A 55,254-nucleotide genomic window follows, 5' to 3' on the forward strand; every position below is an offset into this window, starting at 1 on the left:
CCACCCCCCAGGTCATCCGTTCGACAGGGGGACACAGTCATGCCGGGCCCGGAGGCCAGCGGCCCTCTTGCAGGACCGCGGAAAACATAACGGGGAGGCGACGGGTCGGCGCGCGCGGAGTGGCGGGCCGGGTCAGCCCATGGGTCCGATGGCGCTGGCGACGCGCAGCAGATCGATGTGACGGCGGGAGGTGAGAAGGGGCGACGACCATGCCGTGCGGCTCACGCGACGGGTGACCGGCTCAAGGCGCCCCATGTTTCCCTACCTGTTCACTAGGATTCCTCGCTCCGAGTGTCGATCGCCTCCCTACCGCCGTCAAGGGGGCGTCCACGGGCTGAACGCGGCGGCCCGGCGGCAGGGCCGCCGGGCCGGGGGTGCGCGCGTGCCGTCGGGCCGGTGAGGCCGGCTCAGCTCGCGGGGTGGGTCTCGTGGTCCTTCGCGAAGGCGTCGGTCGCGGCGAGGTCGAAGTCGCCGTGGTCGCTGCCGAGGCCCTGGGCGACCAGGGCCGCCGCCGCGCAGCCCAGTACGGCGGCCTCGGCGGGGGTGCGGCCGAGGGACACTCCCCGCAGGTAGCCCGCCGAGAACGCGTCTCCGCAGCCGGTGGTGTCGACGACGTCGACGGCGAACGCGGGAACGGTCTCGCTGCCTTCGGCGGTCGCGACGAGCGCGCCCTCGCCGCCCCGGGTCACCGCGACGACGCCGGCGCCCGCGCCGAGCAGCTTGCGCACGCCGGCGGCGAGGTCCGGCTCGCCGGAGAAGCCGAGCACCTGGTCCTCGTTGGGCAGCAGGTGGTCGATGTGGGGCAGCGCGGCCTCGATCTGCTCGAAGCTCCCGAGCACACCGGGGGCGAGCAGGTCGACGGAGGTGACCGTGTCGTGCTCCTTGGCGAACGCCAGGATACGCGCGGCGACGTCGACGCCGATCAACTCGGGCCCGCCGAGGTGGAGGTGAGTCGCCTCGGCGACGGCGTCCCAGGGGACGTCGTCGAGGCCGTAGGTGATGTTCGCGCCGAGCAGGTGCAGGGAGGGCCGGTCGCCGTTGGGCCGGATCGGCAACACGCTGGCGGAGGTGGGGGTGTCGGCGCGGCGGACGAGGAACTCGGTGTCGACTCCGGCGCGTTGGAGGAGCTGGACGAGCATGTCGCCGGTGGGGTCGGCGCCGATCGCGCCCGCGCCGCGGACCGACGCGCCGAGTTTGGCCAGGGTGAGGGCGGTGCCGCCGGCCGTCCCGGCGGCGGTCATCCGGATGTCGTCGACCAGGGTCGCGCCCTGGCCCTCGGGTATGGCCTCCACCGGCCGCACCAGTACGTCCAGGACGTGCACGCCCATCGTGACGACGTTCATCGGTTTCCCTCCTGCGCGGGTGGTACGGGTCGGGTGGTGCCGTAGCCGCGGGCGAGCGCGGCCTCGATCACCGCGAGCTGCTGCCGCTCGTCGAGGACGCGGGGGCTGCCCATGGCGGCGGCGCGCTGGTAGACGCCGCAGGCCCATTCGAGGAGCAGGGCGTGCTCGACGGCCTTGTCGAGGGTCGGGGCGTGGGTGATCGCGCCGTGGTTCGCCATGAGGGCGGCGCTGCGGCCGTCGAGCGCGTCGAGCACGGACTCGGCGAGTTCCGGGGTGCCGAAGGTGGCGTACGGCGCGACGCGCACCGTGCCGCCGAGGGCGAGCAACTGATAGTGGATGCAGGGCAGTTCGTCGAGGACGCAGGAGACGGCGGTGGCCATCGGGGCGTGGGTGTGGACGACCGCGCCGGCGCCGTGCCGGCGGTAGACGCCGAGGTGCAGCTCCAGTTCCGAGGTCGGCTCCAGGGCGCCCGCCACGATCTTCCCGTCCAGGTCGACGACGGTCACCTGGTCCGGGGTCAGCTCGGCGAGGACCGCTCCGGTCGCGGTGATCGCGACCCGCTCCCCCACCCGTGCGCTGACGTTCCCGGCCGTGCCGATGAGGAGGCCCTCGGCCCCCAGGCGCCGGCAGGCGTCGGCCACGGCGGCCCGCTCCTGACCCAGCGCGGAGCTTGAGTCGGTCATGGGCGCGACGGTAGCGTAAAGGTGAAACAATGTCACGTTCATGTTCGGAGGCGACCGTGGGCCAGACCGAGGCGGATCCGGGCGGCGCTTCCCTGCGCCGTACGCCCCGGCAGGCGCGGAGCAGGGCGCGGCTGGCGCGGGTGCTGGCGGCGGCCGAGCGGGTGCTGGTGGAGGAGGGCGTCGAGGCGCTCACGACGACGCGGGTGGCGGCCGAGGCGAAGGTGTCGGTGGGCTCGCTGTACCAGTACCTGCCCGACCGGAACGCGATCATCGACGCGCTCGCGGCGGGGTACTTCGCCCGGCTGGAAGCGGCCATGGACGAGTTGGTGCGGGTGGCGGCGGCCGAGCGGTGGGAGGACCCGGTCGGCGTGCTCGTCGACGCGTTCGCCGGGATCTACCGGAGCGAACACGGCTTCCGCGCGCTGTGGTTCGGCAGCGGGCTGACCGAGCGGACGCGGGCCGCCGACCGCGAGCACAAACGCCGGATGGCCGACGGCGTCCGCCGCGTCCTGCTCGCCCTGGACGCGGCCGCCGACGACGAGCCCCTCGCCCGCTCCTGCCACGCGGCGACCCTCACGGCGGACGCCCTCGCCCAGGAGGCGTTCCGCCGGGACGCGTCGGGCGACGAGGACATCCTGAACGAGGCGAAGGTGATGCTGCGGGGCTACCTGACCGCGATCACCTCACGACACCAGCCAGGACTGACGGGCGACGCGGCGGCGCGCGGCTACGGCGGCCCGGGGGCGCGTCCCTGACACCCGGGGACGCGTCTGTGTCACCCGGGGGCGCGTCCGCGAGACCGGAGGCACCGCGCCACCGTCCCCCCGTGGCTCAGCGTCCGCACTGCCCCCTGCCGTGTTCCGCTTCCGGCAGGTGTTTTTCCGCCCAGGCGGACAGCTCTCGCAGTGCGGGGTCCAGGGCCGCGCCGGCTTCCGTGAGGCGGTACGAGACGCGGAGCGGGGGGCCCTCGTCGACCTCGCGCAGGACGAGTCCCGCCGCGCCCAGTTCGGCCAGCCGGTCGGAGAGCATGCGTTCGCTGATGCCGGGGATGGCGCGGCGCAGGTCGGTGAAGTGCACCGGGCGTTCCATCAGCACGGCCACGATCAGGCCGGTCCACCGCTTGCCCAGCAGCACGAAGACGCGCGTGATCGCCGCGTCGACCGTCTTGCAGGGCTCGGGGACCGCTTCCGTCATGCGCCCAGTGTACTGTGACGATCCTTGCTGCTGAAAAAAAGTAAGTCCCTGTGTTATCAATAGGTACACACGGAATGGCAGCCCGCCCTCCCTCCCTCTTGGAGACCGTCATGGCCACCCTGCTCCACCTGGACTCCTCCCTCTGGCCCGAGTCCGCTTCCTCTTCCCGCTCCGTCACCGCCGCCTTCCGCAAGGCGTGGGAGGAGCAGCACCCCGACGGCACCGTGGTGTACCGCGACCTCGCCGTGGACCCGGTGCCGCACCTGGACGCCCTCGCCGCGGCGGCCGGTTTCAGCGATCCCGCCGACCACTCCCCCGAGCAGGCGGAAGCCTTCGCCGCACGGCTGCGCCTGATCGAGGAACTGGAGAACGCGGACGCCGTGCTGATCGGCGCCCCGATGTACAACTTCACGATCCCGTCCACCCTCAAGGCCTGGCTCGACCAGGTGATCCTGATGGGCCGCACCGCGGGCGTCCCCGAACTCCCGGCGAAGGGCACCCCGGTCTACGTCGTGGCCAGCCGCGGCGGTTCCTACGCCCCGGGCACGCCGCGCGAGGGCTACGAGTACGTGCAGAACTACCTGGCGGCGATCCTGGGCGACATGCTGGGCCTGGAGGTCGACTTCATCGTGCCGGAGCTGACCATGGCGCACGCCAACCCGGCGATGGCCGAGCTGATCCCGCTCGCCGACGCGTCCAAGGCCAGGGCGCACGAGGACGCCGACGCCAAGGGCAAGGCCGCCGCACGGAACGCCGCCGCGTAACGACGCCCCGGCGGGCACCGGGCCGTCACGGCGCGTCCGAACACGGGCCGGTACCAGCCCGCGAACGCGGGCGGACAACGGGCGGACAACGGGCGGACAAACGGCAAAGGCCGCCTCCTCGTTCGAGAAGACGGCCTCCGATCCAGGATGAATCCCGGTCGGGACGACAGGATTTGAACCTGCGACCCCTTGACCCCCAGTCAAGTGCGCTACCAAGCTGCGCCACGTCCCGTCGCGCTCCCACCGTCGAAGTGCGGGAACACGCAGGTAAACCCTACCGCAAACGCACCGGTGCCCGACTCCGGGCCCGGCGGGAGCCCGGCTCGCCGCGCTCTCCGTCCGCGAACCACGCAGCCAAGCCGGTCGACGACCTCCCGAGGACCGGCTTGGCTGCGTGGTCACGCCAGTTTTCGCGGCCGACCGGACCGCGTCAAGTGCGTGTCCACGAACCGGCTCCGGACACACTTGCCCGCACCTGCCCACGCCGTGCCGACCTCATGCCGAGGCCCCGGCCGGCCGCACGCGGATACCAGCGGTACGGGCGGTCACGTCAACAATGCCTTCCCGGTCACTCCTGTGCCGACACACAGAATTTCCCCGCCGTCCACGCGGAGCCGGAAATAGGGCTCCCGTTTCGGACATGCGGCCCCAAGGAACCCATTTCCTTCGCCCGTTCATGTTTCCACGGCGTGAGCCGACGATGAACGTGATCGTCGCCGCACAGCAATTGATCCGTTTTCCTACGCCCTGGCCGCGCCCCGCGCCTGACCGAATCGAACCGGCCGGATACCGGCCGTTCGTTCAAACGTTGACCGGCGAGTAATAACGGCACTACCTTTCACCACGTTTCGAAGCATGCGCTTTAGTCGGCGTTCCGCGGTGATCCCGTGCCCGCTGGAATCCGGTGTGCCGCCTTTGCTGTCCCGAACCCCCACCGTGCAGTTTCACCGTTGATTCGGAGAATCATGACGTCCACTGTGCGCTCCGAGGACATGATCATCGGCATCACTCCGTTCGGCGAACCCGATGCCGGTCTCGCCCTGGCCGTCTGTCGGGCCGGCGGGCTGGGCGTACTCGACCTGGGCGCGGGGGACCGAAGGACGCGCGAGGCGCTGACCCGGCTGCGCCGCGCCTTCCCGGCCCGGAACGACAACGGCAACGGCAACGGCAAGAGCGACAGCGACAGTGCCCGCTCGGGGTACGGCGTCCGGGTCGGCCCCGCCTGCCGACTGTCGCCGGCAGACCTCGAAGCCGACGAACCCGGGCTCCACGCCCCGCACACCGTCGTCCTCGCCGTCGACGCGCCCTGGCAGGTCCGCGAGCTCGCAGGCCGGTACCGCGTGCTGGCGGAGGTCACCGATCTGGAGGGCGCGCGGGAGGCGGCCCGCTCAGGGGCCCACGGCCTGATCGCCCGGGGCGCCGAGTGCGGCGGCCGGATCGGCGAGCTGAGCACGTTCGTGCTGCTCCAACAGCTGCTGTCGGACGACGAGTTGACGCTCCCGGTGTGGGCGTGCGGCGGCATCGGCCCGCGCACGGCCGCCGCCGCGGTGGCCGGCGGGGCGGCCGGGGTCGTCCTGGACGGGCAGCTCGCGCTGCTGGCCGAGTCGGCGCTGCCCGAGGCCGCGGCCGCCGCGTTGCGCACCCTGGACGGCTCGGAGACCGTCGTGCTGGCCGGTCACCGGGTCCTCCTGCGCCGGGGCCCGGACACCCCGCACGTCCCCGAGGACGCCTCCCGGGCGGCGGTGGCCGCCCTGCTCGGCGCTCAGGACGCGCGCACCCAGTTGCTGCCGGTCGGTCAGGACGGCTTCCTGGCCGCTCGGTTTGCTGACCGATGGGGTGATGTGCGTTGCACGGTACGGGAGTTGAAGGTCGCGGTGCGGGACGCCGTACGCGACGACGGTGCCGTACGGGCGCTGGGGGCGGAGTCCCCGATGGGCCGGGCGCTCGGCACCCGGCTGCCGGTGGCGCAGGGTCCGATGACGCGGGTCAGCGACGGGGCGGAGTTCGCCGCGGCGGTCGCGCAGGACGGGGCGCTGCCGTTCCTCGCGCTGGCGCTGGCGGACGGCGGGCGCGCGCGGGCGATGCTGGCCGAGACCCGGGAGGCGGTGGCCGGGCGGCCGTGGGGCGTGGGCGTGCTCGGTTTCGCCCCGGAGGACGTGCGGGCGGCCCAGTTGGAGGCCGTACGGGAGCTGCGGCCGACGCACGCGATCATCGCCGGCGGGCGGCCGTCGCAGGCGCAGGCGCTGGAGCGGGACGGCGTCCGGACGTTTCTGCACGTGCCCTCGCCGGGGCTGCTGCGGCAGTTCCTGGAGGCGGGGGCGCGGCGCTTCGTCTTCGAGGGGTCGGAGTGCGGCGGCCACGTCGGACCGCGCGGCAGCTTCCCGCTGTGGGAGGCGCAACTCGCGGTGCTGGAGGACTGGTTCGACGGCGGCGACGCCACCGGTGTCGAGGTGTTCTTCGCGGGCGGCGTGCACGACGAGCGCTCGGCGGCGATGGTCGCCGCGCTCGCCGCGCCGCTGACCGCGCGCGGGGTGGCCGTCGGCGTCCTGATGGGAACCGCCTACTTGTTCACCGAGGAGGCGGTGGCGCACGGCGCGATCCGGCCGCTCTTCCAGCGGCAGGTCCTGGCGGCTGAGGGCACCGCGTTGCTGGAGTCGGCGCCCGGTCACGCCACGCGCTGTGTGCCCAGCCCGTTCGCGGCCGGATACCGGGAGGAGGAGGCCCGGCTGCGCGCGGAGGGCGTGCCGGACCGCCGGATCTGGGAGGAGCTGGAGCGGCTCAACGTGGGCCGGCTGCGGGTCGCCAGCAAGGGCGTGACCCGTGCGGCGGACGGCGCGCTCGTACCCGTGGACGAGCAACGGCAGTTCGCCGAGGGGATGTTCATGGCCGGGGAGGTCGCCGTGCTGCGGTCGGCCACCACCACGGTCGCGGCGCTCCACGCTTCGGTGACGACCGGAGCCGCCGAGTTCCTCACCCGGCGGGCCGCCGAGCTGAGCGACGACCACGCGTCCCCGCAGGCCGCGGCGCCCACGCCCCTCGACATCGCTGTCGTCGGCATGGCCTGCATGTTTCCGCAGGCCCCCGACCTGGCCGCCTTCTGGGCGAACGTCGTCGGCGGGCGCGACGCCGTCACCGAGGTCCCGCCGGAGCGCTGGGACCCGGCCGTCCACCACGGACGGTCCACGCCGTCGAAGTGGGGCGGCTTCCTGCCGCCGATCCCCTTCGACCCGCTGCGCTACGGCATCCCGCCCGCGTCCCTCGGCTCCGTCGAGCCGGTCCAGCTGCTGTCCCTGGAGGCCGCCCGGCGCGCCCTGGAGGACGCCGGATACGGCGACGGGGGGCGGGAGTTCGACCGCTCCCGCACCTCGGTGGTGTTCGGCGCGGAGGCGGGCAGCGACCTGTCCAACGCGGCCACGCTGCGGGCCGTGCTGCCCTCCTACTACGGCGAGGTCCCGCCGGGCCTGGACGAGCAGCTCCCGCAGCTGACCGAGGACTCCTTCCCCGGGATGCTCGCCAACGTGATCTCCGGACGGATCGCCAACCGGCTCGACCTCGGCGGCGCGAACTACACCGTCGACGCCGCCTGCGCCTCCTCGCTCGCCGCGGTCGACGTGGCCTGCAAGGAACTCGTCGGCGGCACCAGCGACGTGGTGCTGTGCGGGGGCGCGGACCTGCACAACGGCATCAACGACTACGTCCTCTTCTCGTCCGTCCACGCCCTGTCCCCCACCGGCCGCTCCCGCGCCTTCGACGGCTCGGCCGACGGCATCGCGCTCGGTGAGGGCGTGGCCTGCCTCGTCCTGAAGCGGCTCGCGGACGCCGAGCGCGACGGCGACCGGATCTACGGCGTGGTCAAGGGACTCGGCGCTTCCAGCGACGGGCGCTCCCTCGGTCTGACCGCGCCCCGCCCCGAAGGACAGCGCACGGCCCTGGAGCGGGCCTACCGCAACGCGGGCGTGTCACCGGCCGACGTCGGGCTCGTGGAGGCGCACGGCACGGGCACCGTGGTCGGCGACCGCACCGAACTCCGCGTCCTGAGCGAGGTGTTCGCCGAGGCCGGGGCGCGGAGCGGCGGTTGTGCGATCGGCTCGGTGAAGTCGCAGATCGGGCACACGAAGTGCGCCGCGGGACTGGCCGGGATGATCAAGACGCTGCTGGCGCTGCACACCGGCGTACGGCCGCCCACGCTGCACGTCGAGACGCCCAACGCGGCCTGGGACGCGGACGGCAGCCCGTTCGCCTTCCACACCGAGGCCCGCCCCTGGGCGACGCCGGCCGCCGAACGCCTCGCGGGGGTCAGCGCGTTCGGTTTCGGCGGCACCAACTTCCATGTCGTGCTGAGCGCTCACGGCGACGGCGTGCCGCCGGCTCGGGCGGTGGACGCCTGGCCCGCCGAGCTGTTCCTCTTCCGCGGCCGGGACGAGCGGGCGGCCCTGCGGGCGGTGGCGGAGCTGCTGAAGACCGCCGAGGCGGAGGGCAGCCCCTGGCGGCTGCAAGACCTGGCGCTCGGGGCGGCCCGCCGCTCCGACGCGAGCGGGGACCCGGTGCGAGTGGCGGTCGTGGCCACCGATGTGGACGATCTGGTGACGAAGTTGCGGACGGTGGCGGCTGGTTCGGACGCGGGCGGCGGGCCCGCGGCGGCCGGGATCCACCGGGCGATCACGACAGCCGACCCGACTGCGGATCCGACCGCGGGTCCGACTGCGGATCCGGCAACGGACCCGAACGCTGGCACGACCCCGTCCCCCGGCAAGGTCGCCTTCCTCTTCCCCGGTCAGGGCAGCCAGCGGGCCGGGATGCTGGCCGATCTCTTCGTGTTCTTCCCCGAGTTGCGCGCCTACCTGGAGTTGGGCCGCGACCACGCCGACGCGCTGTTCCCCCCGGCCGCCTTCGACGACGCCGCGCGCGACCGGCAGCAGGCGGCCCTGACCGACACCCGGGTGGCGCAGCCCGCTCTCGGGATCGCCGGGCTCGCCGCGTACGCCGTGCTCACCGGCGCCGGGGTACGGCCGGACATGGCCGCCGGGCACAGCTACGGCGAGCTGGTCGCCCTGTGCGCGGCCGGGGCCCTCTCCCCCGAGACGCTGCTGCGGCTCAGCTCCGAACGGGCGGCGGCGATCCTCGATGCCGCCCGGAAGCACGGGGACGATCCCGGGACGATGGCCGCCGTCTCGGCCGGCGCGGACAGCGTCGCCGAGGCCCTGAAGGCGGCCGGAGCGCCGGACACGGTGGTCGTCGCCAACCGCAACTCGCCGGACCAGACGGTGATCTCGGGACCGTCGGAGGCGGTCGCCGAGGCGGTGCGGCTGCTGCGCGAGGCGGGCCTCGGGGCCAAGCGCATCCCCGTGGCCTGTGCCTTCCACAGCCCGCTGGTCGCCGGCGCCGGGGACCGCTTCGCGGCGGCGCTGGCCGAACGCCCGTTCCACGCGCCCGAGTTCCCGGTGTGGTCCAACCGCACGGCCGCCCCGTACGCCCCCGAAGCGCACGCGGTGCGCGCCGAGTTGGCCGCCCAGATCGGCGCTCCGGTCGCCTTCGTCGAGCAGATCGAGTCGATGTACGAGGCGGGCGCGCGCGTCTTCGTCGAGGCGGGCCCCGGGTCGGTGCTGACCCGGCTGGTCGGGCGGATCCTCGGCGACCGGCCGCACACCACGGTCGCCTGCGAGCCCCGCCCCGGCGACGGGCTGCGCGGCTGGCTCGACGCCCTCGCCCGGCTCGCCGTCGCCGGGCTGCCGGTGCGCACCGGCGGGCTGCTGCGCGGCCGTGACGCCGTCGACGCCGTGCGCACGCCCGCGCCGAAGCGGCCCGGCTGGACGGTGGACGGGCAGCTCGTCCGTACCGCCGCCGGCGCCCTCCTCCCCGGTGCGCTCGCGCCGGCCCGACGCGTCGCCGCCCCCGTCGATGTCGTGGACCCCGCCGAAAGGACCGTGACGACTGTGACGACCAACCCCCCGCACGGCGTCCCGTCCGACCGGGACGCGCTCGTCTCCGAGTTCCTGCGCACCAGCCGGGAGATGATCGCCGCCCAACGGGACGTGCTGCTCACCTACTTCGGAGCGACGCCGGGCGCGACGGTGCCCGCCGTGGCCGGACCGCCCACCCCCGCACACACGTCCATGCCGACGCCCGCGCCGACCCCACTGCCCCTGGAAGCGCCCGCGCCGCCCGCGCCGTCCACGCCACCCGTGCCGCGGACACCGTCCGTCGAACCGCTTCCCGTCGAGGAGACGGCTTCCGGGCCTGTCGACGTCCAGCAGACGGTGCTGGAGATCATCAGCGAGCGCACCGGATACCCCGTCGACATGATCGAGCCCGACCTCGATCTGGAGGCGGACCTCAGCATCGACTCCATCAAGCGCGCCGAGATCGCCGGTGAGCTGGCGAAGCGCCTTGGCGGAGGAGGCGGCGCGGACCTGACCGCCCTGGGTGACGAGGAGTTGGAGGAGCTGGCGAAGGCGCGTACGGCCGCGGCGGTGACCGACTGGCTGACGGCGCGGCTCGGAGCGCCGCCCGAGCCGTCCCCGCCGACGCCGGCCGTCGCGGAGGCGACCGGCGACGAGGCGAGCGGCGACGAGGTGACCGGCGAGCCGCCCCGGCGGCACGTCCTGCGGCCCGTCCTCCTCGACGAGCAGGAAGCCTCCGGCGATCCGTCGTCGGTGCTCCCCGGCACCCGCTGGGCCGTTCTCGGGGACGCTCCCGAAGTCGTCGCCCATATCGAGGCGTTGGGGGCCGAGGTCGTCGTGCGCGGCCGGGATCATGTGCTGTCGGAGTCGGACGGGCCGGTGGACGGCGTGCTTTACCTCGGTGCGCTCGGCGGCGGCGACACCCCGGTGCTGCCGGACGCGTTCCCGGTGCTGAAGGCGGCCCTGGCCCGGTCCCCGCGGTGGCTGCTGGCCGTGCGTCCCGCCGAGGGGGACGCGCGGGCCGCGGGCCTGCACGGGCTGTTCCGTACCGTGGCGCGCGAGTATCCGCAGACGGCGGCCCGGGTCGTCGACCTCGCGGACGTCTCACCGGGGGCCGTCGCACACGCCGTCGTCGCGGAGGCCGCCGCCGCCGACCGTACGCCGGTCGTGCTGCGGACGGCGGCCGGGCGGTACGGGTTCGAGCTGGCCGAAGCGCCGCTCGGCGCGCTCGGCAGCACCGGCGCGGGGCCGGCCGGGGACGGGGCGGCCGAGGCCGCCGCGCTCGGCCTGGACCGCGACTCGGTGGTGGTGCTGGCGGGCGGGGCGCGGGGCATCACCGCGCAGTTCGCCGTCGCCCTCGCCGGAGCGGCCCGCTGCCGGCTGGAGCTGCTCGGCCGGACGCCCGCGCCGGACGGCCCGGAGGACGCGGACACCGCCGCCGCCCGCACGCCCACCGCGCTGCGCGCGGCGCTCGCCGCCCGGGGCGGGCTGAAACCGGCCGAGATCAACCGCGCCGCCGAACTCCTGCTGGCGCAAAGGGAGATCACCGCGACGCTGGAGGAACTCACCGCACTCGGCAGCCGGGTGCGCTACCGCTCGGTCGACTTCCGGGAGCCCGAGGCGGTGGTCCAGGCGATCAAGGAGATCCACGCCGAGCACGGCCGGCTCGACGGCGTGGTCCACGCGGCCGGCGTGATCGAGGACCGGCTGATCGCGGAGAAGAGCGTGGAGTCCTTCCAGCGCGTCTACGGCACGAAGGCCACCGGTGCGGACGCCCTGCTCACGGCGCTGGAGGAGCTGCCTGCCCGGCCCGCGTTCACAGTGTTGTTCGGCAGTGTCTCCGCCGTCCTCGGCAACCGGGGCCAGGTCGACTACGCGGCGGCCAACGACGCGCTGGAGACGCTCGGCGCGGCCTTCGCCGCCCGGACCGGGCACCGGGCGCTGACCGTGCACTGGGGCCCGTGGGCGCCGTCGGCCGGTCATTCCGGCATGGTGGGCGCGGAGTTGGCCCGTGAGTACGCGCGGCGCGGCATCCGGCTGATCGACCCCGAGGAGGGGACGGCGGCGCTGCTGCGGGAGCTGGCCTGGGGCGAGGAGTCCGCGACCGCCGTCGTCTACACCGCCTCGGGCTGGTGACGGCCGCGGTGAGCCCGCCGGACCACCGACAGCCGAGCGGCATGACAGAACGTCAGACGCCGGTGGCGATCGTGGGGATGGCGGTGCTGCTGCCGGGCGCCGCCGACCTGGACGGCTACTGGCGGAACCTGCGGGACGGCGTGGACGCGATCGGCGAGGTGCCGGAGGGGCGTTGGGACGCCGACTACTACCGGCCCGGCAGCGCCGCCGAACCGGCCGTGGCGGACCGGGTGTACGCCCGGCGGGGCGGGTTCGTGGACGGGCTGGCCGAGGTCGAGGTCACCCGGTTCGGGATCATGCCGAACTCGGTCGCCGGGACCGAGCCGGACCAGCTGATCGCCCTGCACGTGGCGGAGGCCGCTCTCGCCGACGCGGGCGGCACGGACCGCCTCCCCGACCGGGCGCGCGTCGGCGTCGTCCTCGGCCGGGGCGGCTATCTGACCCCGGGCCTGGTCCGACTCGACCAGCGGGTGCGGACCGCGAACCAACTCACGCGGACTCTGGGCGAGTTGCTTCCGCATTTGACGGGCGCGCAACTCGACCGGGTGCGGGAGGCGTTCACGGACCGTCTCGGGCCCGACAGTCCCGAGTCGGCGATCGGCCTGGTGCCCAACCTGGCCGCCTCCCGGGTAGCCAACCGGCTCGACCTGCGCGGCCCGGCGTACACCGTGGACGCGGCCTGCGCCTCGTCGCTCGTCGCCGTCGACCAAGCGGTGGGCGAACTGGCTTCCGGGCGCTGCGACTTGATGCTCGCGGGCGGCGTCCACCACTGCCACGACATCACCCTGTGGAGCGTCTTCTCCCAACTGCGCGCCCTCTCCCCCAGCCAGCGCATCCGCCCCTTCCACCGGGACGCCGACGGCATCCTGATCGGCGAGGGCACGGGCGTCGTCGTCCTCAAGCGGCTGGCCGACGCCGAGCGCGACGGCGACCGGGTCTACGCCGTGATCCGGGGCACCGGGGTGGCGAGCGACGGCCGGGCGGCCGGGCTGGTCAACCCCGATCCCGGGGGTCAGGCGCAGGCGGTGCGGCAGGCGTGGCGGGCCGCCGGTCTCGACCCGGCCGCGCCGGGCTCGGTCGGTTTGCTGGAGGCCCACGGCACCGCCACCCCGGCCGGGGACGGCGCCGAACTGACCACCCTGGCCGAGGTGTTCGGGCCGGATCACGCACTCACCGCCGCCACAGCCGTCCTCGGCTCGGTCAAGTCCATGATCGGGCACACCATGCCGGCCGCCGGAGTGGCCGGTCTGATCAAGGCGGCGCTCGCCGTGCACCACGCGACGCTGCTGCCCACCCTGCACTGCGACGACCCGCACCCCGCCCTGGCCCGCACCCGCTTCCGCACGCTGGAGAAGGCGGAACCGTGGGAGACCACCGACGAACAGCCGGTGCGCCGGGCGGCGGTCAACGCGTTCGGGTTCGGCGGGATCAACGCGCACGTGGTCCTGGAGGAGGCGCCGGGTGCACGATCACGCCCGACGGCGGTCGCGCGGGTGACCGAACCGGAGCACGTCCTCCTCCTCGCCGCCGGCTCCCCGGAGCGGCTGGCCGCCCTGCTCGACGCCGACGACGACACCGTACGGGCCGCGGGACTGGACCCCGCCCTCCCCCACCCGACGGCGGGCGCGGCCCGGCTCGGCATCGTCGACCCGACCGCCAAGCGGCTCGCCCTGGCCCGCCGGGCCGTCGCCAAAGGGCGCGCCTGGCACGGCCGCAGCGACGTCTGGTTCCGCCCGGACCCCCTGCTCGGCGGCGGCCACGGCAAGCTCGCGTTCCTCTTCCCCGGCCTGGAGGGCGAGTTCACCCCCCGCGTGGACGACGTCGCCGCGCACTTCGGTCTGCCCCCGCTCCCCGTGGCCGAGGAGCCGGTCGGCGACATCGGCCTCGGACTGCACGGACTCGGCGTCGTCGCCGTCGGCCGGCTCCTCGACGCCGCCCTGCGCCGGACGGGGATCGTGCCGGACGCGGTCGCCGGGCACAGCGTGGGCGAGTGGACGGCGATGGCCACGGGCGGACTGTACGCGGGGGACGAGGTCGACGCGTTCATGGCGGCGTTCGACCCGGACGCGCTGACCGTGCCGGGGGTCGCCTTCGGCGCGATCGGCGCGTCCGCCGAGCGGGTGACGGCCGCCCTGCGCGACGAGGGCTGGGGCGAGGCCGGAATCGTGCTCTCCCACGACAACGCGCCCAGCCAGTCGATGGTGTGCGGCCCGGAGCCGGCGGTCGACGCCTTCGTAAGGGCGTTCCGCGCCCGGGGCGTGCTCAGCCAGACGCTGCCGTTCCGATCCGGCTTCCACACGCCGATGCTGGAGCCCCACCTCGGCCCGATCAAGGAGGCCGCCGAGCGCTTCCGGCTGCATCCGCCGCACACCCCGGTCTGGTCGGGGACGACCGCCGCGCCCTTCCCCGACGACGAGGCCGAGACCCGCGCCCTGTTCCTCCGCCATCTGCTGGAACCCGTCCGCTTCCGGCAGTTGGCCGAGGCCCTGTACGCGGCGGGCCATCGGGTGTTCGTCCAGGCCGGACCGGGACAGCTCGGTTCCCTGGTCGACGACACCCTCGGCGGACGCGATCACCTCGTCGTCGCCGCCAACTCCCCGCGCCGTACGGGCCTGGCCCAACTCCGCCGGGTGGCCACCGCGTTGTGGACGGCGGGGGCGGCGGTCGCCCCGGCGCTGTCCCGGACCTCCGAACGGTCCGGCAGCGTACGGCCACCGGTCCGACTGGATCTGGACGGCGCCCTGGTGTCCCTCACGCCGACACAACTCACGTCGCTCAGAGCCGAGTTGCGCACCGAACCGGCGGTCATGTCCGCCCCGTCCCTCGTGGGCGGCACCCGCAACCCGGGCAACTCTCCCCTGGACGACCTGAACACCCTGGCCGGCCACTCCCCCGTCGCCGCCGAACTCAGCGCCCTGCTGCGCGACACGGCGGACACGGCAGCCGCGCTTCTCACCGCCCCTGCCCCGCCCCGGCCCCTCACCTCCCGCCGCTCCACCGTCCGCGTCTCCCCCGAGACCATGCCGTACCTCCTGGACCACTGCTTCTTCCCGCAGCGGCCGGGCTGGCCGGACGTGGCCGACCGGTGGCCGGTCGTCCCGGCGACGACGATCGTGCGGCACATCGTGGACGCGGCGGGCGAGGCCGCGCCCGGTCTGGTGCCGGTCGCCGTGCACGGGGCGCGGTTCGAGGAGTGGCTCACCGCGACGCCCGCCGTCGACGTCCCGGTGACCGTGGTCCCCGAGGGCCCGGACCGGCTGGCGGTGTCGTTCGGCCCCCGCGCCCGCGCCACCGTCGAGGTCGCCGCCGCGTACCCGCCCCCACCGCCCGCGCCCCGGCCGCTCGACGCCGACGACGCGCGTGTACCCGAGCACACGGCCGCGCAACTCTACGACGAGCGCTGGATGTTCCACGGTCCGGCGTTCCAGGGCGTCACCGAGCTGACCGCGATCGGCGACCGGCAGGTGCGGGGTGTGATCACGACGCCGTCCGCCCCCGGCGCGCTGCTCGACAACGTCGGTCAGATTCTGGGCTACTGGATCATGGCGACCCGTGCCGAGCGCACGGTCGTGTTCCCGGTCGGGATGCGTGAGATGCGCTTCTACGGGCCGCATCCCGAGCCGGGCACGGAGGTGGTGTGCGAGGTGCGGATCACCTCGCTGACCGACACCGTCCTGGAGGCCGACGCCCTGCTGACGGTCGACGGGACGGTGTGGGCGGAGCTGCGCGGCTGGCAGGACCGCCGTTTCGACAACGATCCGACGACCCGCCCCGTCGAGCGCTTCCCGGAGCGCAACACGCTGTCCGAGGTCCGGCCGGGCGGCTGGACGCTGCTGCACGAGCGCTGGCCGGACCTCGCCTCCCGCGAGCTGATCATGCGCAACTCCCTGAACGGGGCGGAGCGTTCGCAGTACGCCGAGCATCCCCCGCGTGGACGCCGGCAGTGGCTGCTGGGCCGGATCGCGGTCAAGGACGCGGTGCGCCGGTGGCTGTGGGAGCACGGTGAGGGCCCCGTCTTCCCGGCGGAGCTGCGGGTGCTCAACGACGCGGCGGGCGGCCCGTATGTGACGGGCGTGCACGGCAGGGTCCTGCCCGCGCTGGACGTGTCGCTCGCGCACCGAGGCGAGACCGGGGTCGCGATCGTCCGGCCCCACACGCCCGGTCCGGGTCCCGGCATCGACATCGAGGAGGTCACCGACCGCACGCCGGAGACGCTGGCGAACGCCCTCGGGGCGGAGGAACTCCGGCTGCTGCACGGCCTGTCGGCGTCCACCGGCGACTCCGAGGCGTTGTGGTTCACCCGTTTCTGGGCGGCGAAGGAGGCGGTCGCCAAGGCGGAGGGCACCGGACTCGGCGGTCGGCCGAGGGACTTCGCCGTCTTCGACGCCGACCCGGACGGCGGCCGGCTGACCGTCTCGGGCCGCCTGGAACGCGCCTACACCGTGCGCTGCGCGCCGGTCGCCAACCCGCCGGCCCTGCCGGACCGGTCCTACGTCGTGGCCTGGACGACAGGACCCGTCGAGCCGTCCCCCGCCCGAGCGAAGGAGTACGAGCGATGACCTCGCACACCCCCCGCACCCCCGAAGCCCCCGGCACCCCCGAAGCCCCCCGCACCCCCGACGAGGAGGCCGTCCTCGCCGATCTCACGGACATGCTCGCGCGGCTCCTGGAGGACGAGTACGGCCTCGACGACGTCGAGATCGGCATGCACACCACCTTCAACCGCGATCTGGAGCTGGAGAGCATCGACCTCGTCACGCTGGCCGGGATGCTCCAGGAGCGGTACGGCGACCGGATCAACTTCGCCGAGTTCCTGGCCGGGATGGAGTTCGACGAGATCATCGAGCTGACCGTGGGACGGCTCGTCGAGTACGTCGTCACCGGGCTCAAGGCCGCGGAGGCGAGCTGAGCATGGCGATGGTCGACACCGGCGCCGTCCGGTTGCACGTGCAGAGGATCGGCCCCGGCGGCGGCCGTACCGCGACCGCCACCGTGGTGCTGGTCCACGGCCTGCTCACCGACAGCCTGGCGAGCTACTACTTCACCGTGGCCCCCGCGTTCGCGGCGGCCGGCCTCGACGTCGTCATGTACGACCTGCGCGGCCACGGCCGCAGCGAACGCCCCGCCGAGGGCTACACGGTGGACGACAACGTCGACGACCTGGAGGCGCTCCTCGACCGGCTCGCCGTCACCGGTCCGGTGCACCTGGTCGGCAACTCCTACGGCGGCACCGTCGCGTTCGGCTACGCGGCCCGCCGTCCGGAGCGGGCGGCGAGCGTCACGCTGATCGAGTCCGAACCGGCCACCGCCGCTTGGGCGGTGAAGCTGGGCGGCATCCTGGGCCGGGTGGTGAGCGAGCTGGTGTACAACGAGCCCGAGGCGATCGCCTGGATCGCCGCCCACCGGAATCGCAACACCGCCCGGCTGGCCAAGGGCGCGGCCCGCCTGGCCCGTGAGACCACGCTCGGCCGGGACATCCCGGCCAGCCGGGTGCTGACGGATGCTCAGATTGCTGCGGTGCGCTGCCCGGTGCTCGGCTTGTACGGCGCGGACTCCGACCTCGCCGAACTCGTCCCGTGGCTGGAGGCCGTGCTGCCGGACTGCCGGACCGTGGTGATCCCCGGCCATGAGCACTCGGTGCTGGTGGAGGCGGCGGGGACGGTGGGCGGGCATGTGCTGTCACTGGTGCGGGAGACCGAGTCGGCCGGGGCGGCGGAGGTCCGGTGAGCCGATTCCTGTGCGTCGTACCGCCGTTGACCGGGCACATCAATCCGCTCGTGGGCGTCGCGGCCGAACTGAACGCCCTGGGGCACCGGGTGGCCTGGGTGTGCGCCGACCCGGCACTGGTCCGACGGCTCGCGGGCGACGGGACCGAGGTGTTCCCCTGTGCGGGAGCGCCGGAAGGGAGCCGGCCGCCGGAGCTGCGCGGGCCTGAGGCGCTCAGGTTCCTGTGGGAGTGGTATCTGCTGCCGCTGGCCGAGGCGATGGCGCCCGGGGTGCGGGCGGCCGTCGAGGCGTTCCGGCCGGACGTGGTGGTGGCCGACCAACAGGCCTTCGCGGGCGCGCTGGTGGCTGAGCGGCTGGGCGTGCCCTGGGCGACCTCGGCGACCACGTCGGCGGAGTTCACCGATCCGCTGGCCGGACTGCCCAAGGTCCGCGAGTGGCTGGAGGACCGGCTCGCCGAGTTGCGGAAAGCCATCGGCGATCCGGCCGGTGACGCCGATCCCCGGTTCTCCCCCCGCCTCGTGCTCGCCTTCAGCGCAACGGAGTTGGCGGTCCCGCGCGACACCGACCCGCGCAACGCCGACCCGGGCAGCACCGACCCGGGCAACGCTGACGCGCGCGACACGGAACCGTACGACCGAGTCCGCTGGGTCGGCCCCTCCATCGCCGCCCGCCCCTCCCCGTCCGGCTTCCCCTGGGAGTGGCTGGACCCGGGACGGTCCGCCGTGCTGGTCACGCTCGGCACCGCGAACGCCGACGTCGGCGGGCGCTTCCTCGACGTGTGCCGCCGCGCGCTGCTCGACCGCGCCGACCGCGTGCAGGGGGTGATCGTCGACCCGGGCGGCACCCTGGACGGGACCCGGGCCGATCCCCTGGGCGGCGGCGGTCGGGCAGCGCGCGACGGCAAGGACGTCCTGATCGTGCCGTCCGTCCCCCAACTCGCCCTGCTGGAAAGGGTGGACGCGGTGATCTGCCATGCCGGGCACAACACCGTGTGCGAGGCGCTGTGGCACGGGGTCCCGCTCGTCGTCGCGCCCATCCGCGACGACCAGCCGGTCGTGGCCGGGCAGGTCGTGGACGCGGGCGCCGGGGTGCGGGTGCGGTTCGGCCGGGTCACCGAACAGAAGCTGGGCGCCGCCCTGGACGCCGTACTGGACGACCCGGGGCCCCGCGCCGCGGCCGGCCGGATCCGTTCGGCGTTCCGCGCAGCCGGCGGCGCTCCCGTCGCCGCGGCCCATCTCGACGAGCTTGCCAGGGAGTTGTGATGAGCGACGAGAGCAAGCGGACCGCCGAGCGGATCGCGGAACTGCGCCCCCGCTACCAGGCCGACCTGTCGGCCGGCCTGGACCGCTTCTTCGAGCCCCGGCGGACCACCTGCCCGTGGTGCGGATCGGACCGGCTGACCACCCGGCTGCGCACCACCGACCTGCTCCAGCACAAGCCGGGCCGCTTCGTCCTGGACCGGTGCGAGGCGTGCGCCCACACGTTTCAGAACCCTCGACTCAGCGCGCAGGGGCTGGCGTTCTACTACCGGGACTTCTACGACGGGCTCGGCGAGAAGAAGCTCGGCGACACCTTCGGCGGGCGCACCGCGATGTACCGGGGGCGGGCGGAGTCGATGCTGCCGCACGATCCCGGGCCGAAGACCTGGCTGGACGTCGGGACCGGGCACGGCCACTTCTGCGCGGCGGCGCGCGAGGTGCTGCCGGACACCGTCTTCGACGGCCTCGACTTCACCGACGGCGTCGAACTCGCCGAGCGGGAGGGCCGGGTGGAGCACGGCTACCGGGGCGACTTCCCCGTGCTGGCGCCTGAACTGGCGGGCCGTTACGACGTGGTGAGCATGTTCCACTACCTGGAGCACAGCACCGACCCCGAACGTGAGCTGCGCGCGGCCCGGGAGGCGGTCCGCCCCGGCGGGCATCTGATCGTCGAGGTGCCGGACCCGGAGAGCCGGTACGCCCGGCTGCTGGGCCGCTGGTGGCTGCCCTGGCTCCAGCCGCAGCATCTGCACTTCGTGCCGGTCGCCAACCTGCGGCGGCGCCTCGCCGACCTGGGCTTCACGGTGGTGGCGGAGCAGCACGGCGAGCCGCACGACCCGGTGGATCTGCTGGCCGCCGTATGGCTGTCGCTGGACCGGCTGGCCCCGCGGGACGACGCGCCCTGGCTTCCGGAGCCGCCGAGCGCGGCGCGCCGGGTCCTGCGCGGGGCGCTGCTGGTCGCCGGGATCCCCGCGCTGATCGCGGGCACGCTGCTCGACCGGTTCGCGGTCCGGCCGCTGGCGCACCGGCTGGGGGTGTCCAACGCCTACCGGATCGTTGCCCGGCGGGACTGACGGGGGCGGGTCCGGCCGTGCTAGCTTCACCCCGTCCATCATCAGGAAACCTGATGATGGAGATACGGTTCGAACGATCGGATCCGCGATGTCCTTCCTCGGCCGGCCCGCCGTGGCCTCACTCACCGCCAGAACCATGCAGCGCGTCGCCGCACTGGCGTCGCGCCGCACGAGCGGGCGCGGCTCGACGGCGGACCTGCTCGCGCGTCTGCCGGAGTTCCCGCGCGAGGTGCGGACGTTGACGGTGCCGACGTCGGTGGCTCCCGCGCCGGTCACGGTGTACGCGCCGGCGGCGGGGACACCGGATCCGCCGGTGCACGTCAACTTCCACGGCGGCGGCTATGTGATGTCGATGCCGGAGATCGACGACGCGCTGTGCCGGTTCCTCGCCGCCGAGGCCGGCGTGGTCGTCGTCAACGTGAAGTACGCGGTCGCGCCCCAGTTCCCGTTCCCCGGGCCGCCCCGGCAGGCCTTCGAGGTGGTGCGCTGGGTCGCCGAGCACGGCGCGGAGCAGGGCTGGGACGGCTCCCGGCTCACCGTGGGCGGGCAGAGCGCGGGCGGCGGGCTCGCGGCGGCCGTGGCCCGGCAGGCGCTGGAGGAGGGCGGCCCGTCCGTCGCGCTCCAGGTGCTGCACTATCCGCCGCTGGACCTCGTCACCCGTGCCGAGGACAAGCGGGCCGCGATCGCCCGGCCGATGCTGCGGCCCTGGATGGCGGCGGTCTTCGACTCCGCGTACGTGCCCGACCCGGCCCTGCGCGCCGACCGCCTCGTCTCGCCCGCCCACCCGTCCGACACGGCCGACCTCCGGGGCATCGCCCCGGCGCTGGTGATCACCGCGGCGCACGACCTGCTCCGCGCGGAGGGCGCGCAGTACGCCGCGCGGCTCGGCGAGGCGGGCGCGCTGACGGAACACGTCGACGTGGCCGACGCCGACCACGCCTACGACGGCGAGGACGAGAAGAAGGCACGCGAGGTATACACCCTGATCGCCCACCACATACGCAAGGCAGCCGAGCCCCGACCCGCCTGAAAGCCGGGCCCGGCCGAGAGCCCGGCCCACCTGAAGCCGGGCCCGGCCGAGAACCCGGCCCACCTGAGCCCGGCCCGCCAGAGAGCCCGAGCTGCCCGAGAATCCGGCCCCCTGAAAGCCCGAGACGACGGCTGAAGGCCGAGCCCGTCCGCCGGTGCCACCGGGAGCCCCCCTTCCCCACCCACCCGGCGGCCGCCGCGGCGGCACGCCCTCGCCCCCCAAAGAATCCCGCGGGAGATCAGCGCGCGGTCGAGAAGACAGCGGTGGCGATGTGTTCCGCGATCGCCATGGATGCCGTCGCGGCCGGGGAGGGTGCGTTGCGTACGGCGGTGACGCGGCCCACGTGGTGGATGCGGAAGTCGTCCAGGAGGGCGCCGTCCCGGTCCAGCGCCTGCGCGCGGACCCCCGCCCCGCCGCGCACGACGTCGCGGACGCCGACGCCGGGGACGTAGAGCGCGGCGTCCCTCATGAAGGCGGTCGCGGAGAACGAGCCGCGGTACTCCTTGATCCCGGTGCGCCAGTGCCGGGCGGCCATCCGCCACGCGCCGGGGTAGGCGGCGAGGCCGAGGAGGTCCCTCGGGGAGATCCGGGCGCGGGTGTAGCCCTCTCGGGATAGGGCCAGGACGGCGTTGGGGCCGACCTCCACCGAGCCGTCGACGCGGGGCGTGAAGTGGACCCCGAGGAACGGGTAGCGGGGGTCCGGCACGGGGTAGATCAGGCCGCGCACCAGGTCCGCCCGTTCCGGCCTGAGCAGCATGTACTCGCCGCGGAACGGCACGATGCGCGGCTCGCGCCGGTCCCGGGCGAGCCGGGCGACGGTGTCGGACTGGAGGCCCGCGCACAGGATCAGCCGGTCCACGCGGACGCGTTCCCGCGCGGACGCGACCTCGATGCCGCCGGGCACGCCGGTGACGCCCGTCACGGTGAAGCCGAGCCGCAACTCGCCGCCGGAGTCGACGACGTCCTTCGCGAAGGCGCGGGCGATCGCCGGGTAGTCGGTGATCGCGGTGCGCGGGGAGTGCAGGGCCGCGACACCGCCGGCGTGCGGCTCGATCTCCCGGATCTCGTCGCGGGAGATCCTCTTCAGGTCGGGCACGTGGTTGTTGCGCGCCCGCTCGAACAGGGCCTCCATCCGGCCCAGTTCGTCCTCGCGGACCGCGACGACCAGCTTGCCGATCTCCCGGTACGACAGCCTCCGCTCCTGGCAGTACTCGCGGAGCAGGGACACCCCGCGCACGCACAGGTCGGCCTTCAGACTGCCGGGCGTGTAGTAGATGCCGGCGTGGACGACGCCCGAGTTGTGGCCGGTCTGGTGGAGCGCGACCTCCCGCTCCTTGTCGAAGACCACGACCCGGGCTCCGGGCCGGCTCAGCGCGATCTCACGGGCCGTGGCCAGCCCGACGATTCCGGCGCCGACGACGCCGATCGTCTCGTCAGCCATCGCCATACCCCTCGTCAGCCATCGCCGTCCCCCTCTGTCCCGTCCGTCTCGAGCCCTGTGGCAGCAGGCAATGGTCGCGCCGCGCGCGGATCGGAGCAAGGGCGCCCCGCACGGAATGCGCCGGGCCGGCGGGACGGAATGCGCCGGGCCGGCGGGACGGAATGCGCCGGGCCGGCGGGCGCGGTGGTCCCGGGCAGCCCCTGACCGGCTGCCCGGGATGCTCAATGTGCGGCCAACTGCTTTTCCTGCGGCCTGCCTCGGCCGTCGGCCGACGTGGAGCCGCGCAGGACGGCGATGCCGATGAAGACCATGGAGGAGACGCCGGCCAGGGCGAAAGCCGTGAAGCCCCAGTCGCCGTTGCCCGCGGCGAGCAGCCGGCCGCCGAGCCACGGGCCGAAGACCGCGCCGAAGCGGCCCATGCCGGAGGTCCAGCCGACGGCGGTGGCGTGGTTGCCGGGGTCGGACCGGATGGGGCAGGAAGCTCGCGAGCACCGGCGCGAACAGCAGCGGCAGCGTGACGGGTGAGCGCCCGCCCCCGCGTGTCGCGTGCCGCGACCGCGGCCAGGTCACGGCCACGGCCACGGCCGCCGCTGCGGCGTCGGCGGATGCCTAGCCGCGCAGCGCGTCGATCACGCTGGTGAGGTGGGCGCGGACGGCCGTCTCGGCCGCCTGTGGATCCCTCCTGGCCCGGATCGCTTCGATCATGGTCAGGTGCTCGTTCAGGGAGTGCTGGGGACGCCCCGGCCTCAGCGCCAACTGGAAGCGGTGCCGAACCAGTTGGGCGTTCAGCCGCTCCAGCAGCTGCTGCGCGGTCCGCTGGTCGGAGAACTCCCGGATGCGGACGTGCAGTTCGTGGTTGAGGTCGGAGTAGGTGAGCGGCTCGCCGTCGGCGACCGCCTTGGTCATGGCGGTGCCGATGTCGGTCAGCTCGACCAGCTGCTCGTCGCTGGCCGCGACGGCGGCCTTCGCCGCGCACAGCCCCTCGAGGACCATGCGGCACTCGGTGATGGCGACCGCTTCGTCCACGGTCACCACCCGCACCCGGTAGACACCGCCGAAGAGGATCGCCACGCGGCTGTCGTGCCGGTGCGGCCCGGCGTCTGCCGTGGTGGGGTCCGCCATGATCTCCACGATCGCCGGACCCCGGCGGGCCCGCCAGTCACGTGCGGGTCATGCGCCGGTCAAGACGGCCGGAGGGGCGCGGCCGTCGTCCCCCGCACCTTCAGCGTCGGCGCGGCCAGGTGGACGCCGCCCTCTCCCCCGGGCCGCTCCAGCCGGTCGAGGAGACAGCGGGCGGCGCGGCGGCCGACCTCGTGCCCGGCGGGGTCGACGGTGGTGAGCCACAGGTGGCGCAGCCGGGAGACGCTGGTGTCGTCGTAGCCGGCCACGGACAGGTCGCGCGGCACGCCGAGGCCGAGTTCCTCGGCCGCCGACAGGGCGCCGACGCAGGCGATGTCGTTGACGGCGAAGACGGCGGTGGGCCGGTCCGGGCGGGCGAGCAGCCGGACGGCGGCGCGATGACCGCCCTCCTCGGTCATGTCGCAGCTCTCGACCGTCGTGAACTCCGCCAGCCCGTGCGCCCGCATCGTCGCCTCGTAGCTGCGCCGGCGCAGCTCGCCGACCGCGCCGAAGCCCGCGAGGTGCGCGATCCGGCGGTGCCCGAGGCCGATCAGGTGCTCGGTGACCAGACGGGCCCCGCGTTCGTCGTCGTTGGCGACGACGTCCACGCCCGCCGGCACCGGTTCGCGGGCCCCCGCGACGACGACCGGCATGAGCGCGGCGACCGCGTCGAGGGCCGCCGGGTCGGGCAGCGTGCCGACGACGACCAGGCCGTCGGCCCGCAGGTCCAGGAAGGGCCCGGCGAGGTCGTGGCCGACGCGGCGGTTGAGGCGGGCGTCGGCGAGCAGCATGTGCAGACCGCTCGCGTGCAGCAGGGAGCCGAGGCCGTCGAGGAGGTCGACGTACCAGGGGTTGCGCAGGTCGTTCAGGAGGACGCCGACCGTGCGCGTGCGTCGCTCGCTGAGGCTGCGGGCCGCCGCGTTGGGCCGGTAGCCCAGTTCGCGTACGGCCCGCAGGACGGACTCCCGCTTCTCGGTGCGCACCTGGTCCGAGCCGCGCAGGACGAGGGAGACCAGCGACTTGGACACTCCGGCGCGGTCGGCGACGTCACGGATGGTCGGCGGTCTCATGCTGTGGGCCGTTCCATGACTGGACCGTTCCATGACCCCGTACGGCCTGTCAAAGGGTTGACACCACTGGACAGCCGACTTCAGGGTGGCCTGGACAACGTCTGGACCGGTCCAAGGAGGCTCGTGATGGGCATGGTGGATGCGCTGGGTGTCGCCGTCGTCGGGTTCGGCTGGATGGGCCGGGTGCACACCCAGGCGTACGCGCGCGTGCTCCATCACTTCCCGCAGCTCGGCGTGCGGCCGGAGCTGGTCGCGGTCGCCGAGGACGTGCCCGGCCGGGCCGAGGAGGCCGCCGCGCGCTACGGGTTCGCCTCGGCCTCCCGCGACTGGCGTGACATCGCCGCCGACGCGCGCGTGCGGGCCGTCAGCATCACCGCGCCGAACTTCCTGCACCGCGAGATCGGCGTCGCGATGGCCGAGGCCGGCAAGCACATCTGGATCGAGAAGCCGGTGGGCCTCACGACCGCCGACGCCCGCGCGGTCGCGGACGCGGTCGCACGCGCGGGCGTGCGGGGCGCGGTCGGCTTCAACTACCGCAACGCGCCCGCCGTCGAGGCCGCCCGCGAGCTGATCGCCGCCGGGGAGCTCGGCGCCGTCACCCATGTCCGCATCCGTCTCTTCAGCGACTACGCGGCCCATCCGGACGGCGCTCTGACCTGGCGCTACGAGCGGGAGCGCGGCGGCAGCGGGGTCCTCGGCGACCTGGCCTCGCACGGTGTCGACCTCGCCCGCTTCCTGCTCGGCGACATCGCCTCCCTCACCGCCGACACCGCGGTCTTCATCCCCGAACGCGCGCGTCCGGCCGGCGCGACCGCCGGGCACACCCTGGCCACCGGCGGCGAGCCGGGCCCCGTCGAGAACGAGGACTACGTCAGCTGTCTGCTGCGGTTCGCCTCCGGCGCGCGCGGGGTCCTGGAGGCCTGCCGGGTCTCGGTCGGCGAGCAGAACAACTACGGCTTCGAGGTGCACGGCACCCGGGGCGCGGTGTTCTGGGACTTCCGCCGTATGAACGAGCTGGGCGTCAGCCGCGGCACGACGTACCAGGACCAGCCGGTCGGCACGGTGTACGTCGGTCCGGGCGCGGGCGAGTTCGGCGCGTTCCAGCCGGGCGCGGCGAACGCGATGGGCTACGACGACCTCAAGGTCATCGAGGCGTACCGCTTCCTGCGCTCGATCGCCGAGGGCCGGCCGTACGGCACCACCCTCACGGACGCCGTGCACAGCGCGGCCGCCCTGGAGGCGATGACCCGCTCGGCGGAGACGGGGGCGTGGGCCGAGGTGCGGCCGGGGAGCTGATCCGCCCGGTCTCCTTGACCCGCCGCCGGGGACCACCGTCAGCCGACCGTCGCCTGGGGCGGGGTGTTGTACGGCGTCACCACCTGGATCGCGGAGGGCAGCACCGGCCCCGCGGGCGGCAGCGCGCCGTGCGCCCGCATCACGACGTGGCAGGCCTCGCGCATGTCCTGGCGCAGGTCGTGGTGGAGGACGGCGGACAGCCGGTGCTCGCGCAGCAGGCGGGTGTTGTCGTGGTCGAGGTCGTGCGCGACGAACACGGCGCACTCCCGGCCGAGGCCCTCGAAGGCGCGCAGGGTGGCGTTGTTGCCGCCGCCGATGGAGTAGACGGCGCGGATGTCCGGGTCGCGTTCGAGGGCGGCGCGGACGAGGTCGTACTGGGTGGCGTCCAGCCCCTGCCCCTCGGTGATCTCGACGAGGGCGCGTTCGGGGTGCCGGGCGCGCATGACGCTGCGGAAGCCCATCTCGCGCTCCTCCTCGTTGCGGAAGAACCCGCTGCTGAGGCTGGTGAGCACATTGCCGGGCCGCTCGCCCAGCCACTGGCCCATGAGGTAGGCGGCGGTGGCCCCGGCGGCCCGGTTGTCGATGCCGACGTAGCCGAGGCGGGCGCTGGCGGGCAGGTCGGTGACGAGGGTGACGACCGGGATGCCGGCGGCGGCGAGCCGGCCGACCGCCGCCGTGACCTCGGGGACGTCCGGCGCCTTGAGGACGACGCCCTGCGAGCCGCGGCGGGCGATCCGGTCCAGGGTCGCGACCAACTCCTCGACGGGACCGGTCTCGCGGAAGTGGAAGCGGGAGCGCAGCACGGCCGGGTGCAGGGCGGGCAGTTCGGCCTCCAGCGCGGCCCGCACCGCGGTGGTGAACCGCTCGGGCGCCTGCATCACGATGTCGACCATGAAGGTGCGGCCGACGAGCCGGACCTGCGTGCGCTGCCGGTCCAGGTCGGCGATGGCCCGGCGCACCTCCTGCTCGGTGGAGGCGCGCACCCCTCCCCGGCCGTTGAGCACCCGGTCCACGGTGGCCTCGCTCAGACCCGCCTGACGGGCGATCTCACGGATCGGGAAGGGATGGCCCACGGTCCACTCCTGGGGGTGTCGTTGAGGGGTTTTTGATGGATCACTGCCGGTTGTTCGAGAGGTTTGTACTGACAACAATGACAGAGCCGCCTCGCACCGCGGACCGGCCGAGCGCGGCGACAGCTGAAAGGACTCCCGAGCCCATGGGACTTCTCGACGACAAGGTCGTCCTCGTCAACGGCGGCAGCCAGGGCGTGGGCGCCGCGATCGCCAGGGCCGCCGTCCGGGAGGGCGCGACGGTGGCGGTCACCGGCCGGCGGCCCGAACCCGGTGAGGCCCTGGCGGCGGAGCTGGCCGCGGCGGGCGGCAAGGCGCTGTTCGTCCGGGCCGACCTCGCCGACGCCGAGCAGGCGAAGGCGTCCGTCACCCGCGTGGTGGAGGCGTACGGCCGGATCGACTGCCTGGTGAACTCCGCGGGGCTGACGTCCCGGGGCACCCTCCTCGACACCACGCCCGAACTGTTCGACCAGCACATCGCGATCAACCTCAAGGCGCCGTTCTTCGCCATGCAGGCCGCCGTCGCGGACATGGTCGGCCGGGGCGCGCCCGGCACGGTCGTCAACATCATCACCTCGTCGGCGCACGGCGGTCAGCCGTTCCTCGCGCCGTACGTGGCCGCCAAGGCCGGGCTGATCGGACTGACCCGCAACGCGGCGCACGCCCACCGCTTCGACCGGGTCCGCGTCAACGGGCTGAACATCGGCTGGACGGCGACCGAGGGCGAGGACGCGACCCAGCGGGCCTTCCACGGCGCCGGGGACGACTGGCGCGAGCAGGCGGCGGCGCGGCTGCCGATGGGCAAGCTCGGGCAGCCGGACGAGATCGCCGACTTCGTGGTGTTCCTGCTGTCCGAGCGGTCCGGCGTGGTCACCGGATCGGTGATCGACTGGGACCAGAACGTGCTCGGCGGCCTGGACTAGGACGGCGGAGCGCCTTCCCGCCGCCCGCCCGCCGCTCACTTCCCCTGCTTGGCCCCCTCCCCGTACGACCCCTCAAGGAGCTGCACCCCCATGCGCATCGGAATCCTCGGCCTCGGCCGTATCGGCGCGTTCCACGCCGAGACCCTCTCCGGACTCGACGCCGTCGAGTCGCTCGTCGTCGCCGACCCGTTCGCGGAGGCCGCGAAGTCCGCCGCCGAGCGGTTCGGCGCCGAGGTCGCGGACTCCCCCGAGGCGGTGCTCGCCGCCGGCGTGGACGGCGTGGTGATCGCCGCCGCGACGGACGCCCACCCGGGTCTGATCCTCGCCGCCGTGGCGGCGGGCGTGCCGGTCTTCTGCGAGAAGCCGGTCGCCCGGACCATGAGCGAGGGCGTCGAGGTCCTCACGGCCGTGCGGGGCAGCGCGGTGCCGATCCAGATCGGCTACAACCGCCGTTTCGACGCCGGCTTCGTCGCCGCCCGCGCCGCGGTGGCCTCCGGCGAGCTGGGCACGCTGCACACGGTCCGCTCGACCACGCTGGACCCCGCGCCGCCGCCGGCCGCGTACATCGCCGCCTCGGGCGGCATCTTCCGCGACTGCTCGGTGCACGACTTCGACATCATCCGCTGGGTCACGGGCCGTGAGGTGACCGAGGTGTACGCGGTCGGCGGGAACCGGGGCGCCGACTTCATCAAGGCCGCGGGCGACGCCGACACCACCGGCGCGATCCTCACCTTGGACGACGGGACCATCGCGGTGGTCTCCAACTCCCGTCACAACGCCCGTGGTTACGATGTGCGCATGGAGATCCACGGCTTCCAGGACTCCATCGCGGTGGGCCTCGAGGACAAGCTGCCGCTGCGGTCGGTGGAGCCCGGGGTGACCTTCCCGGCCGGTCCGCCGCACGACTTCTTCATGGACCGCTTCACCGCCGCCTACCGCGCCGAACTCACCGCGTTCACCGAGGTGGTGGCCGGCTCACGGCCTTCGCCCTGCACGATCGAGGACGCCCTCGAGGCGGGCTGGATCGCGGAGGCGTGCACGCTGTCGCTGCGCGAGCACCGTCCGGTGACGATCGCGGAGGTCCGCAGGGTCTGATCTGAACCGGCCTCATCTGGACGCCGGTTCATCCGGTCGCCGGTTCATCTGGACGCCGGCTGGGCCGGCAGGTTGAACACGTGCTCCGGCGAGATGATCTTCGTGATCGCGTCGCCGAAGAGGGTGCTGGGCTCCTCGTTGTCGTGCCCGATGTCGGTGTTCAGCACCAGGACGAGGGTCGTGCGCGCGGACGGCAGATAGATCGTCAGGGACTCGTAGCCGGGCAGGGAGCCGTTGTGGCCGATCCAGCCCTGGACGTCGAAGATGCCGAGTCCGTAGCCCGCGCCCGGGATCGTGGTGGGCGGGGTGATCAGCCGCTGCTTCTGCGTGGCGGGGCTGATCAGCCTGCCGCCGTCGGGCAGTTGGCCCGTGGCCACGGTGCGGGCCCAGACGCGCAGGTCCTCCAGGCGGGAAATCATCGCGCCGGCCGCCCAGCCCCAGGAGGGGTTCCAGTCGGTGGAGTTCTCGACCTTCCCGGTGGCCGTCTGGTTCGTGTAGCCCTGGGCGTGCGGGCTCGGGAACTCGTTGCCGGTGGGGAAGAGGGTGTGCTTCAGCCCGACCGGGTCGAGGACGCGGTCCTGGATGTACTCGGCGAGCGGCTCACCGCTCATCTTCTCGACGACCAGGCCGAGCAGGATCAGGTTGGTGTTGCAGTAGTAGAACTTCTCGCCCGGCGGGAACAGCACGGGGTGCTTGAAGGAGTAGTCGAGCAACTGCTGCGGGGTGAAGGGGCGTTGCGGATCGGAGGTCAGGGCCTTGAAGAAGTCCTCGTCCTCCGAGTAGTTGAACAGCCCGCTGCGCATGCCGGCCAGTTGCCGCAGGGTGATCTTGTCGCCGTTCGGCACGCCTTGGACGTACTTGTCGATGGTGTCGTCGAGGCCGATCCGTCCCTCGTCGACGAGTTGGAGGACGGCGGTGACGGTGAACGTCTTGGTCTCGCTGCCGATGCGTGTGTACAGGTCCGGCGTCATCTTCTGGCCGGTGTCCTTGTCGGCGACGCCGAAGGACTTCACGTACTCGCCCCCGTCGGGCGTCCAGATGCCGACGCTCACACCGGGAACGCCCGCCTCCTTCAGGACCTGTTGGACGGCCTGGTCGATCTGCTGCTGTACCTCGGGGGTCAGCGCGCGCACTTCTCCCCCGGAGGGGGACGGCGAGGGCCGGGTCGCGAGGTCGCCCTCGGCCGACGGCGGGGCAGCGGCTCCCCCGCCGGCCGTCGGCGCGACCAACGCTCCCACCGCGGCGGCGACGAGGATTCCCCGGCGCAGTCGAATACACGGACGCGTCATCGGCTCACTCCTCCACGAGGAGACGAACGCCGCAGGCCACAGCCGCACCAACGGGCACGAGCCGCATGCGGCCCATCAACCCTCAGCATAGAAGCGCCCCCGCGCCACCGCCTGTCGACGGGGACGGGGACGGGGACGGGGACGGGGCAGCGAATGCCTGCCGCTACCTCCGCACGTGCAAATGCCCTGTCCCGGGATAGTCAGGCGGTGCGGCCGGCAGGACGGACTCCAGGGCGTAGCCGGACTTCTCCGCGACCCGGCAGGACGCCGTGTTGGCGGTCTGGTGGAGGAGTTCGAGGCGCGTCAGGTGGGGGAAGGCGGTGAAGGCCCAGTCCGTCAGCGCGCTCAGTGCGCGCGGGGCCACGCTCCGGCCGCGCGCGTGGGCTGCGGTCCAGTACCCGACCTCGGCCGAGGGGCCACCAGGAGTCTCAGGAGCCCTGAACACCGTCTGCCCGGCGGGAGCCTTCAGCACCGCCTGCCCGGCCAACGCCCCTTCCCCGCCGTCCTGATGGGCTTCGAGGACGGCGAACGCGAGGCGCTGACCCGAAGCCCAGCCCTCCTGTTGCACGCGCAGCCAGCGCACCGCGTCCGCCTCGTCCCGGACGTCCCCGCTCACCCAGCGGCGCAGCACGGGGTCGCGGTAGGCCTCGGTCAGGGCGGCGGCGTCCGTCGGGCGCCAGGGGCGGAGCACAAGGGCGGGGGCCGTCGCGGTGGCGGCGGCCCCCAATCGGACTTCGGTGTCGAACATGCCGACGAGAATAGGTGACCTCAGTCCTTCCCGCCCCCGGCGCCCGCCACCGGTGCGGTGAGATCCCCCTCCTCCGGCAGCCCCTCGACGTCGACGCCCCGCACCTGGGCCAACTCATGCTTCAGCGCGGCGAGTTCGGCGCCGCCCGCCATGTGGTTGGTGAGTTCCTCCAGGCTGACCTGGCTGCGGTCGGCGGAGAGTTCCATCGTCCCGAGACGCAGCACGCTGAAGTGGTCGCCGACCATGTAGGCGTGGTGCGGGTTGTGGGTGATGAAGATGACGCCGAGGCCGCGATCCCGCGCGGCGGCGATGTACTTCAGGACCACCCCGGACTGCTTGACGCCGAGCGCGGCGGTGGGCTCGTCCAGGATGAGGACGCGCGCCCCGAAGTAGACGGCGCGGGCGATGGCGACGCTCTGCCGCTGGCCGCCGGAGAGGGTGCCGATGGGCTGTTCGAGGTCGTCGAGGACGATGCCCATGTTGCGCAGTTCCTCGTCGGCGGTCTTCTTCATGGTCGCGATGTCGAGACGCCGGATCGGCCAGGGGCCCTTGGTCATCTCCGAGCCGAGGAAGAAGTTCCGCCACACCGGCATCAGCGGGACGGTGGCGAGGTCCTGGTACACGGTGGCGATGCCGTGGTCGAGGGCCTCGCGCGGAGTGGAGAACCGCACCGGCCGGCCGTCGACGAGGAACTCGCCCTCGGTGTGCTGGTGCAGCCCCGAGATGATTTTGATCAGCGTGGACTTGCCCGCGCCGTTGTCGCCGAGCACGCACGTCACGTTGCCGGGGCGCACCGCGAGGCTGACTCCGTGCAGGGCGCGGACGTTGCCGTAGGACTTGCCCGCGTTGCGCAGTTCGACGAGGGGGTGCTCCCCGCCTCCGGACGGGGTGTCGGCGAGGACGGCTCCGTGGGTGCCGGTCTTGTCGGTCGTCATGGGGGTCACCTCCGAGTCGCTGTGCGCTGTACCCACAGATTGATCAGGACGGCGCCGAGCAGCATCACGCCGAGGAAGGCCTTGAACCAGTCGGGGTTCCAGCCGGCGTAGACGATGCCCTGCTGGACCATGCCGAACATGAACGCGCCGAAGACGGGTCCGATCGCCGAGCCGTAGCCGCCGGTGAGCAGACAGCCGCCGATGACGGCCGCGGCGATGTAGATCAGCTCCTGGCCGACGCCCTCGCCGGACTGCACGGTGTTGAACGTGAACAGCTGGTGCATGCCGACGAACCAGGCGCCGAAGCCGACCAGCATGAACAGCGAGATCTTGGTGAAGGTCACCGGCACGCCGACGGCCCGCGCGGACTCCTTGTTGCCGCCGACCGCGAAGATCCAGTTGCCGTACTTGGTGCGCAGCAGCACCCAGGTGGCCAGTGCCGCGAAGAGCAGCCACCAGACGATGGTGATCTTCACCTGGACGCCGCCGACCTCGAAGGACGAGGCGAACAGGCTCTTCGCCTGGCTGAAGCCGTCCATGTCGCTGATGTCGTCGGTGGCGACGTTGGTGGTGATCAGCTTGGTCACGGCGAGGTTGACGCCCTGGAGGATCAGGAAGGTACCGAGGGTGACCAGGAAGCTCGGCAGCCCGGTCTTCACCAGCATCCAGCCGTTGAACGCGCCGATGCCCAGGGAGACCAGGAGCGCGACGACGACACCGACCCATACGTTCATGGTCAGTTGGTAACTGAGCATGCTCGCGGTGAGCGCCGAGGTGATGACGGCGACGCCGGCCGAGAGGTCGAACTCGCCGCCGATCATCAGCAGGGCCACGGGCAGTGCCATGATCCCGATGGTCGACGACTGGTACAGGATGTTGGCCATCGAGCTCCACTCGCGCACCGGCGGCGCGGCGACGAGGAAGAACACGTACACCGCGGCGGCGCCGAGGAAGACGCCGACCTCGGGGCGGGCCAACAGCCGCAGGGCCAGGGGGCGTTGCGAAGTCCGGCCGTCGGTCTGCTGCGGGCCGGAGGCCGGCGGTGAGGTCACCGCCGGCTCGGCATGCCGGGCCATGCTCATCACCGGGTGCCCTTCGCGGCGTACGAGGCCACCGCGTCGACGTTGGTCTTGTCGACGAAGGCCGGGCCGGTCAGCACCGGCTGCTCGCCACCGCCCATGTAGTTGCCGTTGTTCTTGTAGAGCCACAGCGAGTCGATCGCCAAGTAGCCCTGGAGGTAGGGCTGCTGGTCGACCGCGAACTGGATGGTGCCCTTGTCGATGGCGCCGGTCAGCTCCTTGTTGAGGTCGAAGGTGGCGATCTTCGCCTTGGAGCCGGCCTCGGAGACCGACTGCACGGAGGTCAGCGCGAACGGGGCACCGAGGGTGACGACGTAGTCGATGGCGCTGTCCTGCTTGAGCTTGGCGGTGATCGTCGACTTCACGGACGGCATGTCGGTGCCGTTGACGTACAGGGTCTCGGTCGTGCCGGAGAAGGTCTTCTTCACGCCGTCGCAGCGCTGGGTGAGACCGATGTTGCCCTGTTCCTGGATGACGCAGACGGCCTTCTTGGCGCCTTCCGTGTTCAGCCTGTTGCCGAGGGCCTCGCCGGCGACGGTCTCGTCCTGGCCGAAGAACTCCAGCAGGCCGAGCTTCTTCCAGTCGCTCACACCGGAGTTGAGGCCGACGACGGGTATGTTCGCGGCCTTCGCCTTGGCTATGACGTCCTTGAGGGCGTCCGGCTTGGCGAGCGTGACGGCGATGCCGTCGACCTTCTGGTCGATCGCGTTCTGGACCAGGTTGGCCTGGTTGCCGGCGTTCGGGTCGTTGGAGTAGATCAGCTTGACGTTGTCCTTGGCGGCGGCGGCCTCGGCGCCCTTGCGCACGATGTCCCAGAAGGTGTCGCCGGACGCCTGGTGGGTCACGAGGGCCACCGTCATCTGCGGTGTGTTCGCCTTGCCCGCGGAGGCGCCGTCCGCGCCCTCCTCGGCCTTCTTGCCGCCGGAGCTGCTGGAGCAGCCCGCGAGGGTCAGGGCCACCGCCGCGGCCATGGCCACGACCGGGGCGATTCTGCGGGAGCGGGCGGGAGACGAGCTGTCCATCTTTCCGGCACCTCACTGTGCGACGGGGGAACGACGGCCCGGACCTGGAGCGGTCGGGACTGCTGCGCTGTTGGGACGGGATCCAATCCCTTGCGGAGTCCACTGTCAATGCTTTGTTAAGACATCATTTCACACTCAGGTCCGAATGTAAGAACAAACCATTGACAGTGAAGGCCGCCGGGCTCTACACCTGAGGGGCGATCTACCCCGTGCGACCTACCCCATGTGCAAGGGCGTCACCCACCGTCCCAGGAGGTGCCTCGATGGCGAAGACCGGTGCCCGCTCCCGCGCCGCCTCCGGATCCCCGCTCGACGCACTGCCCTTCACCCTGGACCGCACCAGCCCCGTGCCGCTCTACTACCAGCTCGCGCGGCAGCTGGAGGAGGCGATCGAACACGGCGCGCTCGCCCCCGGCAACCTGCTGGGCAACGAGATCGACCTGTCGACACGGCTGGGCCTGTCCCGCCCGACGGTCCGTCAGGCCATCCAGTCCCTGGTCGACAAGGGCCTGCTGGTGCGCCGGCGCGGAGTGGGCACCCAGGTCGTGCACAGCCAGGTGAAACGGCCGCTCGAACTGAGCAGCCTCTACGACGACCTGGAGACGGCCGGGCAGGGACCGGCCACGCAGGTCGTCCGCAACGAGCGGGTGCCGGCGACCGCCGACGTCGCCGCCGCGCTGGGGATCCCGGAGGGCGCGGAGATCACGCTCCTGGAGCGGCTGCGCTCGACGCACGGCCAGCCGGTGGCGTTCCTGTGCAACTACCTGCCCCCGGCCCTGCTGGACCTCGACACGCCCCGGCTGGAGTCGACGGGCCTGTACCGGATGCTGCGCGAGGCCGGCATCACGCTGCACAGCGCCCGTCAGACCATCGGCGCCCGCTCGGCGACCGCCGAGGAGGCCGCCCTGCTCACCGAGAAGGCGGGGGCGGCCGTGCTGACCATGCAGCGCACGGCGTACGACGACACCGGCCGCGCGGTCGAGTACGGGACGCACATCTACCGCGCGTCCCGGTACGCGTTCGACTTCCAGCTGCTGGTCAGACCGTGAAGGAACCGGCTACCGGGGCACCGGCTGCCGGGACGCCTGCTACCGGGGCGCCATGCGCAGCGCGCCGTCCATGCGGATCGTCTCGCCGTTGAGGTAGTCGTGGTCGACGATCGCCAGGGCGAGCTTGGCGTACTCCTCGGGCCGGGCCAGCCGCTGCGGGAAGGGCACGCCGGCCGCGAGCGAGGCGCGGAACTCCTCCGACACGGTGGCCAGCATCGGCGTCTCCACGATGCCCGGCGCGATGGTGCACACGCGGATGCCGTACTGGGCGAGGTCGCGGGCGGCGGGCAGGGTCAGTCCGACGACGCCGCCCTTGGAGGAGGAGTAGGCGGCCTGGCCGATCTGCCCGTCGTAGGCGGCGATGGACGCGGTGTTGACGATGACGCCGCGCTGGCCCTCCTCGTCGGCCTCGGTCGCGGCGATGGCCTCGGAGGCGAGGGCGAGCACGTTGAAGGTGCCGATCAGGTTGATCTGGATCACCTTGGCGTACAGGCCCAGGTCGTGGACGCCCTTCTTGCCGAGGACCCGCGCGGACGGGCCGATGCCGGCGCAGTTGACGACCGTGCGCAGCGGGACGCCGGAGCCGGCCGCGACGGCGACGGCGGCGCGCACCTGCTCGGGGTCGGTCACGTCGGCGGGGACGTAGGTGACGCCGTCGACCTCGGGGGCCTTGTCGATCCCGTCCTTGAGGTCGAGGGCGAAGACCTTCGCGCCCCGCTCGGCGAGCGCCCCGGCGGTGGCCGCGCCGAGGCCGGACGCACCGCCGGTGACGAGGGCGGCGGTGTTCTCGAGCTGCATCATCACTCCTTGCCGAGGACGGTGAGCACACCGCCCTCGCTCCGGTCCAGCGCACGGGAGATGATCATGCGCTGGATCTGATTGGTTCCTTCGAAGATCTGCATGACCTTCGCCTCGCGCATGTAGCGCTCGACGGGGAAGTCGCGCGTGTACCCGTACCCGCCGAGGACCTGCACGGCGTCCGTGGTCACCTTCATGGCGTTGTCGGTGGCCACGAGCTTGGCGATGGACGCCTCGCGGGTGAAGGGCAGACCGAGGTCCTTCAGCCGGGAGGCGGCCAGGGCGGTGGCGCGCGCCGACTCGATCGCCGCGCCCATGTCGGCGAGGACGAACGCGAGCCCCTGGTGCTCGATGATCGGCCTGCCGAAGGTCTCCCGCTCACGGGCGTAGCGCACGGCGTGGTCGAGGGCGCCCTGGGCGAGTCCGGTGGCGACGGCGGCGATGCCGAGACGGCCGCAGTCCAGCGAGGCCAGCGCGATCTTCAAGCCCTGCCCCTCCTCCCCGATCCGCCGCCCGACGGGCACCCGGACGTCGTCGAGCCGCATGGTGGCGGTCGCCGACCCGGTCAGCCCCATCTTCCGCTCCGGCGGGTCGGCGCTGAGCCCCGGGGTGTCCGCCGGGATCAGGAAGCAGGAGATGCCCTGGGTGCGGTCGTCGGAGGTGCGGGCCATGACGGTGTAGAAGTCGGCGTATCCGCCGTGCGTGGTCCACGCCTTGGCCCCGTTGAGGACGTACGTGTCCCCGTCGCGCACCGCACGCGTGCGCATGGCCGCCGGGTCGGAGCCGGCGTGCGGCTCGGACAGGCAGTACGCGCCGAGCAGTTCGCCGCCGAGCATGTCCGGCAGCCATTCGCGCCGCTGCTCCTCGGTGCCGAAGCGGGCCAGCGGGAAGCAGGAGAGCGCGTGCACCGAGATGCCGACGGCGACGCTGGACCAGACCGCGGCGACCTCCTCCAGCACCTGGAGGTACACCTCGTAGGGCTGGCCCGCCCCGCCGTGTTCCTCGGCGAACGGCAGCCCCAGCAGCCCGCTGCGGCCGAGGGTGCGGAAGACGTCGCGCGGGAAGGCCCCGTCCGCCTCCGCGTCGGCGACCCTGGGCGCGAGTTCCTTGGCGGCGAGGGTGCGCGTGAGCTGGATGAGCTCGACGGCTTCCTCGGTCGGCAGGGCGCGAGTGGCAGGCATGGTGACCTCCACGGAGGTAGTGCGGGAAGTGATACTGAGAACGATACTGGAGTGCGTACGAACGTATCATTCACCGTACGGCAAGGAGATACGCCGGAGCCAGACGTGGCCGGGTCAGACCTCGGACGTCAGACCTCAGACCTCAGACCTCAGGATGAGACGGCGTGCACGATCAGCGACGCGAGCTGCTCGTAGGCCTCGGCGTCGCTCAGCCCTGTGCGCGCCTTCAGCTCGCCCTGCTGGATCTGCCGCATGGTCACGGCGGCGACCTCGCCGACGAACGCGGCGTGCACCTCGCGGAAGGCGCCGTCCGAGACGCCCTCCGCGATCAGCCGGCGCACCCGCTCCGCGGCCATCCGGGTGTTGGCCTCGTACACCTCGCGCGCGGGCGGGAAGTCCGCCACGTCGTCGAGGAACCGCCGGGAGAGCGGGCGCAGTTGCTCGGCCGCGGCGGTCAGGTACACACGCACGCGGTCCGAGGGGTCGTCGGTCTGGGCGACCCGCTTCTCGACGGCCTCGGTGGCCCCCCGGAAGTAGTGCTTGACGGCCTCCACCACCAGCCCCTGCTTGCTTCGCGCCAGCTGGTACAGCGTCGTCTTCGAGCAGCGCAGCCGCTCCGCGAGGTCGTCGAGCGTGAGATCGGAGAAGCCCTCCGCGGCCAGCAGCGCGACGAGTCTTTCCAGCAGATCGGCCTGTCGGGCGGTACGGCGGGAGGAGGGCATGATCCCAGAATATCCGCGCCCTCGCCGACGCACGGCGGTCCTGACGCACCGAAGCCGCCTTCCCCCGACGGAGAAGACGGCTTCCGACCTGCGATGTCGCTGGTCGGGACGACAGGATTTGAACCTGCGACCCCTTGACCCCCAGTCAAGTGCGCTACCAAGCTGCGCCACGTCCCGGTGCGCTTCCCGCGGAGCTCCGCGGGATCGCGCGAAGAGCACTTTACCCCACGCGGGGCGGTGCTCCGAAGGCAGCGGCGGCGCGGGACAATCGCCGTATGGGCAGCACAGGAGGCGACAGCGGCGGCCGGTCCGTCGGCGCACGGGACCGGGACGAGGAGGGGCGGGCGCGCAACGCCCGGCCGCGGGACGGGCTGGGCCGGCCCCTGCCGTACGGCGCGCCGGGCGTGGAACGCCAGCCGGAGGGCGTCGTGCGGGCGCCCGAGGAGTCCGTCGCCGAGGCGCAGGCGCTGCTGGACGCGGGGAAGCCGTTCCACGCGCACGAGGTGTTCGAGGACGCCTGGAAGTCGGGCCCCGAGGAGGAACGCGCCCTGTGGCGCGGGCTCGCCCAGCTCGCGGTGGGACTCACGCACGCGGCCCGGGGGAACGTCACCGGCGGGGCGCGGCTGCTGCGGCGCGGCGCGGCGGCCGTACAGGAGTGGGCGGCGGACGGCGGCGAGGCCCGGCCGTACGGGATGGACCTCGACGGGCTCGCCCGGTGGGCGCGCGGGCTGGCGCAGGACGTGGAGCTGACCGGCGCGGCGGCGGACGCGCGGGGGTCGGCGCCCCGGCTGCGCTGAGACGCGCACCCGCGGCGCGGTCACTGTCAGTGGTGTGCGGCAGACTCGTGATCGTGCGAAAGATTCATGTCATCGGCATCGGCGCGGGCGACCCCGACCACCTCACGCTCCAGGCGGTCAAGGCCCTGCGGAGCACCGACGTGTTCTTCGTCCTGGAGAAGGGCGAGGTGAAGAGCGACCTGACCGGGCTGCGCCGGGAGATGCTCCGGACGCATGTGCCGGAGGGCGCGTACCGGGTGGTCGAGGCGCGCGATCCCGAGCGGGACCGCAGCGCGGACGGCGCCGCCTACTCACCGGCCGTCGGCGACTGGCGCAGCGCCCGCGCCGACATCTACGAGCGGCTGATCGCCGAGGAGCTCGGCGAGGACGAGAGCGGCGCGTTCCTGGTCTGGGGCGATCCGGCGCTGTACGACAGCACGCTGGGCATCCTGGAGGAGGTGCTCGCGCGGGGCGCGGTGGTGTTCGAGTACGACGTCGTGCCGGGCATCAGCAGCGTCTCGGCGCTCGTGGCGCGGCACAGAACCGGGCTGAACCGGGTGGCCCGGCCGGTGCAGATCACCACCGGGCGACGGCTCGCCGAGGGGTTCCCGGAGGGGGCGGACGACGTGGTCGTCATGCTCGACGCCCACCAGACCTTCCGGCGGTACGCCGACGAGGACGTCGACATCTACTGGGGCGCCTACATCGGCACCCCGGACGAGATCCTCGTCTCCGGGCCGATCGCCGAGGCCGGGCCCCGTATCGAGCGGCTGCGGGCGGAGGCGCGCGAGCGCAAGGGGTGGATCATGGACACGTATCTGCTGCGCCGCCGCCCCGGCGACGCCTGATCAGCGGATCACGTAATCAGCGGAGCAGCAGCTGAAGGCCGCCCAGCACGGTCGCCGCGATCACGAGCTGCTCGAAGAGACGCTGGTTGATGCGGTCCACGGCCCACTTGCCGAGCAGCGCCCCGGGGACGACGAAGGCGACGAGCGCGGCGTCCAGGAGCAGCGAGCGGCCGTCGATGAGGCCGAGGCCCACGCTGAAGGGCACCTTGGAGACGTTGACGATCAGGAAGAAGAACGCGGAGGTGCCGAGGAAGCCGAGTTTGCGGAAGCCCGCCGACAGCAGGTACATCGACATCACCGGGCCGCCCGCGTTGGCGACCATGGTGGTGAAGCCGCCGAGGACGCCGTAGGAGCGGGCCTTGATCCGGCCGGCCCGGGTGACCACTGCGTCCGGCTCGTCCGTCGAGTCGGCGGTGCGCCTGCGCCACAGTGTGACCGCCGCCATGAAGAGCAGGATCGCGCCGATCGAGGTCCGCACGATCGCGTCGTCGGCCCACACCAGGAACACCGTGCCGGCGACGACGCCGGCCGCGACCGCCGGGAACAGCCGCCACAGGGTGGGCCAGTGGGCGTGCCGCCGGTAGGTGAGGACGGCCAGGACGTCGCCGGCGATCAGGATCGGCAGCAGCACGCCCGTGGAGGCGCGGGCGGGCAGGACTGCGGCGAAGATCGCCAGGCTGACCGTGTTGGCTCCGCTGACGGCGGTCTTCGAGAAGCCGACGAGGAGGGCGGCGCCGGCGAGCGCGGCGAACTCCCAGCCGCTGAGGTGCGTGATCGTGTCCATGCGGAGACCGATGCTAGATGCATCGAACGGCCCGCCTCGACACTGTCTCGCCAGGTGATCGTGTGGCGGCTCAGTGCCGCTCCACCAGCACCGCGCTCCCCTGTCCCACGCCCACGCACATGGTCGCGAGCCCGCGGTCCGCGCCCGTCCTGCGCATCCGGTGCAGCAGCGTCGTGAGGATGCGGGCTCCCGAGCAGCCCAGCGGATGGCCGAGGGCGATCGCACCGCCGCTGGGGTTGACCAGGTCGGGGTCGATGCCCAGCTGGTCCACGCAGGCCAGCGCCTGGGCGGCGAACGCCTCGTTGAACTCGGCCTCCCGGACGTCGTCCACGCTCCATCCGGCGCGCGCCAGCGCCTTGCGGGTGGCCGGGACCGGGCCGATGCCCATCACGTCGGGGTGGACGCCGGCGGATGCCCCGGCGACATAGCGCCCGAGGGACTCAAGGCCCAGGTCGTTCAGGGCCTCCTCGCTGACGAGGAGGAGCCCGGCCGCGCCGTCGTTCATCGGGGAGGCGTTGCCCGCGGTGACCGTGCCGCCGGAACGGAACACGGGCTTGAGGCCGGCGAGCTTCTCGTACGAGGTGTCCTCGCGGATGCTCTCGTCGGCGTCGACGAGGACGCCGTCGGGGCGGGTGACGGGCAGGAGTTCGTCGTCGAAGTGGCCGTCCTTCCGGGCCAGGGCGGCGCGCTGGTGGCTGCGCAGGGCGAAGGCGTCCTGGCGTTCGCGGGAGACGCCGTACCGGTCGGCGACCTCCTCGGCCGTCTCGCCCATGGCGAGCAGTCCGTGCAGCTCCTTCATCGCCGGGTTGACCAGGCGCCAGCCGAGCCGGGTGTCGACGGTCTCGACGCGGTGCGGGAGGGCCTCGTCGGGGCGGGCGAGGACGAAGGGTGCGCGGCTCATCGACTCGGAGCCGCCCGCGATCACGATGTCGGCCTCGCCGGCGGCGATCGTGCGGGCGGCGGCGGTGACGGCCTCCATCCCGGAGGCGCACAGCCGGTTCACGGTGGCGCCGGGGACGGTCTCGGGGAGGCCGGCGAGGAGGGCGGCCATCCGGGCGACGTTGCGGTTGTCCTCGCCGGCCTGGTTGGCGGCGCCCCAGTAGACGTCGTCGACGCGGGCGGGGTCGAGGGCCGGCACCTCGGAGACCAGGGCGCGGACCACGGCGGCGGCGAGGTCGTCGGGGCGCACGGTGGACAGGGCGCCGCGCAGCCTTCCGATGGGGGTGCGGCGGGCGGCCGCGAAGTGGACGGGACGCACGACAGGACTCCTGACCGGGGACGACCTTAATTAGCACTGCTAGTTTCGGACTATAGACCGCCCCGCGGACCCCTGGGAAGATCTCCCGACGGCCTTCACCGACGCAGCCCACGCAGCCGACGCAACCGACGCAACCGACGCAGCCGGAGGCAGGACATGACCGAGCACGCCCTCACAGGCACCCGCGGCCCGCTGACCGCCCACGCGTGGCCGCACGCCGGACGGCCCCGGTACATCGCCCTCCTCGTGCACGGCTACGGCGAGCACGCCGGCCGGTACGAGGAGCCGGCCGCCGTCCTGACCGGGCACGGCGCGGCGGTCTTCGCCGTGGACCACGTCGGTCACGGCAGGTCGGCGGGCGAGCGCGTGCTGATCGAGGACTTCGAGGACGTGGTCACCGACGTGCACACCGCGGCCACGCTCGCGCGGGCCGCGCATCCCGGGCTGCCGGTGGTGCTGGTCGGCCACTCGATGGGCGGCCTGATCGCCGCCCGGTACGCGCAGCGGTACGGCGAGGGCCTCGCCGCGCTGGTGCTGTCCGGGCCGGTCGTCGGCGTCTGGGAGCTGCCGGGACGGCTGCTCGCCCTGGAGACGATCCCGGACACGCCCGTCAGCCCGGCCGCGCTCTCCCGGGACCCGGCGGTGGGCGCCGCGTACGCCGCCGACCCGCTGGTGTGGCACGGGCCGATGAAGCGGCCGACGCTGGAGGCGTTCGTACGGACCCTGGAGACCGTCGAGAAGCACGGGGACGTCGGCCCGCTGCCGGTGCTGTGGCTGCACGGCGCGGACGACCGGCTGGTCCCGGTCGAGGGCAGCCGCGTGGGCGTGGAGCGGCTGTGCGGCGGGCGGGAAGGGGTGACGAGCGGCGGGCGGCTGACCGAGCGGGTCTACCCCGGCGCGCGGCACGAGGTGTTCCACGAGACGAACCGGTCCGAGGTCTTCGCGGACCTCACCCGCTTCCTCGACGAGGCCCTCGCCCGGCCCCTCTCCTAGGACCTCGCCCGGACCCTCACTCAAGGCCGCGCCCAAGGCCGCGCCGACCGGCCCATTTCGCGAGGACAGCGCGTGTTTGCGGGTGTCGGCCCTGGGCACCCGCGCCCTCATGGAGTGGTTGCGCAGTGCCGCCTGCGTGGGCGAGGACCCCGAGCTGTTCTTTCCCGTCGGCACGTCCGGCCCCGCCCTGAGGGACGCCGCGGACGCCAAACGCGTCTGCGCGCGCTGCCGGGTGACCGCCGCGTGTCTGGCCTTCGCCCTGGGCAGCGCCCCTACCTCGGGCGTCTGGGGCGGGACCGACGAGGACGAACGCACCGCACTGCTCCGTACCGCACGTGACGACGCGAGAAGGAGAACCTCGGTATGACTGTCGTGAAGAGCCCGCTGCCCGAACCGGCCCGTCAGGTCACCTTCGATGCGTTGCAGAGCACTCTCGTCGACCTGCTGGGACTCTCACTGATCGGCAAGCAGGCCCACTGGAACATCGTGGGCCCCCGCTTCCGCTCGATCCACCTCCAGCTGGACGAGGTGGTCTCGACGGCCCGCACCTTCTCCGACACCGTCGCCGAACGCGCCGCGGCGCTCGGCCTGCCGCCCGACGGCCGGCCCGAGACGATCGCTTCGGCGTTCACCCTGCCGGCCCCGAAGGACGGCTGGGTACGCGACGAGGACGTCGTGCAGGTGATCTCGGAGACCCTGGGGGCGGCGATCGGACGGCTGCGCGAGCGCATCGAGGCGACCGAGAAGGCCGACCCGGTCACGCAGGACCTGCTGATCGCCATCACGGCCGACCTGGAGAAGCAGCGGTGGATGTTCGAGGCGGAGAACTGGCCGCACGACGACTGACCTGCTGACGCACCGAGTTGCCGACGCAGTGACCTGCTGACGCACAACGAACGACGCACGACGAACGACACCGGGCCGGACGCCTCGCCGCCGACATGACGACGGCAGGGCGCCCGGCCCATGGACGGAGGGGCACCACATGACCGACGCCCTCGAACTCGACGCGCTGTGGGAGGACTTCCACCGCGTCGTGAACATGACCTCGCAGGAACTCGCCGCCTGGCTGCGGGTGCGGGACGCCGACGAGAACGCGGAGCCGCTGCCCGAGGAGGCGGGGACCCCGACCGGCCAGCATGTGCTGGCCATCCTCCAGAAGCGGCGCACCGACCTCACCGACGACGACCTGCGCGTGATGCACCGGGTCGTGGACACGGTGACCGCGCAGACGGACCTGGAGAACGAGCCCGATGCCGACGACACCCGGCTGCGGCACCGTCTGATGACCGTCGGACACGACCCGCTCAAGCCGTGACGCTCACCCCTTGAGCCGCTCCGGTCGGCGGCTCAGGCCAGTCGGCTCAACGCGGCCGACACCAGCGTCCGTACGCCCGGCAGGACCACGGACAGGTCCGGGGCGAACAACGGGCTGTGGTTGCCGGGCACGTTGACGAACTTCTCCGTCAACTCCTCGCCCGGCGCCGCCTCCCAGACCTCGGCCGGCGTCGACGTCACGTACCAGAAGTCGTACGGGACGCCCTCGGGCGCCAGCAGGGAGAAGTCCTCGCTGCCCATCACCTGGCCGAAGTCGAACACCGTGTGCGCTCCGAGGAGTTCGCGGTGCACCGCCGCGATCTCCTCGTCGAGCGCCACGTCGTTGACGGTGGCCGGATAGCCCGGGATGTGCGCGATCTCGGGCGGTTCCGGGCAGCCGGCCGCCGCGCACTCCCCCTCCACGATCCGCCGGACGGCGGCGATGACCCGCTCGCGCACCTTGGTGTCCTGCGTGCGCAGACTCAGGGACAGCCGCGCCTCCTCCGGGATGATGTTCGGCTTGGTCCCGGAATGGAACTGACCCACCGTCAGCACCACGGACCGGTTCGCCGCGGTCTCGCGCGAGACGACCGTCTGGAGCCGGGTGACGACGTACGCGGCCGTCACCAGCGGGTCGACCGTCGATTCCGGCCGCGCCCCGTGCCCGCCGACGCCGCGCACGACGATGTCGATCTCGTCGGAGGCCGACAGGGTCAGCCCCGGGGTGTGCGGGTAGAACCCGACGAGTCCCGGGGTCACATGCTGGCCCAGCAGCACGTCGGGGCGCGGGAAGCGCTCGTGCACGCCGTCGGCGACCATCGCCGAAGCGCCGCCCCCGGCCTCCTCGGCGGGCTGCCCGACCACCACGAGCGTGCCCGCCCACAGGTCGCGGGCGGCGGCGAGCGCCTCGGCGGCCCCGGTCAGCCAGGTGATGTGCAGGTCGTGGCCGCAGGCGTGCATCAGACCCTCGACGGCGGAGGCGTAGGAGAGGCCGGTGGCCTCCCGCACCGGCAGCGCGTCCATGTCGCCGCGCAGCCACACCACCGGCCCGTCGCCGTTGGCGAGCACGGCGACCACGCCGGTGCGGCCGACGCCCTCGGTCACCTCGTACCCGGCCGCCCGCAGCCGGGCCGCGAGGCGGGCCGCCGTGCGGTGCTCCTGGAACGACAGCTCCGGGTGGCGGTGCAGATCCCGGTAGAACTCCTCCAGGTCCGCCGCGCTCAGCCCGGAGGTCGCCTCCCGGGTGAGACGTGCGACGACGGCCGGCTCGCTCATGACGACGCCCTCTCCCCTGCTGCCCGAAAGTCTCCGACTGCTGGGGGTACCTTCTCAGAGACCGGCCACCGGCAGGTCGAGCAGCCGGACGATCGTGCGCAGCACGCCGTTGTCGTTGTTGGACGGGGCCAGATGGCGGGCCCTGCGGACGACCTCCGGGTGGGCGTTGGCCATGGCGAAGGACCACTCGGCGACGTCCAGCATCTCCAGGTCGTTGAGGTAGTCGCCGAACACCATGGTCTGCGCGGGCGTGATGCCCAGCTCCCGCTGGAGCCGGCTCAGCGCGGCGCCCTTGGTGGCGGTGCGGTTCATGACGTCGACCCAGTGCTCGCCGGAGACGACGACGCGATGGGTGCCGGCGAACGCGGCGAGGGCCGGGGCGGTGATGCGCTCGGCCGAGCCGAAGTCGTAGAGGGCCACCTTGATGACGTCGTCGTCGACCGCGGAGACGTCGTCGACGACCTCGTTGCGGAGGTAGTACCGGCGGACCTCGTCCAGGAACGCGTCGTCGGTGCGCTCCACGTACGCGGACCGCTTCCCGCAGACGACGGCCCCCACGTCGGCGCCGCCCGCCACGAGCCGGCGCACCGACTCGACGACCTGTGCGACGACGGCCGGGTCCATGGGGTCGCAGCTCAGCTCCTCGCCGTCGCGGACCACGTACGTGCCGTTCTCCGCGATGAACACCATGCCGTCGGCGACGCCGTCGAACTCGTGCGCCAGCGTCGCGTACTGCCGGCCGCTCGCCGGGCTGAACAGCACCCCGCGCTCGCGCAGCAGGGCGAGCACCTCCCGGAGCCCCTCGGGCGCCCGCTTGTCGTCGTCGAGCAGCGTGCCGTCCATGTCGGTGACGATGAGGCGAATATCAGCCGACACAGCCGACGCGGCGGACGCGGCAGACTCGGCAGACTCGGCCGACGGCTCGGGGGCGGGCAGCTGGGCGGCGTCAGAGTAGGGCATGTCCTGCTTCCTGCTACGGGGGCGACCGGAATTTCACCCTACCGGGGGACCCGGCGCGGTCGGCGGCCCCGGCCACCGGCACAGCGAATCCCGGGACACCGGTGATCACCCGGCGGCACAATGACGGACGAGCGCAGGTGCGGCGAGACGAGCGGCACGCGACGAGGCGCGACAAGGGCGCGAGAGGGAGCGGTCACGTGAGCGAGGTCCACACGCCGTCGGGCGGTCCGGCAGCGCTGAACACCGGGGTGGCACACAACGCGCGGGTGTGGAACTACTGGATCGGCGGCAAGGACAACTACGAGGTCGACCAGCAGGTCGGCGAGCACGTCGCCGGGATGTTCCCGCTGATCAGGGAGATCGCCCGCGCGGACCGCTGGTTCCTGGGCCGGGCGGTGCGGTTCCTGGCCGAGGAGCGCGGGATCCGGCAGTTCCTCGACATCGGCACCGGTCTGCCGACGGCCGACAACACCCATGAGATCGCCCAGCGCGTCGCGCCGGACTCCCGGATCGTGTACGTCGACAACGACCCGATCGTGCTGGTGCACGCGCGCACGCTGCTGACCGGCACCGCCGAGGGCGTCACCGACTACGTCGACGCCGACGTCCACGACCCGGAGGCGATCCTCGAACGCGCCGCGGGCACCCTGGACTTCACGCGCCCGGTCGCGGTGATGATGCTGGGCATCCTGAACTTCGTGCTGGACGTCGAGGCGGCGCGGGACATCGTGCGCCGGGTCATGGCGGCGGTCCCCTCGGGGAGTTTCCTGGTGCTGACGCATCCCACGCACGACCCGGAGGTGGGCGGCGAGGGCCAGATCCCGGCGATGAAGTTCTGGAACGAGAACGCCACCCCGCCGATCACCGCGCGCGGCGGTGCGGAGATCGCCGCGTTCTTCGAGGGCTTGGAGCTGCTGGAGCCCGGCCTGGTGTCCTGTTCGCGCTGGCGTCCGGAGCCGGGCGCCCCGGCCGTGGTGCCGCAGTACGGCGCGGTGGCCGTGAAACCCTGACGGCGCGCCCCCGCGCGCGCACCGGGCGTGGGGCGCTCCGACCGTGAGGCCGTGACCTGGAGGCCGTATGAGCACCCTTGCCGACCCCGTGCCCACCGATCCGGTACCCGCCGATCCCGTGCCCGGCGGACGGCCCGGCGACGTCGAGCGGGCGAGAGCCCTCGGCGCCGAGCTGTCGGGGCGGGGCGTGCACGGGATCGTGCTGGCCTACGTCGACACCGCGGGCGTCGGCCGGGTGAAGACGGTCCCGGCGGCGGGGCTGGCCTCGGCGGCGGCCTGGGGCGTCGGCATGTCGCCGGTGTTCGACACGTTCCTCGCCAACGACCACATCGTCGCCACGGATGTGCTGGGCTCACCGGACGGCGACCTGCGCCTGTACCCCGACCTGGACCGGCTGGTGGTCCTGGCGGGGCAGCCCGGCTGGGCGTGGGCGCCGGTCGACCGGATCACCCAGGACGGCGAACGGCATCCGGGCTGCTCCCGCACCTTCCTCCGGCGGATCGTCGCCGAAGCGGTCGGCGCGCACGGCCTCACCTTCAAGGCGGGAGTCGAGATCGAGTGGTCGTTCGGCCTGGACTCCGCGCCCGCCGGCGAGTTCGTCCCGGCGACCACGGGCCCCGCGTACGGCGCGACCCGGCAGGTCGAGCTGAGCGACTGCACCGCCGACCTGCTCGCGGCGTGCGCGGCGCAGGGCGTGGACGTCGAACAGGTCCACCCCGAGTACGCGCCCGGCCAGTTCGAGATCTCCGTGGGCGCCCTGGACCCGGTGGCCGCCGCCGACCGCAGCGTCCTCGTGCGCCAGACCGTGCGCGCGGTGGCCCGGCGGCACGGGCTGCGGGTGTCGTTCTCGCCCGCCGTCACCGCCCAGGGCGTCGGCAACGGCGGTCACCTGCATCTTTCCGTCTGGCGCGACGGCGTCAACCTGCACACGGGCGGGGAGCGCCGGCACGGCATGACGGCCGACGCGGAGGCCTTCGCGGCGGGTGTGCTGGCCCGGCTGCCGGCCCTGACGGCGGTGACCGCGCCGAGCCCGGCCAGCTATCTGCGGCTCAAGCCGTCCCAGTGGGCGGGGGTGTTCACCGCGTGGGGCCTGGAGACCCGCGAGTCGGCGGTACGGCTGGTGCGGGGCACGGCGGGCCGGCGCGCCGAGCTGGCGAACCTGGAGGTCAAACCGGTCGACCTGGCCGCCAACCCCTATCTCGCCCTCGGCTGTGTGATCGCCGCCGGTCTGGACGGGATCGCGTCGGGAGCGTCCCTGCCCGAGGAGACCGACGGCGACCCGGCCGGGCTGGACGCCGGCACGGCCGCTGCGCGGGGCGTGCGCCGGCTGCCGTCCTCGCTGGCCGAGGCGGTGGCGGAGTTCCGGCGGGACGAGGTGCTGCGGGCCGCGCTGGGCCCGGTCCTCGCCGACGCGGTGACCGCCGTGCGGCGGGGCGAGATCGAGGCGGTGGCCGGGCTGGACGACGAGCGGGTGGCGGCGGCCTACCGCTGGGCGTACTGAGATGGGCGCCGGGCGCGGTGAGACGCGCGCCGGGCCGGTCCACGAGGCGCTCGCGGCGCTGGAGTTGGTGGACCACCACTGTCACGGCGTGGTCGCCGGCCCGCTCGACCGGGCGGGCTTCGAGGCGCTGCTCACCGAGGGCGCCGCGTGGCCCGGCATGTCGTCGTTCGACACCCCGGCCGGCGTGGCCGTGCGCCGCCACTGCGCGCCGCTGCTGGACCTGGACCGGCACGCCCCGCCCGAGGAGTACCTGGCGCGGCGGGCCGAGCTGGGGCCGCGGGAGGTGAACCGGCGGTTCCTGACGGCGGCCGGGACGGCCCGGTTCCTCGTGGACACCGGTTTCGACGCGGGCCGTCTCACCCCGCCCGCCGAGATGGCCGCGCTGTCGGGCGCGGCGGCACACGAGGTCGTACGGCTGGAGGGCGTCGCCGAGGCGGTGGCCGCGCGGGGCGTCGACGCGGGCGGGTGGGCGGACGCGTTCCGGGCCGCCGCGCTGGACGCGGTGCGGCGGCCGGGCGTGGTCGCGGTGAAGTCGGTGGCCGCCTACCGCACGGGCTTCGACCTGGACCCGGCCCGGCCCTCGGACGCCGAGGTGACCCGGGCGGCCCGGCGCTGGCTGGCGCGCGGCGGCCGGCTGGAGGATCCGGTGCTGACGCGGCAGCTGCTGTGGACGGCCGTCGACCTGGGGCTGCCGCTGCAACTGCACACGGGCTTCGGCGACGCCGACATCCGGCTGCACCGGGTGGATCCCTCGCTTCTCACGGACTGGCTGCACCGGATCGCGGGCACGATCCCCGTGCTGCTCCTGCACTGCTGGCCCTACCAGCGGCAGGCCGCCTTCCTGGCCGCGGTGTTCGAGCAGGTGTATCTGGACGTGGGGCTCACCCTGCACCATGTGGGTCCCGTACGAGCGCGGACGGTCCTGGAGGAGGCCTTGGAGATCACACCGTTCCGCAAACTGCTGTACAGCTCCGACGCCTATGGTGTGGCCGAGTTCCACGCGCTCGGCGCGCTGGCGTTCCGCCGGGGTCTGGGGGACCTTCTCCAGGACCGGGTGGACGCCGACGAACTGAGTCTGGCCGACGCGCTGCGCCTGGCGCGGTGGACCGGGGCGGACAACGCCCTCAGGGTCTACCGGCTTCCCGACGGACACTGAAAGTATGATCAAGCAATGTCTGACTTGACCGACACCACGCCCGGCTGGCTGAGCTCCGACGAGCTCGAGATGGCGCGCGCCCGCATGCCGATCCTGTACGTCGAGGCCGTGCCCGTGCGCGTCGACGACAGCGGCGAAGTCACCAGCATCGGCATGCTGCTGCGCATCGGACCGGACGGCAACGTCAGCCGGACCCTGGTCTCCGGCCGGGTCCTGCACCACGAGCGGGTCCGCGACGCGCTGCTGCGCCACCTGGAGAAGGACCTCGGCCCGGTGGCCCTGCCCCGGGTGCCGACGTCCCTCCAGCCCTTCACCGTCGCCGAGTACTTCCCGACGCAGGGCATCACGCCGTACCACGACCCGCGTCAGCACGCGGTGTCCCTCGCCTACATCGTGCCGGTGACGGGTGACTGCCGGCCGCGGCAGGACGCGCTGGACCTGGTGTGGTTCGACCCGCAGGAGGCGGCCTCGCCCGCGGTGCAGAGCGAGATGCCGGGCGGGCACGGGTTCCTGCTGCGGCAGGCCCTGGCCCACGTCGGCCTGTCGGCCTCCTGATCCGGGTGGGACCGCGTTCCGCGCTGCCCGGTCAGCGTGCGGTGTCGATCGGCGCCGCCGCCCGCCGGCCGTGCACGGTCGTCGTGTGCCGGGGCTGCTGCTGCGGTGACGCCCGCAAGCACCCCGGCTTCGACCACGCCTGGCAGCTCGACCGGCTGCGCGCGGCGGCCGCCGCGTCCGACGGCGGTTTCCAGGTCCGTACGACGGACTGTCTCGGCCCGTGCGACCAGGCCAACGTGATCGTCGTGCAGCCCTCGGCCGCCGGACGGCGGGCGGGCGGCCGGGCCGTGTGGGTGGGGTTCGCCATGGACGACGACTGCACGGAGGAGATCCTCGGCTGGGCGGCCGCGGGCGGCCCCGGGGTCGCCGAGCCGCCGGTCGCCCTGGAGCTCCAATTCATCGACCCGCCCCGGGGCGCGCGCACGCGCGGACGCCGGTAGGAGGGCGGAGGAAACGGAGGCGCAGCCGCTGTGCACGGACGACCCGGTCCCGACCCGCGCACCCCTCGTATGGCCAGACACGACTGGTGGGGCGTGGTGCTGGAGGCCCCCGACCCGCGGGCGCTCGCCCGCTTCTACGCGGAGCTGCTCGGCTGGGAGATCGCCAAGGAGGACGCCGACGGGGCGGCCGTCGCGCCTCCGGAGGGCATGGGCTACCTGGGCTTCCAGCTCGCGGAGGGCTATGTCCCGCCGGTCTGGCCGGCCCGGGAGGGCGCCCAGCGGATCACCATGCACCTGGACTTCGAGGTCGTGGATCTGCGGGCCGCGGTGGCGCACGCGCGGGAACTGGGCGCGCGGGAGGCGGACCACCAGCCGCAGGACAACGTACGCGTGCTGCTCGACCCGGCGGGCCACCCGTTCTGCCTCTACGTGGACACGGACACGGTGGACACGAACACGGAATAGGCCGCCTCCTCATCGCTGAGAAGACGGCCTCCGACCTGCGTGAAGCTGGTCGGGACGACAGGATTTGAACCTGCGACCCCTTGACCCCCAGTCAAGTGCGCTACCAAGCTGCGCCACGTCCCGTTGCCCGTCTGACCTGGGGTTTCCCCCGGCAGAACGTGCATGGAAACCATACCGCACTCGGGTCGGTGGTCGCGCATCCCTTTACGCGGCCCCGCCGCGCCGCACGGCTCAGCCCTCCGACTGCACCCCCAGTCCCGGATAGGCGTCCAGCAGTCGCGGCGGGGCCGCCTGGCGCCAGGAGTCGGCGAGGATGTCGCGCAGCTCGTCCTCGTCCTCCAGGGCGGCCAGGCGGACGCGGACCCAGGCGAACTGCGCCTCGTGACCGGCGATCCAGAACTTGCCGGGCTCGGCGAGGACCAGTTCGTCGCGCTCCTCCTTCGGGCAGCGCACGGCGAGGGACGTCTCGTCCTCGGGCAGGGTGGCGAACATCTTCGTCCCGACCCGGAACGTGGGCATGCTCCAGGCGATCTTCTCCGTGGTGTCCGGCAGGGACAGGGCGATACGGCGTGCGTCTTCGGCGTCCGGCATGCTTCGCACGGTAGCGGCTGCCACTGACAGTCACCCGGTGACGAAAAGCTCGCGGAGCGGAGCAGGGGTCACGCCGTCTGCGCCCGTGCGGCCTCTCCGAGCGCGTCCAGCACCGGCCGGATCAGCGGGTGCTCCTCCGCGCCGCGCCGTACGGCGGCGAAGACGCGCCGCGTCGGGGCCGCCCCGTCGACCGGGCGGACGACCACGCCGGCGAGGTCCATGCCGCGCAGCGCCGAGCGCGGGACGAGGGCCACGCCGACGTCCGCCGAGGCCAGCGCGACGACGGCGCGGAAGTCGTCCGAGGAGTGTTCCAACCGGGGCTGGAAGCCGGCGTGCTCGCAGGCCAGGACCACCACGTCATGGCAGGGGTTGCCGGGGTACGGGCCGATCCACGGGTCCTTGGCCAGCTCGGCGAGCGGCACCTCGGCGAGGTCGGCGAGACGGTGGCTGACCGGGACCACCGCGTCGAAGGGCTCGGCGTACAGCGGGAGGTGCACGAGGCGCGGGTCGTCGGCGGCGGGGCCGCCTCGGTACTCGACGGCCACGGCGACGTCGACCTGCCGGTCCAGGACCATCGGCAGGCTGGCGTCGCCCTCGGCGTCCTGGACGCGGATCCTTATCCCCGGGGCGGCCCCGGCGAGCCGGGCCACGGCGGGCGCGACGACCAGGGCGATGCCGGTCGCGAACGCGGCGACCGTGACCGTCCCGGCCGCCCCGGAGCCGTACGCGGCCAACTCCGCCTCCGCGCGCTCCAGTTGGGCGAGGACAGCGTGGGTGTGGGCGAGCAGGATCTCACCGGCCGGGGTGAGCCGCACGCCCTTGGTCCCGCGCTCGACCAGCCGATGGCCGGTCTCCTGCTCCAGCGCCGTGAGCTGCTGGGAGACGGCGGAGGGGGTGAGGTACAGCGCGGCGGCAGCCGCCGTCACCGTACGGTGGTCGGCCACCGCCCGAAGAATATGGAGCCGCCGCGCTTCGATCACGCCTCGATTATCGCAAGGTGCGGGAGCGGAATCGCCTACGGCGAGGGACGGGGTGGGGCAGGAGCGCACAAGGCCCCGGCCCCACGCGCTCAGGCGGCCGGCGTCGCCGTCCCGTTCATCTCGTCGCGGGCCGAGATGAACGCGTTCACCGCGCGGTCGACGTCGTCCGTGGAGTGGGCGGCGGAGAGCTGGACGCGGATGCGGGCCTGGCCCTGGGGGACGACCGGGTAGGAGAAGCCGATCACGTACACGCCCCGTTCCAGGAGCAGTTCGGCCAGGCGGCCCGCCTGCGCCGCGTCGCCGATCATGACGGGGGCGATGGGGTGGTCGCCGGGCAGGACGTCGAAGCCCTCCTCCGTCATCCGGCGGCGGAACAGGGCCGTGTTCTCGGCGAGCCGTACGCGCAGGTCGTCGGCCGACTCCAGCAGGTCGAGGACCTTGAGGGAGGCCGCGGCGATCACCGGGGCGAGGGTGTTGGAGAACAGGTACGGGCGGGAGCGCTGGCGCAGCAGGGCGACGATCTCCGCGCGGGCGGCGACATAACCGCCGGAGGCTCCGCCGAGGGCCTTGCCGAGGGTGCCGGTGATGATGTCGACGCGGTCCATGACGCCGTGCAGTTCGGGGGTGCCGCGTCCGCCGGGGCCGGTGAAGCCGACGGCGTGGGAGTCGTCGACCATGACCATGGCGTCGTGGCGGTCGGCGAGGTCGCAGATCTCACGCAACGGGGCGACATAGCCGTCCATGGAGAAGACGCCGTCGGTGACGATCAGCTTCCGGCGGGCCCCGCCCTCCGTCGCCTCCTTCAACTGCCGCTCCAGGTCCGCCAGATCACGGTTGGCGTAGCGGAAGCGGCGCGCCTTGGACAGGCGGATGCCGTCGATGATCGAGGCGTGGTTGAGCGCGTCGGAGATCACCGCGTCCTCGGGGCCGAGCAGGGTCTCGAAGACACCGCCGTTGGCGTCGAAGCAGGAGGAGTACAGGATCGTGTCCTCCTGGCCGAGGAAGGCCGAGAGCCGGGCCTCCAGTTCCTTGTGCACCTCCTGCGTGCCGCAGATGAAGCGCACGGACGCCATGCCGTACCCCCAGCGGTCCAGCGCCTCGTGCGCGGCGGCGATCACCTCGGGATGGTCGGCGAGGCCGAGGTAGTTGTTGGCGCAGAAGTTGAGGACCTCGCCGGGACGCCCGCCGGCGGTGACGGCGACGGTCGCGGACTGCGGGCTGCCGATGACCCGTTCGGGCTTGTGCAGACCGGCGGCGCGGATCTCGTCGAGGGTGGCGCGCAGATCGTCGCGCACGGAGTCGAACATGGGAAAGCTCCTGAAGTGGTCTCGCCGGGAAGGGAGTTACACGGTCACGTGGTCACGGTCACGTGGTCACGGTCACGCGGTCACGGTCACGCGGTCCAGTCGAGGATGACCTTGCCGCCGCGACCGCTCGCCGCGTCCTCGAACGCCGCCTCGTAGTCGCGGTAGCCGTAGCGGCCGGTGATCACGGGGGCGAGGTCGAGACCGCCCTCCAGCAGCACCGACATCGCGTACCAGGTCTCGAACATCTCACGGCCGTAGATGCCCTTGATGGTGATCATCGAGGTGACGATCCGGGCCCAGTCGACGGGGAACTCCTCGGCCGGCAGGCCCAGCATGGCGATCCGGCCGCCGTGCGTCATGTTGGCGATCATGTCGCGCAGCGCCTCGGCGCGGCCGGACATCTCCAGGCCGATGTCGAAGCCCTCGCGCAGCCCCAACTCCCGCTGCCCGTCCGCGATGGACGACCGCGCCACGTTCAGGGCGAGGCTCACGCCGATCTTGCGGGCCAGCTCCAGCCGCTCCTCGCTGACGTCGGTGACGACGACGTTGCGGGCGCCGGCGTGCCGGGCGACGGCGGCGGCCATCAGGCCGATCGGCCCCGCCCCGGTGATCAGGACGTCCTCGCCGACCAGCGGGAAGGACAGCGCGGTGTGGACGGCGTTGCCGAACGGGTCGAAGATCGCCGCCACGTCGAGGTCCACCGGCACCCGGTGCACCCACACGTTGGACGCGGGCAGCACGACGTACTCCGCGAACGCGCCGTCGCGGCCGACGCCGAGGCCGACGGTGGCCCGGCACAGATGGCGGCGGCCGGCCAGACAGTTGCGGCACTTGCCGCAGACGAGGTGCCCCTCGCCGCTGACCCGGTCGCCGACGGCGATCTCCGTGACGTCACGCCCGGTCTCGACGACCTCGCCGACGAACTCGTGTCCGACCACCAGCGGCGTGCTGATCGTCTGCCGCGCCCAGCCGTCCCAGGCCCGGATGTGCAGATCGGTGCCGCAGATGCCGGTGCGCAGCACCTTGATCAGCACATCGCCGGTTCCGACGGCGGGCTCCGGAACGTCCGCGAGCCACAGCCCGGGCTCCGCC

At 73.2% G+C, this 55,254-nt stretch carries 49 protein-coding genes, 3 tRNA genes and 1 pseudogene (1 of these 53 only partly in view); 25 read left to right on the forward strand and 28 right to left on the reverse strand.

What is annotated here, in order from left to right:
- Positions 1 to 132: 132 nt before the first annotated feature.
- The 3 genes from ACFYX4_RS12475 to ACFYX4_RS12485 form a co-directional block, all read right to left on the reverse strand.
- Positions 133 to 255: a putative leader peptide gene (locus ACFYX4_RS12475; protein ID WP_389330288.1), complete on the reverse strand. Its 123-nt coding sequence runs from the start codon at positions 253 to 255 to the stop codon at positions 133 to 135.
- Between the two features lie 152 nt (positions 256 to 407).
- The gene (locus ACFYX4_RS12480) at positions 408 to 1,343 is read right to left on the reverse strand and encodes a carbohydrate kinase family protein (RefSeq protein ID WP_389330291.1); all 936 of its coding nucleotides are present in this window, start codon (positions 1,341 to 1,343) and stop codon (positions 408 to 410) included.
- On the reverse strand, positions 1,340 to 2,026 hold the full coding sequence (locus ACFYX4_RS12485; RefSeq protein WP_389330294.1) for a class II aldolase/adducin family protein: 687 nt from the start codon (positions 2,024 to 2,026) through the stop codon (positions 1,340 to 1,342). Before ACFYX4_RS12485 ends, ACFYX4_RS12480 begins: the two co-directional genes overlap by 4 nt.
- A gap of 29 nt (positions 2,027 to 2,055) precedes the next feature.
- Here ACFYX4_RS12485 and ACFYX4_RS12490 point away from each other — a divergent pair, with 29 nt between their 5' ends.
- Positions 2,056 to 2,781, forward strand: a complete 726-nt coding sequence (locus ACFYX4_RS12490; protein WP_389330297.1) for a TetR family transcriptional regulator — start codon at positions 2,056 to 2,058, stop codon at positions 2,779 to 2,781.
- Positions 2,782 to 2,857: 76 nt separating this feature from the next.
- Here ACFYX4_RS12490 and ACFYX4_RS12495 read toward each other — a convergent pair whose 3' ends face one another.
- Positions 2,858 to 3,220, reverse strand: coding sequence for a winged helix-turn-helix transcriptional regulator (locus tag ACFYX4_RS12495; RefSeq protein WP_389330300.1), 363 nt, complete (start codon positions 3,218 to 3,220; stop codon positions 2,858 to 2,860).
- 110 nt (positions 3,221 to 3,330) lie between these two features.
- Here ACFYX4_RS12495 and ACFYX4_RS12500 point away from each other — a divergent pair, with 110 nt between their 5' ends.
- Positions 3,331 to 3,984: an FMN-dependent NADH-azoreductase gene (locus tag ACFYX4_RS12500; RefSeq protein ID WP_389330303.1), complete on the forward strand. Its 654-nt coding sequence runs from the start codon at positions 3,331 to 3,333 to the stop codon at positions 3,982 to 3,984.
- Positions 3,985 to 4,142: 158 nt separating this feature from the next.
- On the opposite strand, the gene ACFYX4_RS12505 is transcribed toward ACFYX4_RS12500, so the two are convergent.
- Positions 4,143 to 4,216: transfer RNA gene (locus ACFYX4_RS12505), tRNA-Pro, on the reverse strand.
- Positions 4,217 to 4,949: 733 nt separating this feature from the next.
- Here ACFYX4_RS12505 and ACFYX4_RS12510 point away from each other — a divergent pair.
- The 7 genes from ACFYX4_RS12510 (at position 4,950) to ACFYX4_RS12540 (ending at position 21,109) form a co-directional block, all read left to right on the forward strand.
- Positions 4,950 to 12,020, forward strand: coding sequence for an SDR family oxidoreductase (locus tag ACFYX4_RS12510; RefSeq protein ID WP_389330306.1), 7,071 nt, complete (start codon positions 4,950 to 4,952; stop codon positions 12,018 to 12,020).
- Between the two features lie 41 nt (positions 12,021 to 12,061).
- On the forward strand, positions 12,062 to 16,579 hold the full coding sequence (locus ACFYX4_RS12515) for a beta-ketoacyl synthase N-terminal-like domain-containing protein (RefSeq protein ID WP_389330309.1): 4,518 nt from the start codon (positions 12,062 to 12,064) through the stop codon (positions 16,577 to 16,579).
- Between the two features lie 92 nt (positions 16,580 to 16,671).
- Positions 16,672 to 16,929 carry an acyl carrier protein gene (locus tag ACFYX4_RS12520; protein WP_389331679.1) on the forward strand — a complete coding sequence of 86 codons (258 nt, stop codon included), beginning with the start codon at positions 16,672 to 16,674 and terminating at the stop codon, positions 16,927 to 16,929.
- 2 nt (positions 16,930 to 16,931) lie between these two features.
- On the forward strand, positions 16,932 to 17,747 hold the full coding sequence (locus ACFYX4_RS12525; RefSeq protein WP_389330312.1) for an alpha/beta fold hydrolase: 816 nt from the start codon (positions 16,932 to 16,934) through the stop codon (positions 17,745 to 17,747).
- Positions 17,744 to 19,009, forward strand: coding sequence for a nucleotide disphospho-sugar-binding domain-containing protein (locus ACFYX4_RS12530; protein ID WP_389330315.1), 1,266 nt, complete (start codon positions 17,744 to 17,746; stop codon positions 19,007 to 19,009). The genes ACFYX4_RS12525 and ACFYX4_RS12530 overlap by 4 nt, the downstream gene beginning before the upstream one ends.
- The gene (locus ACFYX4_RS12535) at positions 19,009 to 20,079 is read left to right on the forward strand and encodes a class I SAM-dependent methyltransferase (protein ID WP_389330318.1); all 1,071 of its coding nucleotides are present in this window, start codon (positions 19,009 to 19,011) and stop codon (positions 20,077 to 20,079) included. Before ACFYX4_RS12530 ends, ACFYX4_RS12535 begins: the two co-directional genes overlap by 1 nt.
- An 88-nt stretch (positions 20,080 to 20,167) precedes the next feature.
- On the forward strand, positions 20,168 to 21,109 hold the full coding sequence (locus ACFYX4_RS12540; RefSeq protein ID WP_389330321.1) for an alpha/beta hydrolase fold domain-containing protein: 942 nt from the start codon (positions 20,168 to 20,170) through the stop codon (positions 21,107 to 21,109).
- A gap of 238 nt (positions 21,110 to 21,347) precedes the next feature.
- Here the strand turns inward: ACFYX4_RS12540 and lhgO are convergent, their stop codons facing one another.
- The 4 genes and pseudogenes from lhgO to ACFYX4_RS12560 form a co-directional block, all read right to left on the reverse strand.
- On the reverse strand, positions 21,348 to 22,550 hold the full coding sequence (gene lhgO / locus ACFYX4_RS12545; RefSeq protein WP_389330324.1) for an L-2-hydroxyglutarate oxidase: 1,203 nt from the start codon (positions 22,548 to 22,550) through the stop codon (positions 21,348 to 21,350).
- 221 nt (positions 22,551 to 22,771) lie between these two features.
- Positions 22,772 to 23,032 (reverse strand): annotated as a pseudogene (locus tag ACFYX4_RS12550) (MFS transporter); the annotation flags it as partial.
- A 127-nt stretch (positions 23,033 to 23,159) separates the two neighbouring features.
- Positions 23,160 to 23,672: a GntR family transcriptional regulator gene (locus ACFYX4_RS12555; protein WP_389330327.1), complete on the reverse strand. Its 513-nt coding sequence runs from the start codon at positions 23,670 to 23,672 to the stop codon at positions 23,160 to 23,162.
- A gap of 59 nt (positions 23,673 to 23,731) precedes the next feature.
- The gene (locus ACFYX4_RS12560; RefSeq protein WP_389330330.1) at positions 23,732 to 24,739 is read right to left on the reverse strand and encodes a LacI family DNA-binding transcriptional regulator; all 1,008 of its coding nucleotides are present in this window, start codon (positions 24,737 to 24,739) and stop codon (positions 23,732 to 23,734) included.
- A gap of 132 nt (positions 24,740 to 24,871) precedes the next feature.
- On the opposite strand from ACFYX4_RS12560, the gene ACFYX4_RS12565 reads away from it, so the two are divergent.
- A complete protein-coding gene (locus ACFYX4_RS12565; RefSeq protein ID WP_389331682.1) occupies positions 24,872 to 26,035 on the forward strand; it encodes a Gfo/Idh/MocA family protein in 1,164 nt (387 codons plus the stop codon).
- A gap of 38 nt (positions 26,036 to 26,073) precedes the next feature.
- Here the strand turns inward: ACFYX4_RS12565 and ACFYX4_RS12570 are convergent, their stop codons facing one another.
- Complete coding sequence (locus ACFYX4_RS12570) at positions 26,074 to 27,108, reverse strand: LacI family DNA-binding transcriptional regulator (protein WP_389330333.1); 1,035 nt, start codon at positions 27,106 to 27,108, stop codon at positions 26,074 to 26,076.
- A 143-nt stretch (positions 27,109 to 27,251) separates the two neighbouring features.
- Here ACFYX4_RS12570 and ACFYX4_RS12575 point away from each other — a divergent pair, with 143 nt between their 5' ends.
- Together ACFYX4_RS12575 and ACFYX4_RS12580 are read left to right on the forward strand one after the other, a co-directional pair.
- A complete protein-coding gene (locus tag ACFYX4_RS12575; RefSeq protein ID WP_389330336.1) occupies positions 27,252 to 28,028 on the forward strand; it encodes an SDR family oxidoreductase in 777 nt (258 codons plus the stop codon).
- A 90-nt stretch (positions 28,029 to 28,118) separates the two neighbouring features.
- Positions 28,119 to 29,123 (forward strand): Gfo/Idh/MocA family oxidoreductase, encoded by a 1,005-nt coding sequence (locus tag ACFYX4_RS12580; RefSeq protein WP_389330339.1) that lies wholly within the window; start codon positions 28,119 to 28,121, stop codon positions 29,121 to 29,123.
- 44 nt (positions 29,124 to 29,167) lie between these two features.
- On the opposite strand, the gene ACFYX4_RS12585 is transcribed toward ACFYX4_RS12580, so the two are convergent.
- From ACFYX4_RS12585 to ACFYX4_RS12605, 5 genes are all read right to left on the reverse strand, one after another.
- Positions 29,168 to 30,412 (reverse strand): serine hydrolase domain-containing protein, encoded by a 1,245-nt coding sequence (locus ACFYX4_RS12585; protein WP_389330342.1) that lies wholly within the window; start codon positions 30,410 to 30,412, stop codon positions 29,168 to 29,170.
- A 163-nt stretch (positions 30,413 to 30,575) separates the two neighbouring features.
- Positions 30,576 to 31,160, reverse strand: a complete 585-nt coding sequence (locus tag ACFYX4_RS12590) for a GNAT family N-acetyltransferase (protein ID WP_389330345.1) — start codon at positions 31,158 to 31,160, stop codon at positions 30,576 to 30,578.
- A 20-nt stretch (positions 31,161 to 31,180) separates the two neighbouring features.
- Positions 31,181 to 32,095, reverse strand: a complete 915-nt coding sequence (locus ACFYX4_RS12595; protein ID WP_389330348.1) for an ATP-binding cassette domain-containing protein — start codon at positions 32,093 to 32,095, stop codon at positions 31,181 to 31,183.
- A gap of 5 nt (positions 32,096 to 32,100) precedes the next feature.
- Positions 32,101 to 33,177: an ABC transporter permease gene (locus ACFYX4_RS12600; protein WP_389330351.1), complete on the reverse strand. Its 1,077-nt coding sequence runs from the start codon at positions 33,175 to 33,177 to the stop codon at positions 32,101 to 32,103.
- Entirely contained in the window at positions 33,177 to 34,196 is a 1,020-nt protein-coding gene (locus tag ACFYX4_RS12605; RefSeq protein ID WP_389330354.1) for a sugar ABC transporter substrate-binding protein, read from the reverse strand. The genes ACFYX4_RS12600 and ACFYX4_RS12605 overlap by 1 nt, the downstream gene beginning before the upstream one ends.
- A 263-nt stretch (positions 34,197 to 34,459) precedes the next feature.
- Between ACFYX4_RS12605 and ACFYX4_RS12610 the strand changes: the two genes are divergently transcribed.
- Complete coding sequence (locus ACFYX4_RS12610; RefSeq protein ID WP_389330357.1) at positions 34,460 to 35,245, forward strand: GntR family transcriptional regulator; 786 nt, start codon at positions 34,460 to 34,462, stop codon at positions 35,243 to 35,245.
- A 39-nt stretch (positions 35,246 to 35,284) separates the two neighbouring features.
- Here ACFYX4_RS12610 and ACFYX4_RS12615 read toward each other — a convergent pair whose 3' ends face one another.
- From ACFYX4_RS12615 to ACFYX4_RS12630, 4 genes are all read right to left on the reverse strand, one after another.
- The gene (locus tag ACFYX4_RS12615; protein WP_389330365.1) at positions 35,285 to 36,043 is read right to left on the reverse strand and encodes an SDR family NAD(P)-dependent oxidoreductase; all 759 of its coding nucleotides are present in this window, start codon (positions 36,041 to 36,043) and stop codon (positions 35,285 to 35,287) included.
- 2 nt (positions 36,044 to 36,045) lie between these two features.
- Positions 36,046 to 37,224, reverse strand: a complete 1,179-nt coding sequence (locus ACFYX4_RS12620) for an acyl-CoA dehydrogenase family protein (RefSeq protein ID WP_389330368.1) — start codon at positions 37,222 to 37,224, stop codon at positions 36,046 to 36,048.
- A gap of 149 nt (positions 37,225 to 37,373) precedes the next feature.
- Positions 37,374 to 37,946 carry a TetR/AcrR family transcriptional regulator gene (locus ACFYX4_RS12625; RefSeq protein ID WP_389330371.1) on the reverse strand — a complete coding sequence of 191 codons (573 nt, stop codon included), beginning with the start codon at positions 37,944 to 37,946 and terminating at the stop codon, positions 37,374 to 37,376.
- 100 nt (positions 37,947 to 38,046) lie between these two features.
- Positions 38,047 to 38,123, reverse strand: a tRNA-Pro gene (locus ACFYX4_RS12630).
- 98 nt (positions 38,124 to 38,221) lie between these two features.
- Here ACFYX4_RS12630 and ACFYX4_RS12635 point away from each other — a divergent pair.
- A complete protein-coding gene (locus ACFYX4_RS12635) occupies positions 38,222 to 38,743 on the forward strand; it encodes a DUF309 domain-containing protein (RefSeq protein ID WP_389330374.1) in 522 nt (173 codons plus the stop codon).
- Positions 38,744 to 38,796: 53 nt separating this feature from the next.
- Positions 38,797 to 39,570, forward strand: a complete 774-nt coding sequence (cobF, locus tag ACFYX4_RS12640) for a precorrin-6A synthase (deacetylating) (protein ID WP_389330377.1) — start codon at positions 38,797 to 38,799, stop codon at positions 39,568 to 39,570.
- A gap of 16 nt (positions 39,571 to 39,586) precedes the next feature.
- On the opposite strand, the gene ACFYX4_RS12645 is transcribed toward cobF, so the two are convergent.
- Both ACFYX4_RS12645 and ACFYX4_RS12650 read right to left on the reverse strand, forming a co-directional pair.
- Entirely contained in the window at positions 39,587 to 40,354 is a 768-nt protein-coding gene (locus ACFYX4_RS12645) for a sulfite exporter TauE/SafE family protein (RefSeq protein WP_389330380.1), read from the reverse strand.
- Positions 40,355 to 40,424: 70 nt separating this feature from the next.
- Positions 40,425 to 41,612 (reverse strand): thiolase family protein, encoded by a 1,188-nt coding sequence (locus ACFYX4_RS12650; protein ID WP_389330383.1) that lies wholly within the window; start codon positions 41,610 to 41,612, stop codon positions 40,425 to 40,427.
- A 156-nt stretch (positions 41,613 to 41,768) separates the two neighbouring features.
- Between ACFYX4_RS12650 and ACFYX4_RS12655 the strand changes: the two genes are divergently transcribed.
- The 4 genes from ACFYX4_RS12655 (at position 41,769) to ACFYX4_RS12670 (ending at position 43,923) form a co-directional block, all read left to right on the forward strand.
- Positions 41,769 to 42,605 (forward strand): alpha/beta hydrolase, encoded by an 837-nt coding sequence (locus ACFYX4_RS12655; protein ID WP_389330385.1) that lies wholly within the window; start codon positions 41,769 to 41,771, stop codon positions 42,603 to 42,605.
- Between the two features lie 109 nt (positions 42,606 to 42,714).
- Complete coding sequence (locus ACFYX4_RS12660) at positions 42,715 to 42,972, forward strand: WhiB family transcriptional regulator (RefSeq protein WP_389331685.1); 258 nt, start codon at positions 42,715 to 42,717, stop codon at positions 42,970 to 42,972.
- Positions 42,969 to 43,451, forward strand: a complete 483-nt coding sequence (locus ACFYX4_RS12665; RefSeq protein ID WP_389330388.1) for a Dps family protein — start codon at positions 42,969 to 42,971, stop codon at positions 43,449 to 43,451. Before ACFYX4_RS12660 ends, ACFYX4_RS12665 begins: the two co-directional genes overlap by 4 nt.
- A 139-nt stretch (positions 43,452 to 43,590) precedes the next feature.
- On the forward strand, positions 43,591 to 43,923 hold the full coding sequence (locus ACFYX4_RS12670; RefSeq protein WP_389330391.1) for a DUF3140 domain-containing protein: 333 nt from the start codon (positions 43,591 to 43,593) through the stop codon (positions 43,921 to 43,923).
- 32 nt (positions 43,924 to 43,955) lie between these two features.
- Here ACFYX4_RS12670 and ACFYX4_RS12675 read toward each other — a convergent pair whose 3' ends face one another.
- The gene (locus ACFYX4_RS12675) at positions 43,956 to 45,197 is read right to left on the reverse strand and encodes an amidohydrolase (protein ID WP_389330394.1); all 1,242 of its coding nucleotides are present in this window, start codon (positions 45,195 to 45,197) and stop codon (positions 43,956 to 43,958) included.
- 54 nt (positions 45,198 to 45,251) lie between these two features.
- Positions 45,252 to 46,157 carry a Cof-type HAD-IIB family hydrolase gene (locus tag ACFYX4_RS12680; protein ID WP_389330397.1) on the reverse strand — a complete coding sequence of 302 codons (906 nt, stop codon included), beginning with the start codon at positions 46,155 to 46,157 and terminating at the stop codon, positions 45,252 to 45,254.
- 197 nt (positions 46,158 to 46,354) lie between these two features.
- Here ACFYX4_RS12680 and ACFYX4_RS12685 point away from each other — a divergent pair, with 197 nt between their 5' ends.
- From ACFYX4_RS12685 to ACFYX4_RS12710, 6 genes are all read left to right on the forward strand, one after another.
- Positions 46,355 to 47,167 carry an SAM-dependent methyltransferase gene (locus ACFYX4_RS12685; protein WP_389330400.1) on the forward strand — a complete coding sequence of 271 codons (813 nt, stop codon included), beginning with the start codon at positions 46,355 to 46,357 and terminating at the stop codon, positions 47,165 to 47,167.
- Positions 47,168 to 47,234: 67 nt separating this feature from the next.
- Positions 47,235 to 48,668: a glutamine synthetase family protein gene (locus ACFYX4_RS12690; protein WP_389330403.1), complete on the forward strand. Its 1,434-nt coding sequence runs from the start codon at positions 47,235 to 47,237 to the stop codon at positions 48,666 to 48,668.
- A 1-nt stretch (position 48,669) separates the two neighbouring features.
- Positions 48,670 to 49,824, forward strand: coding sequence for an amidohydrolase family protein (locus ACFYX4_RS12695; protein ID WP_389330406.1), 1,155 nt, complete (start codon positions 48,670 to 48,672; stop codon positions 49,822 to 49,824).
- 15 nt (positions 49,825 to 49,839) lie between these two features.
- A complete protein-coding gene (locus tag ACFYX4_RS12700; protein WP_389330409.1) occupies positions 49,840 to 50,379 on the forward strand; it encodes an NUDIX hydrolase family protein in 540 nt (179 codons plus the stop codon).
- A gap of 47 nt (positions 50,380 to 50,426) precedes the next feature.
- Positions 50,427 to 50,819 carry a (2Fe-2S) ferredoxin domain-containing protein gene (locus tag ACFYX4_RS12705; RefSeq protein ID WP_389331688.1) on the forward strand — a complete coding sequence of 131 codons (393 nt, stop codon included), beginning with the start codon at positions 50,427 to 50,429 and terminating at the stop codon, positions 50,817 to 50,819.
- Positions 50,820 to 50,888: 69 nt separating this feature from the next.
- Positions 50,889 to 51,284: a VOC family protein gene (locus tag ACFYX4_RS12710; RefSeq protein WP_389330412.1), complete on the forward strand. Its 396-nt coding sequence runs from the start codon at positions 50,889 to 50,891 to the stop codon at positions 51,282 to 51,284.
- Positions 51,285 to 51,330: 46 nt separating this feature from the next.
- On the opposite strand, the gene ACFYX4_RS12715 is transcribed toward ACFYX4_RS12710, so the two are convergent.
- From ACFYX4_RS12715 to tdh, 5 genes are all read right to left on the reverse strand, one after another.
- A tRNA-Pro gene (locus tag ACFYX4_RS12715) sits at positions 51,331 to 51,407 on the reverse strand.
- Between the two features lie 108 nt (positions 51,408 to 51,515).
- Complete coding sequence (locus tag ACFYX4_RS12720) at positions 51,516 to 51,875, reverse strand: MmcQ/YjbR family DNA-binding protein (protein WP_389330415.1); 360 nt, start codon at positions 51,873 to 51,875, stop codon at positions 51,516 to 51,518.
- A 68-nt stretch (positions 51,876 to 51,943) separates the two neighbouring features.
- The gene (locus ACFYX4_RS12725) at positions 51,944 to 52,855 is read right to left on the reverse strand and encodes a LysR family transcriptional regulator (RefSeq protein WP_389330418.1); all 912 of its coding nucleotides are present in this window, start codon (positions 52,853 to 52,855) and stop codon (positions 51,944 to 51,946) included.
- 89 nt (positions 52,856 to 52,944) lie between these two features.
- Positions 52,945 to 54,162 (reverse strand): glycine C-acetyltransferase, encoded by a 1,218-nt coding sequence (locus ACFYX4_RS12730; protein ID WP_389330421.1) that lies wholly within the window; start codon positions 54,160 to 54,162, stop codon positions 52,945 to 52,947.
- An 86-nt stretch (positions 54,163 to 54,248) separates the two neighbouring features.
- Positions 54,249 to 55,254: the 3' portion of an L-threonine 3-dehydrogenase gene (gene tdh, locus ACFYX4_RS12735; protein WP_389330424.1), read on the reverse strand. It continues 23 nt past the right edge of the window; only the last 1,006 of its 1,029 coding nucleotides appear in the window; its start codon lies off the right edge, out of view; it ends in the stop codon at positions 54,249 to 54,251.

Origin of the sequence: Streptomyces sp. NPDC002328, from assembly GCF_042890065.1 — a bacterium.
Taxonomy (GTDB): Bacteria; Actinomycetota; Actinomycetes; order Streptomycetales; family Streptomycetaceae; genus Streptomyces.

Excerpts from the sequence above, each read along its gene's own strand:
- ACFYX4_RS12500 (WP_389330303.1), top strand. The coding sequence starts at position 3,331 with ATGGCCACCCTGCTCCACCTGGACTCCTCCCTCTGGCCCGAGTCCGCT.
- ACFYX4_RS12635 (WP_389330374.1), top strand. The coding sequence starts at position 38,222 with ATGGGCAGCACAGGAGGCGACAGCGGCGGCCGGTCCGTCGGCGCACGG.
- ACFYX4_RS12645 (WP_389330380.1), bottom strand. The coding sequence starts at position 40,354 with ATGGACACGATCACGCACCTCAGCGGCTGGGAGTTCGCCGCGCTCGCC.
- ACFYX4_RS12670 (WP_389330391.1), top strand. The coding sequence starts at position 43,591 with ATGACCGACGCCCTCGAACTCGACGCGCTGTGGGAGGACTTCCACCGC.
- ACFYX4_RS12730 (WP_389330421.1), bottom strand. The coding sequence starts at position 54,162 with ATGTTCGACTCCGTGCGCGACGATCTGCGCGCCACCCTCGACGAGATC.
- ACFYX4_RS12710 (WP_389330412.1), top strand. The coding sequence starts at position 50,889 with ATGGCCAGACACGACTGGTGGGGCGTGGTGCTGGAGGCCCCCGACCCG.
- ACFYX4_RS12565 (WP_389331682.1), top strand. The coding sequence starts at position 24,872 with ATGGTGGATGCGCTGGGTGTCGCCGTCGTCGGGTTCGGCTGGATGGGC.
- ACFYX4_RS12605 (WP_389330354.1), bottom strand. The coding sequence starts at position 34,196 with ATGGACAGCTCGTCTCCCGCCCGCTCCCGCAGAATCGCCCCGGTCGTG.
- ACFYX4_RS12475 (WP_389330288.1), bottom strand. The coding sequence starts at position 255 with ATGGGGCGCCTTGAGCCGGTCACCCGTCGCGTGAGCCGCACGGCATGG.
- ACFYX4_RS12680 (WP_389330397.1), bottom strand. The coding sequence starts at position 46,157 with ATGCCCTACTCTGACGCCGCCCAGCTGCCCGCCCCCGAGCCGTCGGCC.
- ACFYX4_RS12675 (WP_389330394.1), bottom strand. The coding sequence starts at position 45,197 with ATGAGCGAGCCGGCCGTCGTCGCACGTCTCACCCGGGAGGCGACCTCC.
- ACFYX4_RS12690 (WP_389330403.1), top strand. The coding sequence starts at position 47,235 with ATGAGCACCCTTGCCGACCCCGTGCCCACCGATCCGGTACCCGCCGAT.
- ACFYX4_RS12615 (WP_389330365.1), bottom strand. The coding sequence starts at position 36,043 with ATGCAGCTCGAGAACACCGCCGCCCTCGTCACCGGCGGTGCGTCCGGC.
- ACFYX4_RS12495 (WP_389330300.1), bottom strand. The coding sequence starts at position 3,220 with ATGACGGAAGCGGTCCCCGAGCCCTGCAAGACGGTCGACGCGGCGATC.
- ACFYX4_RS12540 (WP_389330321.1), top strand. The coding sequence starts at position 20,168 with ATGTCCTTCCTCGGCCGGCCCGCCGTGGCCTCACTCACCGCCAGAACC.
- ACFYX4_RS12720 (WP_389330415.1), bottom strand. The coding sequence starts at position 51,875 with ATGCCGGACGCCGAAGACGCACGCCGTATCGCCCTGTCCCTGCCGGAC.
- ACFYX4_RS12525 (WP_389330312.1), top strand. The coding sequence starts at position 16,932 with ATGGCGATGGTCGACACCGGCGCCGTCCGGTTGCACGTGCAGAGGATC.
- ACFYX4_RS12625 (WP_389330371.1), bottom strand. The coding sequence starts at position 37,946 with ATGCCCTCCTCCCGCCGTACCGCCCGACAGGCCGATCTGCTGGAAAGA.
- ACFYX4_RS12560 (WP_389330330.1), bottom strand. The coding sequence starts at position 24,739 with ATGAGACCGCCGACCATCCGTGACGTCGCCGACCGCGCCGGAGTGTCC.
- ACFYX4_RS12665 (WP_389330388.1), top strand. The coding sequence starts at position 42,969 with ATGACTGTCGTGAAGAGCCCGCTGCCCGAACCGGCCCGTCAGGTCACC.
- ACFYX4_RS12610 (WP_389330357.1), top strand. The coding sequence starts at position 34,460 with ATGGCGAAGACCGGTGCCCGCTCCCGCGCCGCCTCCGGATCCCCGCTC.
- ACFYX4_RS12660 (WP_389331685.1), top strand. The coding sequence starts at position 42,715 with ATGGAGTGGTTGCGCAGTGCCGCCTGCGTGGGCGAGGACCCCGAGCTG.
- ACFYX4_RS12515 (WP_389330309.1), top strand. The coding sequence starts at position 12,062 with ATGACAGAACGTCAGACGCCGGTGGCGATCGTGGGGATGGCGGTGCTG.
- ACFYX4_RS12480 (WP_389330291.1), bottom strand. The coding sequence starts at position 1,343 with ATGAACGTCGTCACGATGGGCGTGCACGTCCTGGACGTACTGGTGCGG.
- ACFYX4_RS12655 (WP_389330385.1), top strand. The coding sequence starts at position 41,769 with ATGACCGAGCACGCCCTCACAGGCACCCGCGGCCCGCTGACCGCCCAC.
- ACFYX4_RS12700 (WP_389330409.1), top strand. The coding sequence starts at position 49,840 with ATGTCTGACTTGACCGACACCACGCCCGGCTGGCTGAGCTCCGACGAG.
- ACFYX4_RS12595 (WP_389330348.1), bottom strand. The coding sequence starts at position 32,095 with ATGACGACCGACAAGACCGGCACCCACGGAGCCGTCCTCGCCGACACC.
- ACFYX4_RS12575 (WP_389330336.1), top strand. The coding sequence starts at position 27,252 with ATGGGACTTCTCGACGACAAGGTCGTCCTCGTCAACGGCGGCAGCCAG.
- ACFYX4_RS12520 (WP_389331679.1), top strand. The coding sequence starts at position 16,672 with ATGCTCGCGCGGCTCCTGGAGGACGAGTACGGCCTCGACGACGTCGAG.
- ACFYX4_RS12490 (WP_389330297.1), top strand. The coding sequence starts at position 2,056 with ATGTCACGTTCATGTTCGGAGGCGACCGTGGGCCAGACCGAGGCGGAT.
- lhgO (WP_389330324.1), bottom strand. The coding sequence starts at position 22,550 with ATGGCTGACGAGACGATCGGCGTCGTCGGCGCCGGAATCGTCGGGCTG.
- ACFYX4_RS12485 (WP_389330294.1), bottom strand. The coding sequence starts at position 2,026 with ATGACCGACTCAAGCTCCGCGCTGGGTCAGGAGCGGGCCGCCGTGGCC.
- ACFYX4_RS12620 (WP_389330368.1), bottom strand. The coding sequence starts at position 37,224 with ATGCCTGCCACTCGCGCCCTGCCGACCGAGGAAGCCGTCGAGCTCATC.
- ACFYX4_RS12510 (WP_389330306.1), top strand. The coding sequence starts at position 4,950 with ATGACGTCCACTGTGCGCTCCGAGGACATGATCATCGGCATCACTCCG.
- ACFYX4_RS12600 (WP_389330351.1), bottom strand. The coding sequence starts at position 33,177 with ATGAGCATGGCCCGGCATGCCGAGCCGGCGGTGACCTCACCGCCGGCC.
- ACFYX4_RS12535 (WP_389330318.1), top strand. The coding sequence starts at position 19,009 with ATGAGCGACGAGAGCAAGCGGACCGCCGAGCGGATCGCGGAACTGCGC.
- ACFYX4_RS12555 (WP_389330327.1), bottom strand. The coding sequence starts at position 23,672 with ATGGCGGACCCCACCACGGCAGACGCCGGGCCGCACCGGCACGACAGC.
- ACFYX4_RS12585 (WP_389330342.1), bottom strand. The coding sequence starts at position 30,412 with ATGACGCGTCCGTGTATTCGACTGCGCCGGGGAATCCTCGTCGCCGCC.
- ACFYX4_RS12590 (WP_389330345.1), bottom strand. The coding sequence starts at position 31,160 with ATGTTCGACACCGAAGTCCGATTGGGGGCCGCCGCCACCGCGACGGCC.
- ACFYX4_RS12695 (WP_389330406.1), top strand. The coding sequence starts at position 48,670 with ATGGGCGCCGGGCGCGGTGAGACGCGCGCCGGGCCGGTCCACGAGGCG.
- ACFYX4_RS12580 (WP_389330339.1), top strand. The coding sequence starts at position 28,119 with ATGCGCATCGGAATCCTCGGCCTCGGCCGTATCGGCGCGTTCCACGCC.